The sequence below is a fragment of the Cellulomonas pasadenensis genome (assembly GCF_047229365.1).
In the GTDB taxonomy this organism is placed as follows: domain Bacteria; phylum Actinomycetota; class Actinomycetes; order Actinomycetales; family Cellulomonadaceae; genus Cellulomonas.
Genome location: NZ_JBFTEP010000013.1, coordinates 1 through 44,738, shown reverse-complemented (window position 1 = coordinate 44,738; position 44,738 = coordinate 1). Strand labels below are relative to the sequence as shown.

Sequence of the window (44,738 nt, the reverse complement as noted above, 5' to 3'; positions counted from 1 at the left end):
CGTCCCAGCACCCGCCCGGTCGGGGTGCCGGCCGGGGGCACGCGCGTCCCGCCCGGCTCGACGTCCCCCGGGGCGACCGCCACGGCGCTGGCGTCGGCCCGGCGCAGCACGTCGACGACCCGCGCCGCGCGCGCCCGCACGTCCGGCTGGTGCACCGCGCCGCCGTCGGCGGTCCGCCGCCGCGCCCGCACCGCGGCGCGTCCCCGCACCCGGCGCGCGGGGGCGAGCGCGTGCACGACGGCACCGCGCGCGTCCTCGGCGACGGGGGCCAGCCCGCGGGCCCGCAGCACGTCGAGCAGCTCGGCGGTCGTGGCGTCGGCGACGAGCACGGTCGGCGCGAGCGCGCGCAGGCCGAGGCCGGCGAGCCGCGGGTCGTCCGCGAGCCCGGCGAGCAGCGCGGGGTCGTCCGACCGCACGTACGCCGACGCGGCGCCCGCCCGCAGGCGTCCGTGCCGGCGGGCGACGTCCCGGACCAGGTACTCGAGCGGCTGCGGCACGCGCCCGCGCGACGCCGCACCCAGCCGCGCGAGCAGCTCGTCCGCCGACGCGCCGGCGTCGAGCGCGCGGCGCACCGTCTCCGTCGTGAACCGCACCGTGACCGCGCCGCCGCGGGACTCGACCCGCGCGGCGCTCTCCAGCAGCTCCTCGAGCGCGGCGCTCGGCCGCCCGGGGACGACACCCGTCAGGTCGCCCTGCAGCAGCACCTCGTCGACGGCGTCGGGCAGGTCGGCGGCGAGGGCCGCGGCCGGGTCGGGGGCGGACGCGGGGTCGCCGCCGTCGAGCGCGGCGTCCTCGGCGAGCAGCGCCCGACCCGCACCGGACAGCGCGCCGGCGCCGAGCACGCCGAGCCTCCCGGCCTCGTCGAGCACGGCGTCGACCGCGGTACGCGGCGGCACCGCGCGGGGCGTCCGCCAGCGCAGCAGCGCGTGCACGTCGTCGGCGGTGGGGGACGTGCCGGGCGGCAGGTCCGCGAGCACGTCGAGCACCGTGCGGCGCAGCCGCGGCACCCACGGCCGCGCGAGCTCCGGGTCGAGCGCCGCCCGCAGCGTGCCGCGCTCGTCGCGCTCGCCCACGAGCCACGGCGTCCGGGCCGAGAGCAGCCACGCCCGCGCGAGCCGCACCCAGCGGTGCGGCACGTCCTCGGCGTCCCACACGTCCGACTCGACCGTCGGGACGAACGCGGGCGTCTCCTCGCCGTCGTCGGCGACGAGCCCGGCGGACCCGGCGGTCTCGACGAGCCACGCGGCGTCGCCGTCCTCGACGTCGAGCGCCTGCGCGGTGCGCCGCAGGTCGCGCGAGCCGAGCCCGCCGGCCCGCAGCACGCCCGGCGGCGACTGCTCCCACAGCTCCACCAGCTGGCGCACGAGCCGGACCGTCCGCTCCGCGGCGGCCGTCGACTCCGCGGCGACCAGCGCGGCGGGGCGCACGGGCGCGTCGGCGGCGGCGGTCGGCGCGAGCGCCGGTGCGCGGTGCGTGCGTCCGGCGCGCAGGAGCAGGGCGACGTCCCGCGGCAGCAGGACGTGCCGGTCGTCGCCGCGCACGAGCAGCCCCTGCCGCACGAGCCAGTCGACGGCGTCCGCCGCGGGGCCGCCGGCCGGGGCGCGTCCGACGGGCGGGCCCCACAGCAGCGCGTCGACCACCTGCCCGGCCGCGGGCGGTGCGTCGGCGAGCACGGTGCGCGGGTCGGCGGGGGCGTCGACGCCCGTGCGGCGCCGCTCGGACACGGGCGCCAGGCCGGCCACGGTGGCGCCCAGCGCGTCCGGCAGGCCCGGCGCGGCGTGCAGGCCGGCGTCGTCGGACCACAGCAGCGCCAGGTCGACCGCGGTGCCGAGGGCCCGGTGCACGGCCGCGGCGGCCTCGTCGTCCGCGTCGGCGCCGACCGCGCGCACGACGTCGTCGGGGCGCGGCGCGGGCGCCTGCGGGTCCTCGGTGAGGACGACGACCGACTCGACGACCTGCAGCACGAGCCCGTCGGCGCCGGAGAGCGCGCGGTCCAGGCTGGACCTGCTCGTGGCCCGCGCGGCGAGCGACGCGAGGGTCGCCGGCGAGGGCGTGGCCAGGTCGGGACGGCGCGCGAGCAGGGCGACGAGGTCGTCGTCGCTGCGCGCCCGCAGGTACCCGGAGAACGTGGCCATCCGCACCACGATACGAGCGCGGCGGACCCGGCACCGCCGCAACGGCCCCTCACCTGCCCCGTCGCCCGGCCACCATGACGCGTCGAACCGGTACTTGTGCAGCGTCCGGAGCCGGGATCGCTGCACGACGGCCGGTTCGCGGGTTGCTCGGTCCGGTGGCCGGTCAGTCGCGGGTCGACGCGTCGGGCGTCCGTCGAACCGGTGGTCGTGCAGCGTCCGGGGCCGGGACGGCCGTACAACGGCCGGTTCGTGGGCTGGTCGGTCGGCCGGGGGTCGACGCGTCGGCAGCGCGTCGAACCGGTGCTTGTGCAGCGTCCGGAGCCGGGATGGCTGCACGACGGCCGGGTCGCGCGCCGCGGTGGGCGGCCGTCGGTGTCGCCGCGGCGTCCGCGGCCCCCGAAGGCACGGCCCGGTCTCGCGGTCGTGCCGTGTGGGATGGTGGGACGACCGGGCGACGAGAGGTGGCAGACGTGGACGAGCGGACCGGCACCACGGGAGCGGACGGCACGACCGGCACGGCGGTGACCGCCGACGTCCTCGCCGCGCTGCGCGCCGACGCCCTGGCGGACCTGCCGCGCACGGCGGCGCTGCGCCACGCGCTGCACCGCGTCCCCGAGATCGGGCTCGACCTGCCGGACACGCAGCGCCTCGTCCTCGACGCGCTCGCGGACCTCGGGCTCGAGGTGCACACCGGCCGGGGGCTGTCGTCGGTCACCGCGGTGCTGCGCGGCGGACGCCCCGGCCCGGCGGTGCTGCTGCGCGGCGACATGGACGCGCTGCCCGTGGCCGAGGAGACGGGCGAGGAGTTCGCCTCCGAGCGGCCGGGCGTCATGCACGCGTGCGGGCACGACCTGCACGTCGCGGGGCTCGTCGGCGCGGCGCGCCTGCTCGCGGCGCGGCGGGACGAGATCGCCGGGTCCGTCGTCCTCATGTTCCAGCCGGGCGAGGAGGGGTGGCACGGCGCGCGCCTGATGATCGACGAGGGCGTGCTCGAGGCCGCCGGCACGCGCGCCGTCGCCGCGTACGGGCTGCACGTCGTGTCGTCGCTCCTGCCCGCGGGCGTCGTCTCGGGGCGGCCGGGGACGATGATGGCGGCGTCCGACACGGTCCGCATCACCGTGCACGGGCGGGGCGGGCACGCCTCGAAGCCGCACCTCGCGCAGGACCCGGTGCCCGTGGCCGCCGAGATCGTGCTGGCCCTGCACGCGATGGTGACGCGCCAGTTCGACGTCTTCGACCCGCTGGTCGTCACGGTGGGGCACGTCCGCGCCGGCAACCGCGACAACGTCATCCCCGACGACGCGCACATCGAGGCGACGGTCCGCACGTTCAGCGCGGCGACGCACGCGGTGGTGCCCGACCGGGTCGCGCGGCTCGCCGAGCACGTCGCGGCGGCGCACGGCCTGTCCGCGACCGTCGACTACGAGCGCGGCTACCCGGTGACGTCCAACGACGCCCACGAGGCCGACCGCGCCGAGCGCGTCAGCCGCGCGCTGCTCGGGGACGCCGCGTGGGTCACGGCCGACGCACCCGTGCCCGGTGCCGAGGACTTCAGCTACGTGCTGCAGGAGGTGCCGGGCGCGTTCGTGTTCGTCGGCGCCACGCCGCACGGCGACGACCCCGCCACCGCGCCGTACAACCACTCGCCGCGCGCCCGCTTCGCCGACGACGCGCTCGCGGCCGGCTCGGCCCTGCTCGCCGCGCTCGCGCTGGACCGCCTCGCGGAGGGCTGAGGCCCGCCCACCACCCGGTCAGCCCGACGCGTGCCGCACGCACGTCGTCGCGGTCGGGCGCGCCACCAGCCGGGCCGCGTCGATCGGCTCCCCGCCGACCGCGCACACCCCGTACGTGCCGGCGTCGAGCCGGGCGAGCGCCGCGTCGACCTCGACGAGCCGCCGCCCCGCGTCGGCCGCGAGCGCCTCGAGCTGCGCGCGCTCGAACGCGATCGTCGCGCCCTCGGGGTCGTGCTCGTCGTCCACGTTGGCGCCCCGCGCCGCGTCCACGACGTCGGTGCGCGCGGCACCCAGCGACGCGAGGCGGTCCGCCGCCTCGGCGCGCAGCTCGAGCAGCCGCGCGCGGGCACGGTCGGCGACGGGCTCGTCCGCGTCCACCCGGGTGACCTCCACCTGCACAGTCCAGCACCGGCCACCGACATCCGCCGCCGACGTCCGCCGCGGGCCGCCCGCGCGCCCGCGGGCACGTCCCCTATGCGCGTGCGCCTGCCGGTAGCCTGGATGTGCGTCCACGTGCCGTGGGCGCACGCGTCTTTCCGAGGAGTCGGCAGTGCCCACCGGCAAGGTCAAGTGGTTCGACACCGAGCGTGGCTTCGGCTTCATCGCCAGCGACGACGGTGGCGAGGTGTTCCTGCACGCGTCCGCGCTGCCCGCGGGCGTCACCGCGCCCAAGCCCGGCACGCGCGTGGACTTCGGCGTGGCCGACGGCCGGCGCGGCCCGCAGGCGCTCTCGGTCACCGTCCTCGACCCCGTCCCGTCCGTCGTGAAGGCGAAGCGCGTGCCCGCCGACGAGATGGCCGTGGTCGTCGAGGACCTCATCAAGGTGCTCGACAAGGTCGGCAACGACCTGCGTCGCGGCCGGTACCCCGAGGGGGCGCGCGCCGGGCAGTACGCCACGCTGCTGCGCGCCGTCGCGGACAAGCTCGAGGCCTGACGTGGCCGCGACGAAGGACGCCGTCCTCGACCGTGCCGTCGACCTCGCGCGCGAGGTCGCGGTCGAGATCGCCGAGGAGCCGACGCACGTCGGCGAGTACCTGGGCGCCGTGCGCGAGTCGGAGCGGCTCGTGTCCCACCGGTTCGCGTGCACCGCGCGCGGGTACCGCGGGTGGGCGTGGACCGTGACGGTCGCGCGCGTGCCCCGCGGCCGCACCGCCACGGTGTGCGAGGCGGAGCTGCTGCCCGGCGACGACGCGATCCTGCCGCGCCCGTGGGTGCCGTGGTCGGAGCGCCTGCGCCCCGGCGACATCGGCCCGGGCGACGTGCTGCCGTTCCGCCCCGACGACCCGCGCCTCGAGCCGGGCTGGACGCCCACGGGCGACCCCGAGCTCGACGAGGTCGCGATCGACGAGTTCGCGCTCGCGCGCGTGCGGGTGCTGTCCCCGCAGGGCCGCGACGAGGCCGCCGAGCGCTGGTACCGCGGGTCCCGCGGGCCGACGAGCGCCGGTGCGGTCGCGTCCGCGGCGGCGTGCGCGTCGTGCGGGTTCCTGGTGAAGCTGCAGGGGTCGCTCGGCACGGTGTTCGGCGTGTGCGCGAACGCGTGGTCGCCGGACGACGGCAAGGTCGTCAGCCTCGACCACGGCTGCGGCGCGCACTCGGAGACCGACGTCGAGCCGGTGCCGTCGGAGTGGCCCGCACCGGACCCGCTCATCGACGAGACCAGCATCGACGTCGTCGACCGCGGCCGCGCCGCGCCGGTGGAGCCCGAGCCGGTCGTCGTCGTGCCGGTGGACGAGTCGACGGACGAGCCGTCCGACGCGACGCCGCCCGACGACGTCCCGACGCCCGCCGCGCCCGCGGAGGAGGTCGGCGACGCGGTGACCGGTGAGACGGCGCCCGCGCCCGAGGGCGAGTCGCCCGCGACGGAGGACGTGCCGGCCGACGAGGACGCCGCCGCGCCGACGCCGGCCGAGTCCGCGGTCGCCGAGGGCGCCCCCGCGGACGACAGCCCCGCGGACGACAGCCCCGCGGACGACAGCCCCGTTGACGACACCCCGACCGACGCCGCCACCCCCGACGACGCCACCCCCGCCGACCAGACCCCCGACGGCGGCGACGCACCCGCCCTCCCGTGACCGCCGACGTCTTCGGCACCGCCGCCCTGCGCGCGGCGGTGCTGGAGGCGTGGCGGGCGTCGCCCGCGCGTCTGCGCGAGGACGCGAACACCGAGGAGGACCACGCCCGCGGCTACTACCGCGACCGCGTGGTGGTCGAGCTCGCCCAGAACGCCGCCGACGCGGCGGCCCGCGCGGGCGTCCCGGGGCGCCTGCTGCTGCGCCTGACGACCGGCCCGACCGGCGTCGCGGAGCTCGTCGCCGCGAACACGGGTGCGCCCCTCGACGCCGTCGGCGTGGCCTCGCTCGCCTCCATGCGCGCGTCGGCCAAGCGGGACGCGGCGCCGTCAACGGTCGGGCGGTTCGGCGTCGGCTTCGCGGCGGTGCGCGCGGTCGCGGACGACGTGACGGTCGCCTCCACCACGGGCGCGGTGCGGTTCTCGCTGGACGCCACCCGCGCCGCCCTCGCGGACACCGCCGCGCGCGAGGCGTCCCACGGCCGCCCCGAGCTGGCCGCGGAGGCCGACCGCCGCGAGGGGTCGCTGCCGGCGCTGCGCCTGCCGTGGGAGTCCGACGCCCGCCCACCCGCCGGCTACGACACGGCGGTCGTCCTCACGCTCCGCGACGCCGCCGCGGCCGACGCGGTGCGCGCGCTGCTCGCCGAGGTCGGCGACGCGCTGCTGCTCGCGCTGCCGGGGCTCGTCGAGGTGGTCGTCGAGGACGACGACGCGCCCCCGCGCCGGCTCGCGGCGGTGACGGACCGCTGGCACGTCCGCACGGTCGAGGGGGAGCTGCCGCTGGCGCTGACGGCCGACCGGCCGGTCGAGGAGCGCAGCGCCCGCCGCTGGCGCGTCACGTGGGCGGTGCCGCGCGACGGCGCGGGCGTGCGACCGCCCGGGGTGGTGCACGCGCCGACGCCCACGGACGAGCCCCTCGGCCTGCCGGCGCTGCTCGTCGCGACGCTCCCGCTCGACCCGTCGCGCCGGCACGTCGTCGCCGGCCCCCTCACCGACGCCGTCCTGGACCACGCCGCCGACGCCTACGCGGCGCTCCTCGGCGACCTCGCCGCCGCCGGTCGCGACGTCCTCGACCTCGTCCCGACGGGCCTGCCGGACGGCCCGCTCGACGCGGCCCTGCGCGAGCGCGCCGTCGCGGCGCTGACCCGCACGCCCGTCCTCACCCCGGCGACGCCCGCAGCCGTGACCGCCGACCCCGTGACCGCCGACCCTGTGACCGCCGACCCCGTGACCCCCGACCCGACGACGCCCGACCCGGCGGCAGCCGACGAACGGCCCACCGCACCCCGCACCCCCCGCGTCGCCCCGCGCGACGCGACCCTCGTCCGCGACCTCACCGACCCGGCCGCGGTCCGCGCGCTCGGCACCGTCCTGGCCGGCCTCGTCGACGTCCCGCCCGCCGGCCGCGCCGCCGCCCGCGCGCTCGGCGTCGAGGAGCGCACGCTCGCGGAGGTCGTCGACGACCTGCCCGCGGGCGACGGAGTCGACTGGCCGGCCCTCTACGACGCCCTCGAGCCGGCGGCCGCCGACCCGCGCACGCGCGAGTCGCTGGGCGCGCTGCCCGTGCCGCTCGCCGACGGCCGCACGGTCCGCGGGGCGCGCGGCACGGCGGTCCTCGACGGCGACCTCGCGGACGCGCTCGCGCCCGACACCCTCGCCGTCCTCCGCGCGGGCGGCCTGCGCGTCGTCGACCCGCGCGCGGCCCGCCCCCTGCTCGTGCGCCTCGGTGCGGACCAGCCGGACGCGGCGGCCCTGCTCGCGCACCCGGCCGTGCGCGCCGCGGTCCTCGCGCAGGCCGACGACGACGACCTCGACCACGCCCGGCGCGTCACCGACGCCGTCCTCGACCTGGTCGCGGCCCTGCCGGCGGTCCGCGACGCCGCGGCTTCCCACGACGTCCACACCCACGCCGCTCCCGCCCACGACGCCCCCGCCCACGTCGCCCCTTCCCACGACCTCGTCCCCCCGGACGCCGCCCCCTGGCTCGGCCTCCTCACCCTCCACGCCGCCGACGGCGAGCCGTCGCCGGCGCACGGGCTCGTCCTGCCGGGCTCCCCGGCGGCGGCCCTGCTCGACGACCGCGTGCTCGCCCCGGTCGCCCTCGACGCCGTCGACCGCTGGGGCCCGGCGGTCCTCACGGCGGTGGGCGTCCGCGCGGACCTCGTCGTCACGCGCGTGCCGGACGTCGTCACGGGCGTGCTCGCGGACGACGACCCGGACGACCCGGCGGCGCTCGCCGCGGCGTCCCTGGACGGCTGGACGGAGTACGTCGACCACCTCGCCGACGCGGTCGGCGCGGGCCTGTACGTGGGAGACGTGGACGCGGTCGCGGACCTCGACGCCGTGGCGGAGGACGCGTGGCCGGACGTGCTCGTGCACGTGGCGTCCCGCCCGCACCTGCGCGCGGCGCTGCTGACGCCCGCCCGTGCGGAGGGCGCGGGCACGCCGCTGCCGTCGTACGCCGCGTGGTGGCTTCGTACGCGCGTGGAGCCGTCGCTGCCGGCGGTGTTCGCGCTGGCGGGGTCGGACGCGCCGGCGGGCCTGCTGCCGCCCGTGCCGCGCGCGTACGCCCACCTGGACCCGGACGTGCTGCGCGCGCTCGGCGGCGTCGGCTCGCTCGCGGAGCTGGGCCCGGCGGACTGGGACGAGGTGCTCGACCGGCTGGGCCCGCCGGGCACGCGCGTGCCGCCGGCGGTCGCGGCGGCCGTGTGGCGGGCGTGGGCGGCGGACGACGTCCCGGGCGCGCTCGCCCCCGACGTCGTCGTCGCGCTGACCGGCGACCCGGACGCGGGCCCCGCCGTCGTCGCGGAGGCGTCGTCCGCCGTCGTCGCCGACGGCCCGTCGTGGTGGCAGCGCCGCGACCTGGGGGCCGTGGTGCCCGTCCCGCCCGGCACGAACGCCCCCCGCGTCGCCGAGCGCCTCGACGTGCCGCGCGCCGCGGAGTCCGCCGACGGGCGCGTCGACGAGCCCGGGGACGTCGAGCCCGTGCCGGACGCGGTCGCCGACCTGCTCACCGGGGTCCCGGCCGTCTGGGAGCGGCACGACGACCTCACGGTCGACGGCGAGCCGGTCGAGTGGTGGGTCGAGGGCGCGGGCGCCGACGCGCGCGTGCACGCCGTGCACCTGGCCGGCCTCGCCGCGGGCCTGGCGGCCGCCGCCGGCGCGTGGCACCTGCGCGCGGCGCTCGAGGCGCTCCTGGTCGAGCCGGGCCGCCCGGACGCCGTCCTCGACGTCCTGCTCGGCTGAGCGCCCGCCACGCCTTCCTCGCCACGCCCACCCGCTCCCACCGCGCGCTTCCGTCCCCGCTCGCTACTGTGCGAGACGCAGAGCCGGTCTCGAGGGGGAGATGACATGGCCGATCGCAGGGGGCCCGCGCGCGGACGCGACGGGCACGTGCGGGAGCAGGACGTGCTGGTGCAGGACCCGGCGCTGCCGCCGGTGGCGCTGGACGCGGACGCCGTCGAGGCGGAGCACCGCCGCTGGACGCCGCTGCGCATCGCGGTGTGGGCGGCGGTCGCGCTGCTGGGCGGCGTGGCGTGGGTGGTCATCGCGGTGGTGCGCGGCGAGACGGTGAACGCGATCTGGTTCGTGTTCGCGGCCGTCTGCACGTACCTCATCGCGTACCGGTTCTACTCGCGGTACATCGAGAAGCACGTGCTGCGCCCGGACGACCGGCGCGCGACGCCCGCCGAGTACTCCGCGGACGGCAAGGACTTCGTCACGACGGACCGCCGCGTGCTGTTCGGGCACCACTTCGCCGCGATCGCGGGCGCCGGGCCGCTGGTCGGGCCGGTGCTGGCGGCGCAGATGGGCTACCTGCCGGGGACCATCTGGATCATCGTCGGCGTCGTGCTGGCGGGTGCGGTGCAGGACTACCTGGTGCTGTTCTTCTCGATGCGCCGCGGCGGCCGCTCGCTCGGGCAGATGGCGCGGGACGAGCTCGGCGTCGTCGGTGGGACGGCGGCGCTGCTGGCGACGCTCGTCATCATGGTGATCATCGTCGCGATCCTGGCGCTGGTGGTCGTCAACGCGCTCGCGGAGAGCCCGTGGGGCGTCTTCTCGGTGGCGATGACGATCCCGATCGCGCTGCTCATGGGCGTGTACCTGCGGTTCCTGCGGCCCGGCAAGGTCGCCGAGGTGTCGGTCATCGGGTTCGTGCTGCTGCTCGCGGCGATCGTCGGCGGCGGCCTCATCGCCGAGACGTCGTGGGGCGTGGAGCTGTTCACGCTCGACCGCACGACCATCGCGTGGGGCATCGTCGTGTACGGGTTCGTCGCCGCGGTGCTGCCGGTGTGGCTGCTGCTCGCGCCGCGCGACTACCTGTCGACGTTCATGAAGATCGGCACGATCGTCATGCTCGCCGTCGCGATCGTCGTCGTGCGGCCGGTGCTGGAGCAGCCGGCGGTCAGCGAGTTCGCGAGCACGGGCACCGGGCCGGTCGTCGCGGGGTCGCTGTTCCCGTTCCTGTTCGTGACGATCGCGTGCGGTGCGCTGTCCGGCTTCCACGCGCTCATCGCGTCGGGCACCACCCCGAAGCTCGTCGAGAAGGAGCGCCAGACGCGCCTCATCGGCTACGGCGGCATGCTCATGGAGTCGTTCGTGGCGATCATGGCGCTGGTCGCGGCGCTGTCGATCGACCGCGGCATCTACTTCGCGATGAACGCGTCGGCGGCCGCGACGGGCGGCACCGTGGAGGGTGCCGTCGCGTTCGTCAACGGGCTGGGCCTGACGGGCGTCGACCTGACGCCGCAGATGCTCGAGCAGACGGCGAGCGACGTCGGCGAGGAGACGATCGTGTCCCGCACGGGCGGCGCCCCGACGCTGTCGGTGGGCCTCGCGCACATCATGCAGCAGGTGGTCGGCGGCTCCGGGATGATGGCGTTCTGGTACCACTTCGCGATCATGTTCGAGGCGCTGTTCATCCTCACCGCCGTCGACGCCGGCACGCGCGTGGCGCGGTTCATGCTGCAGGACAGCATCGGCAACGTCATCCCGCGGTTCCGCGACACGTCGTGGCGGGTGGGCGCGTGGGTCGCGACCGGGGTGATGGTCGCCGCGTGGGGCGCGGTGCTGCTCATGGGCGTCACCGACCCGCTCGGCGGCATCAACACGCTGTTCCCGCTGTTCGGCATCGCGAACCAGCTGCTCGCGGCCATCGCGCTCGCGGTGTGCATGGCGATCATCGCCAAGCACGGGCGCGCCCGGTACCTGTGGGTGGTGCTGCTGCCGCTGGGGTTCGCGGCGGCGGTGACCATCACGGCGTCGTTCCAGAAGATCTTCTCGCCCGTCCCGGCCATCGGGTACTTCGCGCAGCACCGCGCGTTCCGGGACGCGCTGGACGCGGGGGAGACGAGCTTCGGCACGGCGACGAGCGTCGAGGCGATGCGCGCGGTGGTGCGCAACACGATGATCCAGGGCGTGCTGTCCGTGCTGTTCGTGACGCTCGCGATCGTCGTCATCCTCACGGCCGCGTGGGCGACGTACCGGTCGGTGCGGTCCGGCGGGGCGCCGAGCGCCGAGGTGCCGGCGACGCCGTCGCGGATCTTCGCGCCCGCCGGGTTCCTGCCGACGCCGCCCGAGAAGGAGCTCGAGGCGCGGTGGCGCGAGCACGAGGAGGCGCACCCGCGCGTGCGGTCCGGGGGGCACGGGTGACGGCGACGCGGGTGACGACGACGCGGGGGACGAGGGCGCGGGGGACGACGGCGCGGGCGACGACGGCGGCGCGGGGGACGACGGCGGCGCGGTGGCACGCCGTCGTGCGGTTCCTGCGCGCGCTGCTCGGCGAGGACGCCTACGACCGGTACCTCGAGCACGAGGCCGCGCACGGGCGCTCGCCGGGCGACCCGGGGGTGATGACGGCGCGCGAGTTCTGGCGCGACCGCACGGACCGGCAGGACCGGTCGCCGCAGGGGCGGTGCTGCTGAGGCGGCCGCCGTCCTGGGCGCCTGACCTGTCCGTTTGACCCCGAAAGGTCACGGTCGGGTAACGTCACCGCCGTGCCCGAGCTCCCGGTGGTCCGCCGACGCGAGATCCGACGCTGGCAGCAGCGCCGGCGGCGCCGCGGGCCGTGGTCGCGGCTGCTCGCGCCGGTCGGCGCGCTGGCCCTCGCGTCCGGTGCCGTCGTCGCCCTCGCGCCGGGTGCGCAGGCCCCGGTCGCGCTGACCGCGGCCGTCGAGGTGGACGACCGCCGCGACGACGCCGCCTCGCGCACCGCCGAGCGGGCCGCGACGCCCACGGCGTCGCCGACCGCCTCCGCGACCGCCGCCCCGACACCGACCGCCGCGCCGCCCGAGCCGACGGTCACCCCGGAGGCGGCCGCCGCACCGGAGCCGGCCCCCGAGGCGCCCGCAGCACCCGCTCCCGAGCCCGCGCCGGAGCCCCGCCGGCAGCAGGCCGCCGCGGCCCCGGAGGCGGCGCCCGCCGCCGCGCCGGCGTCCGCACCGGCCGACGCCATGGCCGCCCGGATCGTCGAGCTGACGAACGCCGAGCGCCGCGCCGCCGGGCTGGGCGATCTCGCGGTGTCGGCGTGCGCGGCGCAGCAGGCGCTCGCCCGCACCGCGGTGCTGGTGGCGGAGGGCCGGTTCGAGCACGACCCGCTGCAGCCGATCCTCGCGGCCTGCCCGTCGCGGACGGTGGGCGAGAACCTGTCGCTCGGCTACCCGACCGCCGAGGCGGCGGTGACGGGCTGGATGAACTCGTCGGGGCACAGGGCGAACATCCTGCGGACGTCGTACGGGCAGATAGGCGTGGGCTGCACGTCGGGTCCGCGCGGGTGGCTGTGCGCGCAGGTGTTCCTGGGTTGAGCGGTCCTGCTCCGCCGCGGCGACGCGCCGGGGCCGTCAGGCGGCGTCGACGCCCGCGCGGTCGGTCCCGGGCTGGTCGGCGCCCGTCTGGTCGCTGCCCGGCTGCGGCTGGTGCGCGCGGGACCAGACGATCCCGACGATGCCGACGAGCGTGCCGGCGACGCACACGGCGACGGTGAGGCCCGTCGCGTGCCCGGACGCCCACAGGGCCGTGCTGACCAGCAGCGCGAGCGCCCACACGACGGTGCCGCCGGACATCACGCGGGTGAGGTCGACGTCGAGCGGCGGGGGCGGTGTGCGCTGCGGGTGCAGGAGGACGTCGAGGAGGGAGCGCACCCGCCGATCGTAGTGCGGGGGCGTCAGCGCCCGGGAGACGTCAGGGCGGCGGCGAGCGCGTCGACGGCCGGTGCCATCGCGTCGAACGACGCCCGGTACACGGTGTCGGACTGGCCGATGGGGTCGACGACGTCGTCGTCCCCGCCGCCGGCGAGGTGCCGCACGGCCGCGGCGAGCGCCGGCAGGGCGCGCACCCGCTCGCCGGGCGTGGCACCGGCGGCCGCGAGGGCGGCGGGGTCGACGTGCCGCAGCAGCCGCGCCAGCTCGAGCAGCGTGAACGTGCGGCGCACCGCGGCGGGCGCGTGCTCGACGATGGCGGACCGGTGCCCGCGCGTGAGCGCGACGACTAGGTCGACGTCCCGCAGCACCGCCGGTGTGAGCTGCCGCGCGACGAACCCGTCGGCGCTCGCGCCCGCGGCCGCCATGAGCGGCACCATCGGCGCGCTCACGCCCGACCCGACGACCGCCCGCGTGCCCGCGGACTCCACGACGACGTCCGTGCCCGCCAGCCGCTGGCGCAGCAGCCGCTCGACGGCGGGGGAGCGGCAGATGTTCCCGGTGCACACGGTGAGGATGCGAGCGGGGTCGGGAGGCGTGGTCACCGGACCATCCTGCCGGACCCCTCGCGGCGCTCAGGTGCCGTGTCACCCGATGTGCCGCGCCCCATCTCGGGCGTCCCGACGCGGACCGGGACGTGCCGGGCGGTGCGCGACGTGGCTCCCGGCGCGCACAGGGGCGCTGCGTAGACTCGCGGCGCCGTAGGGGAGACGCGCAGTGCATGGGGGGCGAGTGACGAGCATCGGTGACGGTTCGATCCGCGCGGAGCAGCAGTGGGAGCCGATGCCGGCGGACGCACCTCGGAGCCGTCGCCGGGCGCCGGCACGCCGGCCCGCACGCCGTGGTCGGCGGGTCATGCTGCTGGTCTGCTCCGGCGTCCTGCTGGTCGTCCTGGGGCTCGGCGCCTGGCTGGCCGTGGACGGCCTGCGTGCGCGGGACGAGCTGCTCGCGGGAGCCGGCCTCGTGACGACGCTGCAGGACCACGTCGTGAACGGCGACCGTGACGCCGCTGCGACGACGTTGGCCGAGCTGCAGGACCACGCCGAGGCGGCGCAGGCGCGCACCCACGGCCCGCACTGGTCGATCGCCGAGGCGCTGCCGTGGTTCGGTGACGACGTGCGTGCCGTGCAGACGGTCGCGGAGGTCGTCGACTCGCTGGCGACGGACGCGCTGCCAGGCCTCATGGACGCGACCGAGCTGGTCGACCCCGCGCGGCTGGCGCCGACGGACGGGCGCGTCGACCTGGCGCCGCTGCAGGCGGCCGCGCCGGTGGTGGTCGCTGCCGACGCGACCGTGCAGGACGCCCTCGAGCGCGTCACGGCGATCGACACCGAGGGACTCGTGAGCGCTGTTGGCGGCCCGGTCGAGCAGCTCGCCACACAGGTGCAGCAGGTGGCGATGACCACCGCCACCGCGGCGCGAGCGGTGCAGCTGCTGCCCCCGATGCTCGGGGCGGACGGTCCTCGCGACTACCTCCTGCTGGTGCAGAACAACGCGGAGCCGCGCGCTCTCGGCGGCATCCCCGGTGCGGTGATCCTGCTGCGGGCGGACGCCGGTGCCGTGGAGCTGGTGGAGCTGCGCAACGCCTCGGGCCCACTCGGTTCGCTGCCCGAGCCGGCGCTCCCCGTCAGCAACGTCGAGCGGTTCCTCCTCGGCGACCAGCTGGGCAGGTACATGGCGGACGTGACGTTCACGCCGGACTTCCCCCGCGCCGCCGAGATGGCAAAGGCGATCTGGGAGCAGCAGATTGGTGGTGCGGTGTCCGGTGTGGTCTCGCTCGACACCGGTGCGCTGGCCGCCGTCCTCGGGTCGACGGGCTCGGTGCCGATCCCGCCCGGAGCCGTCCAGGACGCGGTGGGGCCGGAGCTGACGGCAGAGAACGCGGTGGAGGTGCTGAACAACACCGTCTACCGCCTGGTGGAGGACACGGTCGAGCAGGACGCGTTCTACGCGGCGACCGGCAAGGCGGTCTTCGACGCCGCGCTCGCGGGAGAGGGAAGCCCTGCTGCGACCATCACGGCGCTTGCCGGGGCGGCGGATCGCGGTCAGCTGACGGTGTGGTCGGCGCGGGAGAAGGAGCAGGCGCGCCTCGCCGGCACGGTGCTGAGCGGGGAGCTCCGCGGCGTCCGTGACGGTGACCCCGTGCTGGGGCTCTTCCTCAACGACGGCACCGGGTCGAAGATCGGGTACTACCTGCGGACCGAGGTGCGCGTGTCTCCCGGCGAGTGCGCGGTCGACGGTACGCGCCTGATCGCCATGGACGTCACGTTCACGTCGACGGCTCCGCCCGAGGTCGTGGACATGCCGCCCTACATCAGCGGGGGACGGGTGCTCGAGCCGGGCAGGATGCGGTTCAACGCGTTGGCGTACGCGCCGAGCGACGGCTACATCGAGGACGCCGTGGCGAGCGACGGCACGACGGGCGGTGCATCGCACGTGCACGACGGCCTCTCCGTCCTCGCGAGGACGATCGAGCTGGCTCCCGGTGAGTCGATGGGGATGAAGTACCGATTCCGTACCGGCCCGTCACAAAACGGTCGACCAGTCGTCCGCATGACTCCGCTGATCGATCAGCAGGTGAACGTGGACGATGGCTGGCGTTGTTCGTGATGATGCGTATGCTGTGAGACGTTCGATCTGTCCAGGGCTGCTCAGCCCAGCTGTACAGCCCAACGGGGGGGCCCATCGTGAACCGTCGTCTTCTTTCCCTCGCCGCTGCCGCGGCACTCGTGCTCGTGCCCGCTGCTGCCGCGCAGGCGTACGTCGCGCCCGGCACCGACTTCGAGGTGAGCGACTCGACGCCCGCCCCGGGTGAGTCGTTCCAGGTCGTCTTCGAGGGCGCCACCGTCGGCGAGGACTACACGCTCACCATCACGTCGAACCCGGCGTCGATCCCGAGCAGCGACATCCAGATCGCCGGTACCGCGTCGCTCACGAAGACGGCGACGAGCAACACCGTCGCCTTCACGGTGACGCTCCGCTCGGCCGGTAGCTTCCGCCTCGCGGTCACCGACGAGTCGGGCGCGCTGGTCGCCGACTCGACCGTCACCGTCCGTGCCGCCGCCGCGGCCGGCGGTGCCTCCGGTTCGGCCGGTAGTAGCGGCGCGCTCGCCGTGACCGGTGCGGACCCGCTGGCCCTCGGACTCGGTGCGGCCGGCGTGATCGCCCTCGGCGCGGGCGCGGTGTACGTCGTCCGCCGCCGTCAGACCGCTGGCGTCTGATACCCCCTCGCAACGTGAAGATGGGCCCGGGGCCGAAGCCCCGGGTCCATCTCGCGTTGAGCGGTGCAAGGCGTCTTCGGCCGGCTATGTGCGCGGTGCGTTACCGACGCGGCTCTCAGCCGCCTGAAGTTGACGCCGCATAGCCCCACGTCGTTCCGCTGTCTCTAGGGCTGCCCCGAAAGGCTGGTTCGTATATCCCTGCCGCGGGAGTGGTCGTCGCGCGTGCTGCGGGGAGGTCTCGCCATCCCCACGACCGGAACGGCTCGCCCGCGACGAAATGCGGGAATTTGTACCGCGCAAACGGGTCCGCGTTCAACAGTTAGGCTCCTGGTATGCGCATCGCCGTAGTGGCTCTGGGAAAGATCGGGCTTCCGCTCGCCGTTCAGTTCGCAGCCTCCGGCCACGATGTTGTTGGCGTCGACGTCAACGCCGAGGTCGTACGCCTGGTGAACTCGGCGACGGAGCCCTTCCCGGGTGAAGCCGGCCTCCAGGAGAAGCTCACTGAGCTCGTGCCGACGGGCCGCCTGCGCGCCACGACTGACTACGGGGATGCGGTCCCCGGCGCCGACGCGGTCGTCATCGTCGTGCCGCTGTTCGTCGACGACGCGACGTGGGAGCCGGACTTCGCGTGGATGGACGCAGCGACCCGGTCGCTGGCTGAGCATCTCACGCCGGGCACGCTCGTCTCGTACGAGACGACCCTTCCCGTCGGCACCACGCGCAAGCGCTGGAAGCCGATCCTGGAGGAGGTCTCCGGTCTTCGCGAGGGCGAGGACTTCGACCTGGTCTTCTCGCCCGAGCGCGTTCTCACTGGCCGCGTCTTCGCAGATCTGCGGAAGTATCCCAAGCTCGTCGGTGCGCTCTCCGCCGCGGGTGCCGAGAAGGCACGCGACTTCTACGAGTCGGTTCTCCAGTTCGACGACCGCGGCGACCTGCCTCGGCCGAACGGCGTGTGGGACCTCGGGAGCGCCGAGGCCGCGGAGCTCGCGAAGCTCGCGGAGACGACCTACCGCGACGTGAACATCGGTCTCGCGAACCAGTTCGCCTTGTTCGCGTCCGACAACGGGATCGACGTGCACCAGGTGATCGAGGCGTGCAACTCGCAGCCGTACAGCCACATTCACCGCCCCGGCATCGCCGTCGGCGGGCACTGCATCCCCGTGTACCCGCGCCTGTACCTGTCGACCGACCCGGACGCTGAGATCGTGCGCACAGCACGACTGCTGAACGCCTCCATGCCTGCGCGTCTCGTGGAGCAGGCCGCGAGCCTCCTCGGCTCGCTGGACGGTCTCCAGGCGGTGGTCCTCGGCGCCGCGTACCGCGGCGGGGTGAAGGAGACGGCGTTCTCCGGCGTGTTCGCGACGGTCGAGGCGCTACGGGCGCACGGTTCGACGGTGCGTGTGCACGACCCCCTGTACAGCGATGACGAGCTGCGTGCACTGGGCTTCGAGCCCTACGCGATGGGCGGCCCGGTCGACCTGGTCGTCGTGCAGGCCGACCACAGCGTCTACCGCGAGCTGACGGCGGCGGAGCTGCCGGGAATCCGGCTGCTGGTCGACGGGCGGAACATCACCGACGCCGCCGCATGGAGGGGAACGCCGCGCATCGTCGTCGGCATGGGCGCCCATGACCAGCTGGCCGGCCGTGCCTGACCACGTGCGCATCGCCGACTCCGCAGACGTGGCGGCAGACGCTCTCCTCGGCGAGGGGACCTCCGTGTGGCACCTCGCCCAGGTCCGTGAGGGGGCACGTCTCGGCCGTGACTGCATCATCGGTCGTGGTGCGTACGTCGGCTCGGGCGTCGTCATGGGTGACAGCTGCAAGGTGCAGAACTACGCGCTCGTCTACGAGCCTGCGCACCTGGCCGACGGCGTCTTCATCGGACCCGCGGTGGTCCTCACCAACGATCACTACCCCCGAGCGATCAATCCCGACGGCACGCGCAAGGCAGCGTCGGACTGGCAGCCGGTGGGAGTGACCATCGACCGCGGAGCCTCTATCGGAGCCAGTTCCACCTGCGTGGCGCCGGTCCGGATCGGCAAGTGGGCGCTCGTGGGTTCCGGCTCGGTGGTCATCCGCGACGTGCCCGACTTCGCGGTCGTGGTCGGGACCCCGGCGCGCCGGGTGGGCTGGGTCGGCAAGGCCGGGCAGCCGTTGGTCGCCGGCGACGGTGCCGGGGTCTGGGTCTGTCCCGTGACCGGCGAACGCTACATCGAGGCCGATGGCCTCCTGACGGAGGAAGTGCCGTGACCGAATTCATCCCCGCTGCCAAGCCGATCATCGGCGACGACGAGCGCGCGGCTGTCGACCGGGTGCTGCGCAGCGGCATGATCGCGCAGGGGCCGGAGGTCGCGGCCTTCGAGGAGGAGTTCTCCGAGCACTTCCGACTCGGTCGTCCGAGTGTCGCCGTGAACTCGGGGACGTCCGGACTGCACCTGGGTCTGCTGGCGGCAGGGGTCGGTCCGGGGGACGAGGTTATCGTCCCGTCGTTCACCTTCGCGGCCACCGGCAACTCCGTGGCGCTCACCGGAGCCACCCCCGTGTTCGCGGACATCGAGCCGCACACGTTCTCGCTGGATCCGGTCGCGGTGGAGGCCGCGATCACGCCGCGTACGAAGGGCATCCTCGCGGTGCACCTGTACGGACACCCGGCGCGGGTCCGGGAGCTGGAGGCCATCGCGAACCGGCACGGCATCGCCCTCTACGAGGACGCGGCGCAGGCGCACGGCGCCTCGCTCGATGGGCGGCCGGTGGGGTCCTTCGGCGAGTTCGCGATGTTCAGCCTCTACCCGACGAAGAACATGACCAGCGGAGAGGGCGGCATGGTGGTCGCCGGGTCAGGCGAAATCGCCCGGAGCGTCCGACTGCTGCGGAACCAGGGCATGGAGAAGCAGTACGAGAACGAGGTCGTGGGGTTCAACGCCAGGATGACCGACGTCCATGCCGCGATCGGCCGGGTGCAGCTCACGAAGGTCGACGAGTGGACGCGTGCGCGTCAGGCCAACGCGGCTTTCTTCGACTCCGGGCTCACAGGCGTGGTCGTTCCCCCTGTCGAGGAGGGGGCTGTGCACGTCTACCACCAGTACACGATCCGCGTGGGCGAGGACCGTGACGGCTTCGTCCGCGCGCTGCGCGAGGAGCACGGGATCGGGAGTGGTGTGTACTACCCGATCCCGAACCACAGGCTGCCGTCGCTGGCGCGCTACGCGCCGGCGCTTGACCTCCCTGAGACGGAGAGGGCCGCCCGGGAGGTCGTCTCACTGCCGGTCCACCCGTCGCTGTCGCAGGCGGACCTCGAGCGCATCGTCGCCGCGGTAAACGCCCTCGTCCGGGCGGGCGCGTGATGAGCACGCTGCGTGCCGGCCTGCTCGGCGTCGGGATGATGGGGCGTCACCACGCGCGCGTGCTGCGCGAGATGCCGGGCGTCGAGCTTGTGGCGATCGCCGACGCGGGTGGCGATCCGCACGGTGTCGCCGGCGACCTCGCGATCCTGCCCGACGTCGACGCGCTCATCGCCGCGGGGCTCGACGTGGCGGTGGTAGCCGTCCCGACGCAGTTCCACGAGGAGGCCGCGCTGCGTCTCGCGGACGCCGGCGTCCACACGCTCGTGGAGAAGCCCATCGCCCACTCGCTCGACGCGGGCCGCCGTATGGTTGACGCCTTCGCCGCGGCTGGTCTCGTAGGCGCCGTCGGTCACATCGAGCGGTTCAATCCGGCCTTGCAGGAGCTGCGCCGACGCCTGGCCGCGGGCGAGCTCGGCACCGTCTACCAGATACAGACGCGTCGCCAAGGACCGTTCCCGGCGCGGATCGCCGACGTCGGCGTCGCGAAGGACCTCGCGTCGCACGACGTCGACCTGACCGCGTGGGTGGCGCAGTCCCCGTACGCGTCTGTATTCGCGCACACCGCCCACCAGTCCGGCCGGGAGCACGAGGACCTGATCGCCATCACCGGCCAGCTCGTGTCGGGCGTTGTCGTCAACCACTTGGTCAACTGGCTGAGCCCGCTGAAGGAACGCGTGACGATCGTGACGGGGGAAAAGGGCACCTTCGTCGCCGACACCGGCACAGGGGACCTGACCTTCTACGCGAACGGCACCGTCCGCTTCGAGTGGGACCAGGTCGCCGCCTTTCGGGGCGTGACGGAGGGGGACGTGACGCGCTTCGCGTTCCCGAAGCGCGAGCCGCTGCGGGTCGAGCACGAGGCGTTTCGTAACGCCGTCCTCGGGAAGCCGAGCGACGTCGTGACGATGGAGCAGGGGCTCCAGACCTTGATGGCAGTCGAGGCGGCCCTGGCATCGGCGCGGGACCGTGCGGTTACGACGGTCGGCTGACCCGGCGGCCCCTGCCGCGCGGTGCTGGAGGGTGGTCGAGACAGGAGCACGCGACATGGGTGGCGGGAACAGGGTGGCGGCGTGAGCGCAGGCTTGAGCGCGTCGGCGTCGCACCGCGTCTGGATCGTCAACCATTTCGCCTCGGCACCCCACAAGTCGGGTGGTGGGGGGCGGCACTATTCGATGGCCAGGTGGCTCGGTGCCAGGGGCTGGACGGCCACCGTCATCGGGTCGACCACGGTGCACCCCACGGGGCAGCAGGCGTTTTCCGGCACGCGTCTGACCAGGCGGCAGGTGGAGGACGGCGTCGACTGCCTCTGGATCTGGTCCAACTCGTACGTGTCGGGGTCCGCCATGCGGGTGCTCGGCATGGTGGTGTTCGCGGTGGGCGTCCTTATCCCCGGCAGCACGCGCCGGCTGGGGCGCCCCGACGTCGTCATCGGCAGTACGGTCCACCTGCTGGCCGCCTGGGCGGGGTACCGCCTGGCACGCCGCCATCGGGTGCCGTTCGTATTCGAGATACGCGACGTGTGGCCCGAGACGCTGGTGGACCTTGGGGCGATGAAGGAATCGAGCGTCGCCGCGCGCGCGATCAAGCGACTCTCGCTCTTCCTTGCACGGCGCGCCGCGATGGTGATCTCCCCGTTACCGGGCGTCGGCCGCTACCTCGAGGAGAACGGCGTCCCGACGCCATTCGAGTGGATTCCCAACGGCACGGAGGTGCCGCTGGTGGAGGTCGGTCACCCGGCCGGCACCGCGGGTCCGGGCCCCTTCACGTTCATGTACCTCGGGTCGCACGGTCGTGCCAACGCGCTGGATACGCTCCTGACCGCCTTCGACCGTGCGTGCGCCCTGCTGCCCGGCACCGATCTCAGCTTCCGGTTGGTGGGCAGCGGTCCGGAGAAGGACGCGCTCCGGCGCTCTGCCGCGGACCTCGCCCACGGAGACCGCATCCGGTTCGAGGACCGCATCCCGCGCGCCGCGGTGAACGCGCGTGCGGGTGAGGCCGATTGCCTGGTCGCGAACCTGAGGGACCGGCCGGTGTACCGCTTCGGGATCAGCCTGAACAAGTTGTACGACTACTTCCTCGCCGCGCGCCCGATCATTCTTGCCAGCAACGCGATGAACGATCCCGTGAGCGACGCCGGCGCCGGGACCACCGTCGCCGCCGACGACGCGGACGCGGTGGCGCATGCCATGGTCGCGATGGTTCGCGCGTCCGACGACGAGCGGCGCCTCATGGGTGAGCGGGGACGAGCGTTCGTGACCGAGCAGTACTCCTACCAAGCGCTCGCTGCGCGGCTGGCGAAGGCGCTCGATCGCGTGCTCGAGTCGTCGAGGACGTCGGCCTCGTGACGAGCTCCGTCGGCACCGCGCGAGCTGAGGACCGGACCACATGTCGGAGACCGCATGAACACCAATGACCGCAGCGCTTACCCGGCTCGCGGGAGACGCGTGGTGCACGTCAGCTCGGCGCACCCGTGGATCGACAACCGCATCCACTACCGCGAGTGCGAGAGCCTCGCGGCCGCCGGCTTCGACGTCACGCTCGTCGCTGTCGCCAGCGACGTGGATTCTTACCGCGGGTCGACGCGCGTCATGCAGATACCCCGACGCTCCCGGGCTCGGCGTCTGCTGCTGGGTGCGCCGCAGGCGGTGCTCCGGGCGGTCCGCACGCGCAGCGACGTCGTTCATCTGCACGACCCAGAGCTCATCTGGGCGATCCCGCTCTTCCGCGCACTCGGCAGGAAAGTGGTCTACGACGCCCACGAGGACCTGCCCCAGCAGGTCAGGACCAAGGCGTACCTGACGGGTTGGCGGCGCACCGGGGCGATCGTGCTGGCTCGTCTGCTGGTCCGGACCGCGCGGTACGCCGACCGCGTGGTAGCTGCGACGGAGTCGGTCGCCGAACGGTTCCCGCCCGAGAAGGTCACGGTCATCCACAACTACCCGCCCCTGTTGGCGGCGGAGCAGGAGCTGACGCCGATCGCGCAGCGTGCCCGCGTGGCGCTGTACGTCGGGTCCCTCGGGTGGAACCGCGGCCTGCGGACGATGGCGTCGCTGCCGAGCGCCCCGTCCTTCCCGGAGGGGTGGGAGGTCCGGGTCGTGGGCCCCATCGGGTCGGCGATGCGGGACGAGGCGATCGCTGCGGGCGGGGTGCAGCCCGCGACCATCGTCGGGCCGCTCGCGCCCGCGGTGGCGCGCGGAGAGATGGCGCGGGCGCGCATCGGACTGGTGCTGCTTCGTGCCACACCTGCCTACGTCGAGTCGCTGCCAACCAAGATGTTCGAGTACTTCGCCGCCGGCATGCCGGTGATCGCGTCCGACTTCCCGGCCTGGCGTGCGATCGTCAGGGACGGTGACTGCGGGCTGCTAGTGGATCCGGAGGACCCGGACGCGGTGGCCCGGGCGTTGCGCCGGTACGAGGAGGAGCCGGAGCTGCTCGAGCGGCACTCGACGAACGCCCGCAGGCTCGCCGAGACCCGGTACAACTGGGGCTCGGAGGCGTCGGCGCTCGTCGACCTCTACGAGAGTCTCGTCCGCCGTTGAGCATCGTCAGCCACCTCCGGGCGGCATTGCGCAAGCCCGTCTCGCGCATCCTCCTGGGCAGCCTGCTGGGTCAGGGTCTTGTGCTCGCGGTCTCGCCCGTCCTGACGCGGCTGTACGCGCCTGCCGACTTCGGCGCCTTCGCCCTGGTTACGGCGGTGGTCGCGACCTTGACCGGGGTGGTGAGCCTCAGCTGGGAGCGCGCGATCGTTCTTCCGAGCGAGAGGGCGGACGCCGCCGCGCTCGTCCTTCTCGGTCTCGTGAGCTCCCTGTCGTTCGGGACTCTCCTCGGCGTCGTGGCCTACGCCGGCCGGCACGTCTGGAGCGACGTGCTGGGCAGCGACGTGCTTGTCGACTACTGGTGGTTGATCCCGCTCACAGTGACGCTCGTCGGCGTGCAGGCGCAGTTGTCGTCCTGGTTGGTGCGCAGGAAGCAGTACGGGTCGCTCGCCGGGCGGAACGCTGCCATGGGTGTTGGGCAGGCCCTGACGAGCGTCGCGCTCGGTCTGCTGGGCGTGGTGCCGCTTGGGCTCCTGCTCAGCCTCGCTGCCGCCCGAGTGGCGAGTCTGGCGACGGTCGGAGGCCGCGCGGTGGGTGACCTCCCGTTGCGGGAGGGGTGGTCGAGGCTCGCGACGGCGGCGCGCCGGTACCGGCGCTTCCCCCTCGTCAACACGTGGTCGCGGCTTGTGAACTCCCTGGGCCTGCAGATGCCGGTGATCCTGCTGATCTCCGCGTACGGGGACGTGCTGATCGGTTTCTACGCGCTGACCCTGCGGGTGCTGGCATCGCCCGTGGGCATCGTCGTGGACGCCACGAGCCAGTACTTCGAGGCGACGTTCTCCGAGCGGATCAGACGCCAATCGGGTGGGCTTGCGCCGCTCCTCACGAGGTTCGCGGGCCGGATGGCCCTGATCGGCATCGTGCCGACGGTGCTGGTCCTCGTCGCCTCGCCGGTCCTGTTCGGCACGATATTCGGCGACGAGTGGCGCGAGTCGGGGGTGTACGCCCAGATCGTCGTCCTGACGTATCTTGCGCAGTTCGCGATCGTCCCGATATCGAGGACCTTGACCCTCCTCGAGCGCCAGGTTGCCCAGCTCGCCTGGGATGCTGCGCGAGCGGTCGCCACCATCTCCGTCGTCGTTATGTGCATGGTCCTCGACATCGACTTCCGGTGGTGCATAGCTGTGCTCACGCTAGTCAACGTGGCGGCGTACCTGGCGCTGTTCTTGTTGAGCCTGACCGCCGCCCGTGGCGGAGAGCCGACGCCGGTCGCCATGACCGATCCTCGAGGCTGATCGGCCACCTTGGCGCGACTGCCATCAGATGCTCGGGTTCGCACCACGGTGCACCACGGGCGGGTGGCGCTGCGTTCGAGCGCCGCCGAGCCGGGACTCCGGTGCTTGAGCGCGGAGGTGTCCTCCTCGCGGTCCCATCATCGCGATGGCCAACATCACCCACACGAGCCGGTTGCTGTTGATGTCTCCCGAGACCATGGCGTTCACCAGAGCGAAGACGAGCAGACCGAGTGTCAGGAAATCACCAGCGACGTTGGCTCCGCGGATGCTGCGTACGGTGCCGATGGCGACGATCAAGCAAAGGAGGATGCCAGTAGTCCATCCCGCCTCGGCGAAGACTTCTAGGATGACGTTATGCGGATAGGTATATGTGCCCCACAGCACTTGGGTGTCCGAGAAACTTCCGACCCCCACGCCGAGCGGGTGATCTGGGATCGCTTCTGCGGTGCCGCGCCAGAGCTCGTTTCTCGCTCGTGTGGACGTGTCCCGAGTCCCTTCGAAGAAGCCAAAGATGCGGGATGTGCCGTCGGTCGAAGCGCGTTCTGCTATGGCTGCCCCTCCGAAGATCACGGCCGTAAGGACTGCGATCATCCAGCCGTTGCTACGCCGCGTCGCCAACGCAACCGCGCACACGGCGAGCACTGCGAGTGCGGTCGCTATGAAGGGGCCACGGGATCCGGTACTCAGCAGGCCCCACAGGAGGACGGGCGTGAGGGCGCCGTAAGTAAGGCGCCTGCGCACTGTGGTTGTGGACCAGACGGCGCGAATCACGCACACGACAATTCCCGCTCCGAGAACGCGTGCCGCCCCGATGGTGTTCGTGCCGTCGAACGTCACTCGCGTGGAGTAATCCGCCACGGAAGCCGGGTTGGTGATGGTGAGCACCGCTGCAATGGAAGCGATGCCCAACGTGGCCGAGAAGAAGTAGTCCAGGTGTGACCTCTCCCTGAAGAGCACGAAGGGGCTAAGCATCAAGACCGCCGTGACGGTGAACAGTGTAAGGACCTTGGTGCGCCCGTAATCGCTTCCGGGCGCGTCGAACGATGCGACGGAAAAAGCGAGCAGAAGGACAAAGAAAGGTGCTGATGAGTTCAGCCGCGTGGGTCGAGTGAAGAGAAGCAGTGAGGCCCAGGCCGCTACCGCTACGCCTAGCAGTAGCGTGAGATCGACGGGAACCCAGGCGAGTAGTGGTGTGGCCTTCAACTGCCCAGCGTTGATGAGAAGCGCCAAGAGCACAGGCCCAACGGCTTGCACCGGACTGGAGGGTCGTCGCGGGTCCGTGGCTTCCGGTCGTGTTCTGTGTCGCCTAGTTGATCCTTGCATGTCGACCCCTCGTCACGGATGACCCATCGACGTCGTTCCCCGTGAGTGCCGAAACTCCTGCGAGCAAGGCCTGTGACCGCGTGGGCAGGGGCCAGCCGATCTTCCCTCCCGTCTTCATCACCCGCCCTCCAACAGGTAGTTCGCCAGTCCGCCCGTGTGCCAGAACAAGACACGGGCCCCCGGCGCGATCTCACCCGTGCCGACCATGTCGCGCAGTCCCGCCATGGCCTTGCCCGTGTACGTGTGGTCGAGCGGGAGCCCGTTCTTCCAGCCGAGGGCCACCACCGACGCGGTCGCGGCGGTGTGCCGTCCGTAGCCGCCGTCGAGGTACGCGTCGCGGAAGTCGACGTCCACGTCGGCCCCGGCCCACCGCGCCGCCTCCGCAACGGCGGCCGTGCCGCGCTCCGCGATCCGGCCGACGGACACACCGACGACCCTCGGACGGTCCGCGAGTTGCGCGGCTCCGGCGGCGATGCCGCCGTGCGTGGCGCCGGTACCAGAGGCGACGACCACCCACGCCGGCCGGTGAGCCGAGATCACGGCGACCGCCGCGTCGCGGTAGGCGATCGCACCGGCCCGAGTGTGACACCCGCCGGCGACGACGTGGACGCGGTCGCCCCGGGCTGCGGCCTTCGCGTGCCGCGCGTCGATGGTCGGGGCGATGTCCGCCGGATCGCTCACCACGTCATACGTCGCCCCTGTTGCGTCGAGCAGCGCGAGCGCACGTGTCTCGCCGTCGCGGTCGCCGTGGAGCACGAGGTGGCTCCGGAAGCCGTGTTCGGCGGCCAGGAGTGCCAGCGTGCGGCAGTGGTTCGAGGCGATGGCCCCGTTGGAGATGACGAGATCGGGCGCTGCATCGAGCGAGGCTAGTTCCGCGGTGAGCTTGCGGACCTTGTTGCCACCGAGTGGGAAGGGGAGCAGGTCGTCGCGCTTTGCGAGGAGCTCGACGCCGAGCTCGGCGCTCAGCCGGCGCAGATGCTGAACAGGGCTGTCCGTTCCGTCGATCATGTGGTGCCTCCGACGGAGAAGTCGATTCGCATGTGTGTGCGCCCGTCAGGGTCGGTGGCGACCGTCCGGAAGCCGGCGCGCTGGTACAGGCGGTGCGCGGCGAGGTTGTCCGCGGCGGTGGAGAGCGTGCAACCGGCGTAGGCCCTCGACTCCGAGACCCACTGCAGCAGCACCCTGAGGCTGCGGCTGCCGAGGCCGGCCCCCAGGCGGCCCGGGTCCACGAACATGTAGAGCTCCGGCAGTGCATCCGGCTCCGGCTGCCGCAGTCCTAGCATGGCCACCGTGGCACCCGTCGCGACCTCGTAGGCCACCCAGTCGCGGCGCGACGGGTCCCGGAACGCCTGAGCGAACCAGCGCTGGGTCGTCGCCTCGGTCACCTCGTTCGGAAGGCGCATGTGCCGCCGCGTCGCAGGGTCGTTCATCCACCGCACGCGCGTCGGGATGTCACGGGCCGCGAAGCGACGGAGGGAGACCCCGTCGACGACGGGGTACGAGCGCTCGACGTCGAGCGGTTCCCCCGTGTGGCCCGCGGTCGTCGTCACGCCCGAGCCGCGAACCGCCTCCCGGACCGTGCGCGCCAGGATGAGGAGGTCGCCGCGCACGGACGCGGTCTCCACGTACCGGACGTCGAGCGCGAGCCGCTCGTCCCAGCCGAGGCCGTTGCGGCCCGACACCTGGGCGAGACCGGTCAGGCCCGGGCGCACGTGGTGGCGGCGTGACTCCTCGGCCGTGTAGTGCGAGATGTAGCGCGGCAGCAGCGGGCGCGGCCCGACCAGCGACATGTCGCCCCGCAGCACGTTGAGCAGCTGCGGCAGCTCGTCGAGGCTCGTTCGGCGCAGGAGCCGGCCGAACGGCGTGAGGCGCTCGTCGTCGGGCAGCAAACGGCCGGACGCGTCCCGGGCGTTTGTCATCGACCGGAACTTCAGCACGGCGAAGGTGCGGCCGTGCAGCCCCGCCCGTTCTTGGCGGAAGAGCACCGGCGAGCCAAGTCGCACCCGCACGGCGACGGCAGTCGCCAGCGCGACGGGAGCCGTGAGCGGCGCAGTGGCGAGGACGATCGCGGTGTCGACGACGCGCTTGCGCGAGGCGAGCCGAGCGACGCGCGCGGCAGCGCCCGAAGCCGTCACCGGGCCACGACCGCGATGTCGACGTGCTTGGACGCCACCACCCCGGGGGCGTAGTCGAGCAGGTGCGAGGCCGGTGCCGTCGACGTCAGCCAGTGGAGGTAGAGCGACGGGACGTCGGCGCCGGCGACGTGGTTGAACGGGTAGCCGCCGCCGAAGCGCGGGTTGACGTCGATGAGCCAGAGCGAGCCGTCACCGGCTTCGATGACGTCGCAGTCGATGAGCCCACGGTGCCGCAGTGTCCGCGACAACGCTCGCGCGAGCGCGACGAAGCGCGTCGGATCCACGGTCTCCGCCTGGTCCGTCTCGCCCCCCCGCATCCGGATCTTGCGCCGGGCGAGCACGCCGACGAACTCGCCGTCGAGGTCGTTGACGACGTCGACGCCGTACTCCTGGCCGACCTTCCGCTCCTGTACCACGAGCGCGTCGAGTGCCGCCCGCGGGTCGTCGACGCGCCGGTTGAGTCGGTCGCGAGCACGTGCGGACAAGCGCGACGCCTCGTCTGCCGCGCTCGTCGGCGCCGAGAAGGCGATCAGGTCGGATCCGCTCCCGAAGCGCGACTTGATCACCACATCGGTCGCCGCGCCACCGGCGTCCGCGCCCGAGACGGTCGTGGGAACCGGGACGCCGCGGGAGGACAGCTCGCGCGCCATGACCAGCTTGTCCTCCGCGAGCCGCTGCGCGGAGGCGTCGAGGGCCAGCACCAGCGTGCCGGCCGCAGCAATTTCGGTCCGGTCCATCGTCGACCAGTGCGCGAGCTCGTGATCGTTCACGCTGATCGCGAGGCCGATCTCGTGCTTGGCGCACACCTGGGCGAATGCAGGTCCGTACTCGTCGCTCGTGATCGGGGGCAGTGCGGCGAATGCGTCCGCGTCGGCGCGGGCCGGCGCGTACGGGTCGGCGTCGGCGACGACGGTGCGGCCGCCGGCGCGACGGGTCGCCTCACGGAACCACGAGACGAGGTAGTTCCGCCGACCGGCCGAGCTAATGAGCACGTTCGGGGACGAGCGCGGCACCGTCACGCGTCGGCTCCCCGTAGCGCGGCGACGACCTGCGTGGTGGCACGCGCGACGTCTTCCTCCGTCAGCCCCGAGCCGCTGGGAACGGCCAACCCGGTGCGGAACAGCCGCTCGGACGTGCCGGTCGTCCACGTGCGCCGCCCGGCGAAGACGGGCTGCAGGTGCATGGGTTTCCAAAGGTGCCGCGCCTCGATCTCGGCGGCGTTGAGGCGCGTCACTACAGCGTCCACGCTGACGGGTACGGCATCGGGGTCGAGCACGAGGCAGGTGAGCCAGCAATTGTCGTCGGTGTCGCCGCGGTCCTCGTCCCGTCCCAGGAAGGCGACGCCCGGCACCGGTGCAAGTGCGGCCGCGTATCGACTGCGGATCTGCCGGCGTCGCGTGATCATGTCGTCGAGCCGGCTGAGCTGCGCCCGCCCGAGTGCCGCCAAGATGTTCGAGAGCCGGTAGTTGTAGCCGACCTCGGTGTGCTCGTAGTGGGCGACCGGCTGGCGCGCCTGCGTCGACAGGTAGCGGGCGCGCTCGATCAGCTCGGTGTCGTCGCTGAGCAGCATGCCGCCGCCCGACGTCGTCATGATCTTGTTGCCGTTGAACGACAAGGCGGCAGCACGGCCGAACGAGCCGGCCGCGCGCCCGCGGTAGGAGGCGCCCAGGGCCTCGGCCGCGTCCTCGACGAGCGGCACACCGCGCTCGGCGAGCGCGTCGACGAGCTCGTCGTACTCGACGCACCGCCCGAAGAGGTCGACCGTCATGGCGGCCGCGACGACGGTGCCCTCGCGGCGCAGGGCGTCCACGGCCTCGAGCATCAGCGCCGGGTCGACGTTGCCGTCGGGTCCGGCGTCGACGAAGACGGGCTCAGCCCCGGTGTACATGACGGCGTTCGCGGAGGCCGCGAACGTCATCGTGGGCAGCACCACGGCCGTGCCGGGGCCGGCGCCGAGCTCCAGCAGCGCCAGGTGCAGCGCAGCCGTCCCGGACGACAGCGCGAGCGCGTGCCGCACGCCGACGCGCTCCGCCACCTCGCGCTCGAAGGCGTCGACCTCCGGGCCCAGCGGCGCGACCCAGCCGGAACGGAGCGCCTCGAGGACGTACTTCTCCTCGAGCTCGGTGACGTCCGCCTTCGACAGGTGGATCCGGGCCATCAGACCTCCACGCCCAGCGACACGTGAGCCTCGTCCTGCATCCAGCGCTTCGCCGACTCGCCGTCGGCGTGCTGCGAGGTTCGCACGCGAACCGGCTCGAGGAGCGGCACGTCCACCGACGTCACGAGCGCGTTGCGCGTCGTGCGGCGGTCCTCGTTCGGCGCGAACAGCTCCTCGCCGAGCTTCTCGCCGGGCCGCAGCCCGCTGAACTGGATGTCGACGTCGCGACGGCCGGACATCCGGATGAGCGTGCGGGCCACGTCAGCGATCTTCACCTGCTGGCCCATGTCGAGCACCATCACCTCGCCGTCGCTGCCGATGCTGGCCGCCTCCAGCACGAGCTGGCACGCCTCGGGGATGAGCATGAAGTAGCGCTCGACGTCGGGGTGCGTAACCGTGATCGGGCCGCCGGCCTCGATCTGCGAGCGGAAGACGTGCAGGACCGAACCTCGGGACCCCAGGACGTTGCCGAACCGGACCGACACGTAGCGGCCCGGCTGTGTCGTCGCGAAGTGGGCCGTGAGTCGCTCGGTGACGCGCTTGCTGTACCCGAGCACGGAGGTCGGCCGCGCGGCCTTGTCGGTCGAGATGTTGACAAACGTCTGCACACCGGCGTGCGCCGCCGCCTCCAGGACGTTGAGGGTCCCGAGCACGTTCGTCTTCCATGCCTCGAGCGGGAACGACTCGAGCAGCGGCAGGTGCTTGAGCGCCGCGGCGTGGAAGACGATGTCGGGCTTCGCAGCGGCGAAGACGTCGCGCAGCGCGCCGGGGTCACGGATGTCGGCGAGCAGGACGTCGTCGCTGTCGAGCAGGCCCTGCCCGGTCAGGCTCACCTGCGTCTCCTGCAGCGCCGACTCGTCGCGGTCGAGCAGGTACAGCTTGCCCGGGCCGAACCGGGCGATCTGCCGGCACAGCTCGGACCCGATCGAGCCACCCGCACCGGTTACGAGGACGTTGCGGCCCGAGATCTGGTCGGCGATCGCGGTCGTGTCCATGCTGATCGCGCGCCGACCCAGCAGGTCCTGGAGGTCGAGGTCGCGCAGGTCCTGTGTGCTCACGCGACCGTCGATGATGTCGGCCAGCGGCGGGAGGGTGAGCACGTCGAGCTGCGCCTCGGCGGCCAGGCCGGACAGCTCGCGGATCACGGCGCCGTCCGCCTGAGGGATGGCGATGACGAGCGCGCTCGCGTCGGTCTCACGCGCGACCTGGGTGATGAGGGACCGGTCGCCCCGGACCTTCATCGTCTCGACGGGCAGCCGCCGCTTGTGCCGGTCGTCGTCGAGCAGCGCGACGGGGAAGTACCCGCTGCGGGGGTCCTGCAGCATCTCGCGCACCAGGCGACGGCCTGCGTCGCCCGCGCCGAAGATGATGACGCGCCGCTGTGCGTCGCGCGGTGCCCGACGGCGGCTTCGCCAGCTGCGCACCACGAACCGTGCGGCGAACATCGCCGCGAGAGCGAGCGCGCCGGCGATCACCGGCACGCTGCGGGGCACGATAATCGGGTCGGCCAGCAGCGCCCAGAGCAGCAGCGCGCCGGTGACCGGTACGACGGTCCGGGCGAGGTCGACGGACTCCTCGAAGGACCCGCGCACGTGGCCGACCGCGTACGGGCCGAGCAGCGCGCCGATCGCGACGTGCAGCGCCATGGCCGCGAACGCGAATCCCGCGGTGCGAGCGGAAAAATCACCCAGATCGAAGTCGAATCTCAGCCACGTGGCGAGATAGACGGCGGCGAACCAGACCCCGCTGTCCACCGCAGCCCACGACCACCGGCTCTTCTCGTACCGGCGGCGCGCCGCTTTCTGCTCCATCGATTTCCCCCCGAATGACATGCGTCACTCCCAGGGTAGGGCAGATTCTGCCGCTCCCTGACCGCCCGACAGCTCGCCGTCAGGCGCGCGGCGGCCCCGGCCACCGGTTACCGGTAGCGGCCGTCTGGTCGCCCAGGACGTCATCGAGCGAATTGACCACATTTGTGACCGGCGGGCGGGTGGTCCGGCGCGCGGTCCGCTTGCGGCTCGGCCGTGCATGCGCGACGGGAACCTTTCCGGTGGTGGCGGAGGCTGCCCGACCTGTCGCGTTTGTGCCATTGTCGCCCGTTGTGGTGGGCGCGTAGTCGTAATAGGCGTAGGCCTCGCTCTGCTTGCGCTCGAGGCGGTTGAGCACGATGCCGAGGATGCGCGCGCCCACCGTCTCGAGCGCGCCGACCGACTCCCGCAGCTGGTTGCGGTGCAGCTTGTCGGCGCCCACCACGAGCAGGGCACCGCTGGTCAGGCGCGCGAGGATCGCGGCGTCCGTGACGGGAAGCAGCGGCGGGGTGTCGATGAGCACGACGTCGTACTTGGCGGTGAGGTCCTTGAGCAGCTGGGCCATCGCACGCGAACCGAGCAGCTCGCTCGGGTTCGGCGGCACCTGCCCGGAGGGCAGGACGTGCAGGGCGCCGGTGCCCCACGGCTGCATGACGTCGTCCACGGACGCGCGGCCGATCAGGACGGTGGTGAGACCGACGGAGGCCTCGAGCCCCATGTACTTGCCGACCGACGGTCGCCGGAGGTCCGCGTCGACCAGGGCGACGCGCGAGCCGGCGTCGGCGAGCGTGATCGCCAGGTTGATCGTCGTCGTCGACTTGCCCTCACCCGGGAGGGCCGACGTCACGACGAAGACCTGAGGCCCGCCGGCGACGTCCAGGAACTGCAGGTTGGTGCGCAGCCGGCGCAGAGACTCGGAGCGCTGGCCGTGCGGGTTCGACTGGACGATCAGCGGGTGCTCTCGCGCGTCCTCGTCGACGGGCACCGTGGCTATCACCGACACGTCGGTGACGGCCGCGACGTCGTCCTCGCTGCGCACGCGCGTGTCCAGCAGCTCGCGGAGCACGGCGATGCCGAAGCCGAGGGCCAGACCGACCAGCAGGCCGAGGGCGAGGTTGCGGGTGGTGCTGGGGGACGACGGCGACTCCGGCGGGGCCGCGTTGCGGACGGTGCTGATCTGCACCGGCGACGTCCCGCCCTCGGGGCGCTCGATGTCGCCGACCTCCGTGGCCAGGCTCTCTGCGGTCGAGTTGGCGACGTCGCTCGCGGTGCGCGGGTCCGCGCTCGTCACGCGGATGTCGATCAGGGAGCTGTCCAGCGGAGCCGACGCCGAGATTGAGCTCGCCAGGGCGTCGGGCGTGGTCGGCAGCTCGAGGTGCTCGATGACCGGCACGAGCACGCGCGGCGTCGTGGCGAGCTCGGCGTACGAGCTGACCTGCCGCTGCGTGAAGTTGCTGCCCTGGAGAAGGTCGCTGGTGGACCCGGTGTTCCGCACCGACACGTACACCTGCGCGTGCGCCTGGTACATCGGGGTGGCGGCAAGTGTCGCTGCGGCCGCCGCGGCGACGCCGAGCACCGTGATGAGCAGGATGGACAGCCATCGCTTGCGGACGATGGACAGGTAGTCCTGGAACTCCACGTGCTGAACCCCCCGGTTCGGTGGCGAGACGCCACACTGCTCGTACGGCGGCACATCGTCTCACGCGCCGCTGCTCGCGCTCGTTCTGGGACCATGGGCGGGTGCCCCGTCCTTCCCGCCGCGGCCTCGCCGTGGCCGTCGTCGCGCTCCTGCTGACCTCCGGATGCGCCCAGGCGCCGGCGCCTGCGAGCACGTCGACCATCGACGGTTACGACGACGTCGAGGCCTATGCCGCGTACGTCGTCACGAGCACGAACGCGGCTCGCGCCGACGAGGACCTCCCGCCGCTGCAGGTCTCCCCGTGCGCGCGGGAGGCGGCCGAGCGGCGGGCCCGCGACCTCGTCGGGGAGCCGGACCTGACGCACGCACCGCTCGACGGCGTCATCCGCGACTGCACACCCGCTGCCAAGGCGGCCGAGAACCTGAGCCGCGCGGGCGCGCCCGCGAACGAGGTCGTCGAGGCGTGGCTCGGCTCGCCCGGGCACCGCGACAACCTGCTCGACCCCGACCTCACGCAGATCGGCGTTGCCTGCGTCCCGGACGCCGACGCGCTGCTCTGCTCGCAGGTGTTCCTCGGGCCATGAGCCGGCCGGACCACCGCCGACGCCCGCGCGACGGACGCCGACCTTCCTCGTAACACGCCTCTGCCACACTGCGCCCCATGGCGACCACTCCCCCCGAGGAGAAGCCGGCCGAGACCACCGCAGCCCCCCGCAACGCGGTCGACCGCTTCTTCAAGATCTCCGAGCGCGGCTCCACTATCGGCACCGAGGTCCGTGGCGGCCTCGTCACGTTCTTCACGATGAGCTACATCATCGTGTTGAACCCGCTCATCCTCGGCTTCGTGCCGGACGGCACCGGCGAGTTCCTCGGCGGCGGCCCGGGCGACGGCAGCAACCTGCCGCTCATCGCGGCGGCGACCGCGCTGGTCGCGGGCGTGCTGTCCGTGCTGATGGGCCTCGTGGCGAACTTCCCGCTGGCGCTCGCCGCGGGCCTCGGCCTGAACGCCGTCGTCGCGTTCACCATCGCGTCGCTGCCGGACGTGTCGTGGGCGGACGCCATGGGCGTCGTCGTGCTCGAGGGCCTGATCATCACCGTGCTGGTGCTGACCGGGTTCCGCACGGCCGTGTTCCGTGCCGTCCCGCGCGAGCTCAAGGTCGCGATCGGCGTCGGCATCGGCCTGTTCATCGCGCTCATCGGCTTCGTCAACGCCGGCTTCGTGCGGCAGGGCGGCGGCACGCCGCTCGAGCTCGGCATCGGCGGCTCGCTCGCCGGGTGGCCGTCGCTCGTCTTCGTCGTCGGGCTCTTCCTCGCGATCGTGCTCATGGCGCGGCGCGTGCGCGGCGGCCTGCTCATCGCGGTCATCTCCACCACCGTGCTCGCGGTGATCGTCGAGGCCGTCGCGAAGGTCGGCGACTCGGCGCAGGGCGAGAACCCGACTGGCTGGCACCAGAACGTGCCCGCGCTGCCGGACGCGGTCGCGTCCGTGCCGGACCTGTCGCTGCTCGGTCAGTTCTCGCTGTTCGGCGCCGTCGGCAAGATCGGCCTCCTGGCGGTCGCGCTGCTCGTCTTCGCGATCCTGCTGGCCGACTTCTTCGACACGATGGGCACGATGGTCGCCGTCGGCTCCGAGGCCGGCCTGCTGGACGAGGGCGGCAACCCGCCCCGCTCGCAGCAGATCCTGCTCGTCGACTCGCTCGGCGCCGTCGCCGGCGGCATGGGCTCGGTGTCCTCCAACACCGCCTACGTCGAGTCGACGTCCGGCGTCGCCGAGGGCGCCCGCACGGGCCTCGCGTCCGTCGTCACCGGCATCGCGTTCCTGCTCTCGACGTTCCTGTCGCCGCTCGTCGCGATGGTCCCGTCCGAGGCCGCCGCGCCCGTGCTCGTCGTCGTCGGCTTCCTCATGGTCACGCAGGTCGCCGGCCTCGACTGGAAGTCGCCCGAGATCGCGATCCCCGCGTTCCTCACGCTCGCGCTCATGCCGTTCACGTACTCGATCACCACGGGCATCGGCGCCGGCTTCATCGCCTTCGTCGTGCTCAAGATCGCGCTCGGCAAGGCCCGCCAGGTGCACCCGCTGATGTGGGTGGCGGCGGCCGCCTTCGTCGTCTACTTCGCGCTCGGCCCCATCCAGGATGCCGTCGGCATCTGACGCCCTATCGCGCGTCGCCCACCCGGCCCGGGTCCGCACTCGCGGACCCGGGCCGCGTGCGTCCCAGCCGCGGCAGCGCCCACGCGAGCACCGCGACGCCGACCGCTCCGCTGAGCGTGTTGACCACGACGTCCTGCGCGGTGGCGAGCCGTTCAGGTACCACTGCCCTTCACCGTAAGGTGACGATGGCTGGTAACGGCAGTACGAGCCTGGCTTGGGGAGAGTGACCGGTGAGAGCAGTGGCGATGGTGCTGGCGTGGTTGCTGCTCACTCTCCTGCTGGCTGTCGTGCTCTTCATGGCCCTGTCCATGGTGGGAAGGCCGTCACTCCTCCACGCGGTGGCCATCGGAGTCGCGTCAGGTGCCGCGAGCTGGTGGGTGCTGCGACGCGGGCGCTCTCGGCGCAAGCTGAGCGCGTGACGTGCCCTTCCACATGTGACGCCCTTCCTTGTCGCGCGCGGCCCTGTGTGGGCCGTGTGCGAGTGGCGGCCACGTCGCGGTCCTCGAGCGCGGGGTCCTCGATGTTCGCGCGGTGACCGCGCGACTCCATCTGCGCCGCTGCCCGGCATCTGTCCCGACCGTCCGTCAGCCCCGACCGTCAGCCGGCCGCACCTCCTCGTGCGGCCGGCTGACGGGCTCCAGCGGCACCACGGCGTCCGCCCCGACGGCGACGACTTCCGGCGCCACGTCGACCGGCCGCGGCGCCACGGGCACCGCGTCCCGCGCCCACGGCCTCCACCGGCGCAGCTCCGCCCAGCCCCAGCACAGCGCCAGCGTCGCCAGCGCCACCCCGAGCGCGACGTCCGTCCACCCGACGACGAAGCTCGGCACGACCACCGCGACGCCCGCCTGGATGACGTACGAGTCCAGGCTCCGCGTGCCGATGACCTCGATGGGCCGAAAGGCCGCCCGCGGCAGCACCTCGAGCAGCCGCGACACCACCACGAACAGCAGCGTCACCACCGCGAACGCGTTGAGCACCCGCGCGGGGCCGAACATCGTCTTGTCGTACAGCGCCGGCGCCACGCGCTCGCCCGCCCACGCGGCCGCGACCAGCGCGCCGGTCACCGCGGTCACGAGCAGCGGACGGGCCAGCAGCCGCTCGCCGATCCGGGCGGGCGCCCAGTGCCACCCGACCACCAGCGCCACGACCAGCAGCAGCTGCCACGTCGCCCAGTTCGCGCCGAGCTCGCCGGAGTAGCTGCGGAACGACGTCACCTGCGGCACCAGGTACCCGACGCCGTACAGCGCGGCCGACCCGGCCAGCACCGCCACCCACCGCCCGCGCGCCAGCAGCACGTACGCGAGCATCGCGAGCGCCAGCAGCACGACGTACAGGCGCAGCACGCTGCCCGCCGGCGGTGCCGCCTGCAGCGTCAGCACCCGCCACACGGCCTCGGCCGTCGACGTCCCCGCCGGGTGCACGTTGCGGTGCTCGGTCGTCGCGACGGCCGCGACGGCGAGCGCCAGCAGTCCCAGCGACACCTGCGCGACGTAGATGACGCCGATGCGCCGGGCGCTCTTGCGCTCCACCGCGGCGAGCCCGTGCGTCGTCAGGCGCCGGCTCTGCACGATGCCGAGCACCAGCCCGGACAGCAGCACGAACCCCGACGCGCCGTCGAACGCCGGCACCTGGTGCAGCGCGTAGCTGACCGTGCTCTGCGGCGCGAGGTGCCCGGTGACCATGCTGACGATGCAGAACCCGCGGACGACGTCGATCGCCGCGAGCCGGCCGGTTCCCCCCTGTGCCATCCTGCGACGGTATAGGCGGTTCGTCCGTTTCCCGCGGGTGATCTTGCTGCGTGGCCGCCTGTCAGCCGGCGACGTCCCGCCGCCGCGCCGCCCACCAGGCCAGCAGCGCGACGCCGATCGCCCCGCCGAGCGTGTTCATCACGACGTCCTGGACGGTGGAGAACCGGTCCGGCAGCACGCGCTGCACCGTCTCGATCGTCACGGTCGTCGCGAGCGCCAGCAGCAGCACCGCCCACCAGCGCCGCAGCCCCAGCAGCAGCCCGACGAGCACGCCGAACGGCACGAACATGACGACGTTGGCCACCGCCTCGACGAGCTCGAAGCCCAGCGGCACACCGCGCTCCGCCAGCCACGCGAGCACGGTACGCACCACGCCGAGCGACCCGTCGTGCGCGCGCCCCGGCGTCATCGTGACGGCCGCGACCACCGCGAGGTAGACGACGAGCGCGGGGATGACGACGCGCCGGCGCACCCGGTCGGGCACGAGCGACGGCGCGGGGGAGGAGTCGACGGAGGCGGGCACCGGCCCAGCATGCCCGGCTCACCCGGTCGGCGGGTTCAGCCGTGGCACCGGCGCGGCCCCTGGATAGAGTCGGCGCGACCCACCCCTCGACGACAGGCGGAGCACCCGTGCGCATCTCGGTCATCGGCTGCGGCTACCTCGGCGCGGTCCACGCCGCGAGCATGGCGTCGCTCGGGCACGACGTCGCCGGCATCGACGTCGACGCCGACAAGGTCGCCCGCCTGGCCGCCGGCACCGCGCCGTTCTACGAGCCGGGCCTGCCCGAGCTGCTCGCCGAGGTCGGCAGCACGGGCCGCCTGCGGTTCAGCACCGACATGGCCGACGCCGCGGGCGCGCAGGTGCACTTCCTGTGCGTCGGGACGCCGCAGAAGCACGGCGAGTTCCGCGCCGACCTGTCCTACGTGGACGCCGCGTTCGACGCGCTGCTGCCGCACGTCGCGCCGGGGGACGTCGTCGCCGGCAAGTCGACCGTGCCCGTCGGCACCGCCGAGGCGCTCGCGGCGCGGCTCGCCCCCACGGGCGCGACGCTCGTGTGGAACCCCGAGTTCCTGCGCGAGGGCTTCGCCGTCAAGGACACGCTGCACCCCGACCGGCTCGTCTACGGCCTGCCGACGGACGACGAGGGCAACCCGACGCCCGACGGCGAGCGGGCCCACGCCGTGCTCGACGAGGTGTACGCGACCCCGCTCGCTGAGGGCACGCCGCTCGTCACCACCGACTACGCGACCGCGCAGCTCGTCAAGGTCGCCGCCAACTCGTTCCTCGCCACCAAGATCTCGTTCATCAACGCGATGGCCGAGCTCTGCGAGGCCACGGGCGCCGACGTCACCCGCCTCGCCGACGCCATCGGCTACGACGCGCGCATCGGCCGCCGGTTCCTCAACGCCGGCCTCGGCTTCGGCGGCGGCTGCCTGCCCAAGGACATCCGCGCGTTCATGGCCCGCGCCGGCGAGCTCGGCGTCGACCAGGCGCTGTCGTTCCTGCGCGAGGTCGACTCCATCAACATGCGCCGCCGCGTGCGCATGGTCGACCTGGCCCGCGAGGTCTGCGCCGGCTCGATCGTCGGTCGCCGCGTCGCCGTGCTCGGTGCCGCGTTCAAGCCCGACAGCGACGACGTCCGCGACTCGCCGGCCCTCTCGGTCGCCGCGCAGATGCAGCTGCAGGGCGCGCACGTCACCGTCACCGACCCGCAGGCCGTCGAGAACGCGCGCGCCAAGTGGCCGGACCTCAAGTACGCCGCCACGGCGCTCGAGGCCGCGCAGGACGCCGACGTCGTCGTGCTCGCCACCGAGTGGGCCGAGTACCGCGACCTCCTCCCCGAGGACCTGGGTGCCGTCGTCGCGCAGCGTGCGATCGTCGACGGGCGCAACGTCCTCGACCCGCGCGCGTGGCGCGCCGCCGGGTTCACGTACCGGGCGCTCGGGCGCCCCTGACGCACAGCGCGGCCGCACAGCCCGGCCACGCAGGCCGGCGTGCCGGGCCTACGGCCCGACGAGCACCAGCGTGCAGAGCATCTGCTCGCCGTCGCGCACGCACGCCGTGACGGCGTCCTCGAGCCCGGGGTCCACCACGTTCGCGCGGTGGCCCGGCGAGCCCATCCACGCCGTCGCGACGTCCGCCGGGTCGACGGCCGCCCGGCTGAGGTTCTCCGCGGCGACGCTGCGCGGCGCGCACGCCGCCAGCACGTCGTCCAGCGGGGCGTGCTCGAGGTCCTGCCCGACCAGGTCGGCCGCGCGCGCGGCGGCGGCGTCGGCCGCGCACGTCGCCTCGCCCCACGCGGGCAGGCCGGCGGCCTCGCGCTCCGCGGTGGTGGCGGCGAGCAGGTCGCGCGCGTAGTCGTCGGGGGCGACGCGGCTCAGGTCGACGACGGCCGGGCTGGTGGCGGTCGGCGCGTCCGGACCGGTGCCGGGGGCACCCGCACCGCCGCCCGGTCCCAGCGTCGCGACGACGGCACCGACGCCGAGCACCGCGGCGACGGCGAGCAGCGCGACCGCGGCCCCGGGCACGGGCGCGCGCCGGCCGGGCGCCGGTGCGGGGGCGTGGGGGACGTCGGCGGGGACGTCGCGGGCGTCGTCGGGCACCTGGGCATGCTGCCACGTGTGCCGCGGGCCACCGGATCACCCGCCACCCACCCGACCTTTTCCTGAGGTAATGATGTAGGGTAATGACCTGTGACCACGACCTCCGACGCCCCCGCGACCGCGGCCGCCGACCTCGCGCTCGCGGCCGAGCTGCGCGTCTCCCTCGGCCGCGCGACGCGCCGCATCAAGGGGGAGCGGGGCGAGGCCGGCCTCTCCGACCCGCAGTTCAACGTGCTCGCGATCCTCGTGCGCGAGGGCCCGATGTCGCCCGGTGGGCTCGCGGACGTCGAGCGCATCCAGCCGCCGGCGATGACGCGCACCGTCAACTGCCTCGTCGAGCGGGGGCTCGTCCGCAAGGAGGAGCACCCGACCGACGGCCGCCAGGTGGTCGTGACCCTCACCGAGGCGGGACGGGCAGAGGTCGTCGAGACCCGCCGCCGCCGCGACGCCTGGCTCTCCGCCCGCCTCGCCGACCTCACCGACGACGAGCGCACCGCCCTCGTCCACGCCGCCGAGATCCTCCGGAGGATCGCCGCCTCGTGAGCGCCACCTTCTCGTCCCTCTCGTTCCGCAACTACCGCCTGTGGTTCGCCGGCGCCCTCGTCGCCAACGTCGGCACGTGGATGCAGCGCGTCGCCCAGGACTGGCTCGTCCTCACCCAGCTGACGTCCGACTCGGGCGTCGCCGTCGGCATCACCACCGCGCTCCAGTTCGGCCCCACCCTCGTGCTGTCCGCGTGGGCCGGCCTGCTCGCCGACCGGTTCGACCGCCGCAAGCTCCTCGTGCTCACGCAGGTGCTGCAGGGCGTGCTCGCCGCCGGGCTCGGCGTGCTCGTGCTCAGCGGGCGCGCGGAGCTGTGGCACGTCTACGTGTTCGCCGGCCTGCTCGGCTGCGTCACCGCGGTCGACGGCCCCGTGCGCCAGACGTTCGTCGCGGAGCTCGTGCCCGCGCGGCGCCTGTCCAACGCCGTCGGCCTCAACAGCGCGTCGTTCAACGCCGCCCGCCTGGTCGGCCCCGGCGTCGCCGGCCTGCTCATCGCGGCCGTCGGCACCGGCTGGGTGTTCGTCATCAACGCCGTCACGTTCGCGGCGACGATCGTCTCGCTCACCCTCATGCGCCGCGCCGACCTGTACCCGATGCCGCACGCCAAGCGCGCCAAGGGGCAGATCCGCGAGGGCGTCGCCTACGTGCGCAACCGCTCGGACATCCTCGTGATCATGGTCGTCGTCGGCGTGGTCTCGACGTTCGGCCTCAACTTCCAGCTGACGAGCGCGCTCATGGCCCGCCTCGAGTTCGGCCGCGGCGCGCAGGAGTACGGCATCCTCGGGTCGGTCCTGGCCATCGGGTCCCTGACCGGGGCGCTGCTCGCCGCCCGGCGGGAGCGGCCGCGCGTGCGGCTCGTCATCGGCGCGGCCTTCGCGTTCGGCGTCACGACGGGCGTCATGGCCCTGATGCCGACGTACGTCACCTTCGCGCTCGCCTGCATCCCCGTGGGGCTCGCGTCGCTCACGATGATGACGGCCGCCAACTCCGCGATCCAGATGAGCACCGACCCCGCCATGCGCGGGCGCGTCATGGCGCTCTACATGATGGTGTTCCTCGGTGCGACGCCCGTCGGGTCGCCCATCGTCGGCTGGATCGGCGAGACGTTCGGCGCGCGGTGGTCCATCGGCGTCGGGTCGATCAGCGCCCTGCTCGTCTCGGTCGGCGCCGCCTGGTGGGCCCGCTCGCACTGGAACGTGCGCGTCCGCTACCACGTGACGAGCCGGCCCCACCTCGAGGTCGTCCACCTCGGGCTGCCGGTGGCCGACGCGACCGCGGCGGGGGAGCGGCGCGCGACGACGGCGCCCGCGCGCGTCGGGGCGCAGGAGGCGGCGGACCGGCAGCACGCGGCCTGACGGTTCGCGGGGCCCGACGGCCCGCGGGGTGTGACGGCCCGCGAGGTGTGACGCCCGCCGGGCGCGCGGGTCGCGGGGGTGGGGCCCGGACGGCCGGGAGCGGGTGAGCGTGCGGGTGAAACCCCGCCGGGTCCCGGTGCCCGGAACGTCCGTTCTGTCAGCATCGACGCCGTGACGCACCCACCGGCGACGACGGCGCCCCCCGCGCCCGCGCCGACGCCGCCCGCCCCGCGCCGCCGCGTCGGCCCGGTGGTGGCGCGCGTCGTCGCCGTCGTCGCCGTGCTGCTGGTGCTGGCCGCGGCGTGGGTCGCGTTCCGCGTGTGGCAGGCGGCGACCGCGCTCCAGGACGCCCGCGCCGGGCTCGCCGGCGTCGAGGTCGACCCGCGCGCCGCCGGCACCGTCGCCGCCGACCTCGAGGGGCTGCGCGCGCACACGTCCCGCGCGCGCGACGCGGCGTCCGACCCGGTGTGGCGCGCCGCCGAGGTCGTCCCGTGGGCCGGCGACCAGCTCACCGCCGTCCGGGTCGTCGCCACGGCCGTCGACGACCTGGTGCGCGACGCCCTGCCCGCCGTCGACGCGCTCGGCGCCGTCCTCGACGACGGCCTGCGCGGACCCGACGGGCGCGTCGACGTCGCCGCCGTCAGCCGCGGCGCGGAGGCCCTGCGCACGGCCGCGGCGACCACCGCCGCGGCCCGCGACCGCCTCGACGCGCTCGACCCCGACCGGCTCGTCGGGCCGCTCGCCGACCCCGTGCGCGAGGCGCAGCGCACCGTGGCGCGCGCCGACGCGTCCCTCGGCCCCGCCGCGCGCGGCCTCGCGCTGCTGCCCGGCCTGCTCGGCGCCGACGGGCCGCGCACGTACCTCGTCCTCGCCCTCAACTCCGCGGAGCTGCGCGCCGCCGGCGGCATCGTCGGGTCGATCACGGCCGTGCGCGTCGAGGACGGCGCCGTGGCCGTCGTCGACCAGCGCAGCACCGACCAGCTCCGCTCGCTCGACACCCCGGTGCTGCCGCTCACCGCCGAGGAGCTCGCCACGCACACCGACCGGCTCGGCCGCTGGGTGCAGAACTCGACGCTGACCCCGCACTTCCCGCGCACCGCGGAGCTCGTCGCCGCGCGCTGGCAGCGGGACGTCGGCGGTCCGGTCGACGGCGTGGTGGCGACCGACCCCGTGGCCATCGGCGCGCTCGTCGGGGCGGTCGGCCCGCTCGCCGACCCCGACGGCGGCACGCTCACCGGCGACGGGTTCGTGCGCGCCGTGCTGCGCGAGGCGTACCTGCGGTACCCGCACTCGCTCGAGGCCGACGCGTACTTCGCCGACGTCGCGTCGTCCGTCGTCGCCGCGGTCGGTGCGGGAGGGGGCAGCACCGAGGACCTCGTCGGCGCGCTCACCGGCGCGGTCGACGAGCGGCGCGTGCGCGTCTGGTCCGCCCACGGCGACGAGCAGGAGGTGCTGGCCGGCACGGTCGTCGGCGGCGGGTTCCTCGCACCGCCGTTCGCCGGCGCGGCGGGCGTCTTCCTCGACGACGTCAGCCAGGGCAAGCTCGGCGTCGACCTCACCACCGCCGTGACGTTCCGCGACGCGCGCTGCGACGGCCCGTCGCCGCGCGTCACCGCCGTGCTGTCCCTCGACTTCCGGCCGCCCGCGGACGTGGCCACGTTCGGGCGGTACATCGCCGGGTCGCCCGACCTCGGCGTGCCCCTCGGCACCCTCACGACGACCGTCTCGGTGTGGTCGCCGGTCGGTGCGGGACCGGTGGCGCTGCGCCGCGACGGCGCTCCGGTCGGCGGGGCAGGCAGCACCGTGGCGGGGCGCGACGTGCAGCAGGTGGCGTCCGTGCTGGCACCCGGCGCCCGCCAGGAGGTCGCCGTCGACCTGCCGCTGCACGACGGCGGCGTCACGGTGTGGACCACGCCGACCGTGTCGTCGCCCGGCGAGGCGTCGTTCCGCTGCCCGTGAGGCGCCGGGCGGTCGCACCGGGCGGCGGGTGAAATCGGACGAACCGGACAGGATCACCCGTTCGGGTCCACCGCATCCGGCGATGCCGACGCGAAGATGATTCCGAAATGTCCGGATCGATGTCGGGAGTCGCCATGCGCCACACCGTCCGGGCCGCTGCAGCGGCGGCCCTTCTCCTCGCGTCGGTCGGCCTCGCCCCGTCCGTCGCCTCCGCCGTGCCGGCACCGACGCCGGCGCCGACGGACGACTGCCAGCGCGGCGTCGACGACTACGGGGCACCGCTGCCCTGCGAAATCGTCGTCACCACCCTCTCGCCGGTGTGCGACGAGGACGTCCCGCGGCTGCGCTACGTGCTCACCGCGGTCGGCTCGTCGAGCAGCACCGTCGACGTCACCTGGGTCAACCCCGGCGGGGACGACGTCGTCTACGCGGACCAGCCGCTCGACGGCAGCGTCCTGTGGCCCGGCGCGGTCGTCGGCGCCGACGGCGCTGGCGCCGACTGGCCCGGCTGGCGCCTCGAGGGCGGCACGTGGGTGCAGGGCGACGAGTACGACTGGGTCCGCCCCGACGTCACCGTCCGCTTCGACGTCAACCCGTCCACCACCGTCACGGTCGCCTACCCGCCGTCGTCGCCGCAGTGCCTCACGGCGCCGCCGCGCAGCGACGTCCTCTCGGCCGTCGACGCCGCCCCGGCCGAGCGCTCCGAGGTCCTCGCGGCCACCGGTGCGCAGGTCGGTCTGCTCGCCGCGGCCGCCGCGGCGCTCGTCGGCCTCGGCGCCGGCG

37 protein-coding genes are annotated in these 44,738 nt (G+C 74.0%); 23 read left to right on the top strand and 14 right to left on the bottom strand.

Translation table 11 applies throughout. From position 1 onward, the window contains the following. Positions 1-2,135, bottom strand: a 2,135-nt coding sequence (locus AB6N23_RS03585; RefSeq protein ID WP_412864725.1) for a helicase-associated domain-containing protein, incomplete at its 3' end; no start/stop codon positions are given. 470 nt (positions 2,136-2,605) lie between these two features. Between AB6N23_RS03585 and AB6N23_RS03580 the strand changes: the two genes are divergently transcribed. Further along, positions 2,606-3,868 (top strand): M20 metallopeptidase family protein, encoded by a 1,263-nt coding sequence (locus AB6N23_RS03580; protein ID WP_412864724.1) that lies wholly within the window; start codon positions 2,606-2,608, stop codon positions 3,866-3,868. Between the two features lie 18 nt (positions 3,869-3,886). Here AB6N23_RS03580 and AB6N23_RS03575 read toward each other — a convergent pair whose 3' ends face one another. Further along, positions 3,887-4,261, bottom strand: coding sequence for a TraR/DksA family transcriptional regulator (locus tag AB6N23_RS03575; RefSeq protein WP_412864723.1), 375 nt, complete (start codon positions 4,259-4,261; stop codon positions 3,887-3,889). Between the two features lie 157 nt (positions 4,262-4,418). Between AB6N23_RS03575 and AB6N23_RS03570 the strand changes: the two genes are divergently transcribed. The 6 genes from AB6N23_RS03570 to AB6N23_RS03545 all read left to right on the top strand — a co-directional run bounded on the left by AB6N23_RS03570 (position 4,419) and on the right by AB6N23_RS03545 (position 12,739). Then, the gene (locus tag AB6N23_RS03570) at positions 4,419-4,802 is read left to right on the top strand and encodes a cold-shock protein (protein WP_378200120.1); all 384 of its coding nucleotides are present in this window, start codon (positions 4,419-4,421) and stop codon (positions 4,800-4,802) included. A gap of 1 nt (position 4,803) precedes the next feature. Then, the gene (locus AB6N23_RS03565) at positions 4,804-5,940 is read left to right on the top strand and encodes a DUF3027 domain-containing protein (RefSeq protein WP_412864722.1); all 1,137 of its coding nucleotides are present in this window, start codon (positions 4,804-4,806) and stop codon (positions 5,938-5,940) included. Beyond that, positions 5,937-9,182, top strand: a complete 3,246-nt coding sequence (locus AB6N23_RS03560) for a sacsin N-terminal ATP-binding-like domain-containing protein (protein ID WP_412864721.1) — start codon at positions 5,937-5,939, stop codon at positions 9,180-9,182. Before AB6N23_RS03565 ends, AB6N23_RS03560 begins: the two co-directional genes overlap by 4 nt. Before the next feature lie 105 nt (positions 9,183-9,287). Continuing rightward, positions 9,288-11,588 (top strand): carbon starvation CstA family protein, encoded by a 2,301-nt coding sequence (locus AB6N23_RS03555; RefSeq protein ID WP_412864720.1) that lies wholly within the window; start codon positions 9,288-9,290, stop codon positions 11,586-11,588. Between the two features lie 11 nt (positions 11,589-11,599). After that, the gene (locus AB6N23_RS03550) at positions 11,600-11,860 is read left to right on the top strand and encodes a YbdD/YjiX family protein (RefSeq protein WP_412864719.1); all 261 of its coding nucleotides are present in this window, start codon (positions 11,600-11,602) and stop codon (positions 11,858-11,860) included. A gap of 72 nt (positions 11,861-11,932) precedes the next feature. After that, the gene (locus tag AB6N23_RS03545) at positions 11,933-12,739 is read left to right on the top strand and encodes a CAP domain-containing protein (RefSeq protein ID WP_412864718.1); all 807 of its coding nucleotides are present in this window, start codon (positions 11,933-11,935) and stop codon (positions 12,737-12,739) included. Between the two features lie 36 nt (positions 12,740-12,775). On the opposite strand, the gene AB6N23_RS03540 is transcribed toward AB6N23_RS03545, so the two are convergent. Continuing rightward, positions 12,776-13,075 (bottom strand): DUF2530 domain-containing protein, encoded by a 300-nt coding sequence (locus AB6N23_RS03540; RefSeq protein WP_412864717.1) that lies wholly within the window; start codon positions 13,073-13,075, stop codon positions 12,776-12,778. 23 nt (positions 13,076-13,098) lie between these two features. Next, on the bottom strand, positions 13,099-13,677 hold the full coding sequence (locus AB6N23_RS03535; RefSeq protein ID WP_412864716.1) for an arsenate reductase/protein-tyrosine-phosphatase family protein: 579 nt from the start codon (positions 13,675-13,677) through the stop codon (positions 13,099-13,101). A gap of 310 nt (positions 13,678-13,987) precedes the next feature. Between AB6N23_RS03535 and AB6N23_RS03530 the strand changes: the two genes are divergently transcribed. From AB6N23_RS03530 to AB6N23_RS03490, 9 genes are all read left to right on the top strand, one after another. Continuing rightward, a complete protein-coding gene (locus AB6N23_RS03530; protein ID WP_412864715.1) occupies positions 13,988-15,742 on the top strand; it encodes a DUF4012 domain-containing protein in 1,755 nt (584 codons plus the stop codon). A gap of 125 nt (positions 15,743-15,867) precedes the next feature. Beyond that, entirely contained in the window at positions 15,868-16,353 is a 486-nt protein-coding gene (locus AB6N23_RS03525) for a peptidase (RefSeq protein ID WP_412864714.1), read from the top strand. 332 nt (positions 16,354-16,685) lie between these two features. Then, positions 16,686-18,005 carry a nucleotide sugar dehydrogenase gene (locus tag AB6N23_RS03520; RefSeq protein WP_412864713.1) on the top strand — a complete coding sequence of 440 codons (1,320 nt, stop codon included), beginning with the start codon at positions 16,686-16,688 and terminating at the stop codon, positions 18,003-18,005. Further along, complete coding sequence (locus tag AB6N23_RS03515; protein WP_412864712.1) at positions 17,980-18,603, top strand: acyltransferase; 624 nt, start codon at positions 17,980-17,982, stop codon at positions 18,601-18,603. Before AB6N23_RS03520 ends, AB6N23_RS03515 begins: the two co-directional genes overlap by 26 nt. After that, positions 18,600-19,697 carry a DegT/DnrJ/EryC1/StrS family aminotransferase gene (locus AB6N23_RS03510; protein ID WP_412864711.1) on the top strand — a complete coding sequence of 366 codons (1,098 nt, stop codon included), beginning with the start codon at positions 18,600-18,602 and terminating at the stop codon, positions 19,695-19,697. The genes AB6N23_RS03515 and AB6N23_RS03510 overlap by 4 nt, the downstream gene beginning before the upstream one ends. Further along, positions 19,697-20,686: a Gfo/Idh/MocA family oxidoreductase gene (locus AB6N23_RS03505; RefSeq protein ID WP_412864726.1), complete on the top strand. Its 990-nt coding sequence runs from the start codon at positions 19,697-19,699 to the stop codon at positions 20,684-20,686. Before AB6N23_RS03510 ends, AB6N23_RS03505 begins: the two co-directional genes overlap by 1 nt. Before the next feature lie 81 nt (positions 20,687-20,767). Next, entirely contained in the window at positions 20,768-22,042 is a 1,275-nt protein-coding gene (locus AB6N23_RS03500; protein ID WP_412864710.1) for a glycosyltransferase family 4 protein, read from the top strand. Positions 22,043-22,141: 99 nt separating this feature from the next. Continuing rightward, positions 22,142-23,236, top strand: a complete 1,095-nt coding sequence (locus AB6N23_RS03495) for a glycosyltransferase family 4 protein (protein WP_412864709.1) — start codon at positions 22,142-22,144, stop codon at positions 23,234-23,236. Continuing rightward, entirely contained in the window at positions 23,233-24,528 is a 1,296-nt protein-coding gene (locus AB6N23_RS03490; protein ID WP_412864708.1) for a lipopolysaccharide biosynthesis protein, read from the top strand. Before AB6N23_RS03495 ends, AB6N23_RS03490 begins: the two co-directional genes overlap by 4 nt. Positions 24,529-24,552: 24 nt before the next feature. On the opposite strand, the gene AB6N23_RS03485 is transcribed toward AB6N23_RS03490, so the two are convergent. The 7 genes from AB6N23_RS03485 to AB6N23_RS03455 form a co-directional block, all read right to left on the bottom strand. After that, positions 24,553-25,758 carry an O-antigen ligase family protein gene (locus tag AB6N23_RS03485; protein WP_412864707.1) on the bottom strand — a complete coding sequence of 402 codons (1,206 nt, stop codon included), beginning with the start codon at positions 25,756-25,758 and terminating at the stop codon, positions 24,553-24,555. A 210-nt stretch (positions 25,759-25,968) separates the two neighbouring features. Beyond that, positions 25,969-26,859, bottom strand: a complete 891-nt coding sequence (locus AB6N23_RS03480) for a 1-aminocyclopropane-1-carboxylate deaminase/D-cysteine desulfhydrase (protein WP_412864706.1) — start codon at positions 26,857-26,859, stop codon at positions 25,969-25,971. Then, complete coding sequence (locus AB6N23_RS03475; RefSeq protein ID WP_412864705.1) at positions 26,856-27,986, bottom strand: GNAT family N-acetyltransferase; 1,131 nt, start codon at positions 27,984-27,986, stop codon at positions 26,856-26,858. The genes AB6N23_RS03480 and AB6N23_RS03475 overlap by 4 nt, the downstream gene beginning before the upstream one ends. Then, positions 27,983-29,005 (bottom strand): ATP-grasp domain-containing protein, encoded by a 1,023-nt coding sequence (locus AB6N23_RS03470; RefSeq protein WP_412864704.1) that lies wholly within the window; start codon positions 29,003-29,005, stop codon positions 27,983-27,985. Before AB6N23_RS03470 ends, AB6N23_RS03475 begins: the two co-directional genes overlap by 4 nt. Further along, positions 29,002-30,144 carry a DegT/DnrJ/EryC1/StrS family aminotransferase gene (locus AB6N23_RS03465; protein ID WP_412864703.1) on the bottom strand — a complete coding sequence of 381 codons (1,143 nt, stop codon included), beginning with the start codon at positions 30,142-30,144 and terminating at the stop codon, positions 29,002-29,004. The genes AB6N23_RS03470 and AB6N23_RS03465 overlap by 4 nt, the downstream gene beginning before the upstream one ends. After that, positions 30,144-31,955, bottom strand: coding sequence for a polysaccharide biosynthesis protein (locus AB6N23_RS03460; RefSeq protein ID WP_412864702.1), 1,812 nt, complete (start codon positions 31,953-31,955; stop codon positions 30,144-30,146). Before AB6N23_RS03460 ends, AB6N23_RS03465 begins: the two co-directional genes overlap by 1 nt. A 79-nt stretch (positions 31,956-32,034) precedes the next feature. Further along, positions 32,035-33,591: a tyrosine-protein kinase domain-containing protein gene (locus tag AB6N23_RS03455; RefSeq protein WP_412864701.1), complete on the bottom strand. Its 1,557-nt coding sequence runs from the start codon at positions 33,589-33,591 to the stop codon at positions 32,035-32,037. 101 nt (positions 33,592-33,692) lie between these two features. Between AB6N23_RS03455 and AB6N23_RS03450 the strand changes: the two genes are divergently transcribed. Both AB6N23_RS03450 and AB6N23_RS03445 read left to right on the top strand, forming a co-directional pair. Continuing rightward, the gene (locus tag AB6N23_RS03450) at positions 33,693-34,175 is read left to right on the top strand and encodes a CAP domain-containing protein (protein ID WP_412864700.1); all 483 of its coding nucleotides are present in this window, start codon (positions 33,693-33,695) and stop codon (positions 34,173-34,175) included. A 77-nt stretch (positions 34,176-34,252) separates the two neighbouring features. After that, positions 34,253-35,743 (top strand): NCS2 family permease, encoded by a 1,491-nt coding sequence (locus AB6N23_RS03445; protein ID WP_412864699.1) that lies wholly within the window; start codon positions 34,253-34,255, stop codon positions 35,741-35,743. Between the two features lie 584 nt (positions 35,744-36,327). Here AB6N23_RS03445 and opgC read toward each other — a convergent pair. Together opgC and AB6N23_RS03435 are read right to left on the bottom strand one after the other, a co-directional pair. Continuing rightward, positions 36,328-37,494, bottom strand: a complete 1,167-nt coding sequence (opgC, locus tag AB6N23_RS03440) for an OpgC domain-containing protein (RefSeq protein WP_412864698.1) — start codon at positions 37,492-37,494, stop codon at positions 36,328-36,330. A gap of 61 nt (positions 37,495-37,555) precedes the next feature. Continuing rightward, on the bottom strand, positions 37,556-38,017 hold the full coding sequence (locus tag AB6N23_RS03435; RefSeq protein WP_412864697.1) for a VanZ family protein: 462 nt from the start codon (positions 38,015-38,017) through the stop codon (positions 37,556-37,558). Between the two features lie 107 nt (positions 38,018-38,124). Here AB6N23_RS03435 and AB6N23_RS03430 point away from each other — a divergent pair, with 107 nt between their 5' ends. Continuing rightward, positions 38,125-39,450, top strand: coding sequence for a UDP-glucose dehydrogenase family protein (locus AB6N23_RS03430; protein ID WP_412864696.1), 1,326 nt, complete (start codon positions 38,125-38,127; stop codon positions 39,448-39,450). Between the two features lie 48 nt (positions 39,451-39,498). Here the strand turns inward: AB6N23_RS03430 and AB6N23_RS03425 are convergent, their stop codons facing one another. Beyond that, positions 39,499-40,098, bottom strand: a complete 600-nt coding sequence (locus AB6N23_RS03425; protein WP_412864695.1) for a CAP domain-containing protein — start codon at positions 40,096-40,098, stop codon at positions 39,499-39,501. Positions 40,099-40,188: 90 nt separating this feature from the next. Between AB6N23_RS03425 and AB6N23_RS03420 the strand changes: the two genes are divergently transcribed. The 4 genes from AB6N23_RS03420 to AB6N23_RS03405 all read left to right on the top strand — a co-directional run. Further along, positions 40,189-40,641 (top strand): MarR family winged helix-turn-helix transcriptional regulator, encoded by a 453-nt coding sequence (locus tag AB6N23_RS03420; RefSeq protein ID WP_412864694.1) that lies wholly within the window; start codon positions 40,189-40,191, stop codon positions 40,639-40,641. Beyond that, entirely contained in the window at positions 40,638-41,996 is a 1,359-nt protein-coding gene (locus AB6N23_RS03415; protein WP_412864693.1) for an MFS transporter, read from the top strand. The genes AB6N23_RS03420 and AB6N23_RS03415 overlap by 4 nt, the downstream gene beginning before the upstream one ends. A gap of 171 nt (positions 41,997-42,167) precedes the next feature. After that, on the top strand, positions 42,168-43,955 hold the full coding sequence (locus AB6N23_RS03410; RefSeq protein WP_412864692.1) for a DUF4012 domain-containing protein: 1,788 nt from the start codon (positions 42,168-42,170) through the stop codon (positions 43,953-43,955). A 134-nt stretch (positions 43,956-44,089) separates the two neighbouring features. Then, on the top strand, positions 44,090-44,738 hold a 649-nt coding region (locus AB6N23_RS03405), incomplete at its 3' end, for a peptidase (RefSeq protein WP_412864691.1).

What these genes read in the sequence shown, in the direction of transcription:
- AB6N23_RS03530 (WP_412864715.1), top strand. Translation starts at nt 13,988, where the DNA reads ATGCTGCTGGTCTGCTCCGGCGTCCTGCTGGTCGTCCTGGGGCTCGGC.
- AB6N23_RS03515 (WP_412864712.1), top strand. Translation starts at nt 17,980, where the DNA reads ATGACCAGCTGGCCGGCCGTGCCTGACCACGTGCGCATCGCCGACTCC.
- AB6N23_RS03555 (WP_412864720.1), top strand. Translation starts at nt 9,288, where the DNA reads ATGGCCGATCGCAGGGGGCCCGCGCGCGGACGCGACGGGCACGTGCGG.
- AB6N23_RS03445 (WP_412864699.1), top strand. Translation starts at nt 34,253, where the DNA reads ATGGCGACCACTCCCCCCGAGGAGAAGCCGGCCGAGACCACCGCAGCC.
- AB6N23_RS03520 (WP_412864713.1), top strand. Translation starts at nt 16,686, where the DNA reads ATGCGCATCGCCGTAGTGGCTCTGGGAAAGATCGGGCTTCCGCTCGCC.
- AB6N23_RS03505 (WP_412864726.1), top strand. Translation starts at nt 19,697, where the DNA reads ATGAGCACGCTGCGTGCCGGCCTGCTCGGCGTCGGGATGATGGGGCGT.
- AB6N23_RS03480 (WP_412864706.1), bottom strand. Translation starts at nt 26,859, where the DNA reads ATGATCGACGGAACGGACAGCCCTGTTCAGCATCTGCGCCGGCTGAGC.
- AB6N23_RS03460 (WP_412864702.1), bottom strand. Translation starts at nt 31,955, where the DNA reads ATGGAGCAGAAAGCGGCGCGCCGCCGGTACGAGAAGAGCCGGTGGTCG.
- AB6N23_RS03465 (WP_412864703.1), bottom strand. Translation starts at nt 30,144, where the DNA reads ATGGCCCGGATCCACCTGTCGAAGGCGGACGTCACCGAGCTCGAGGAG.
- opgC (WP_412864698.1), bottom strand. Translation starts at nt 37,494, where the DNA reads ATGGCACAGGGGGGAACCGGCCGGCTCGCGGCGATCGACGTCGTCCGC.